We start from the raw sequence: 52,932 nt of genomic DNA on the forward strand, positions 1-52,932 counted from the left end.
GAGCTGTACATCGACGGCCAGTTCGTCTGCAGCCAGAAGGCCGACGGCCTGATCGTCGCCACGCCGACCGGCTCTACCGCCTACGCGTTGTCGGCCGGTGGCCCGATCATGCATCCCAAGCTGGATGCCATTGTGATCGTGCCGATGTACCCCCATATGTTGTCCAGCAGGCCGATTGTGGTCGATGGCAACAGTGAGCTGAAAATCGTGGTGTCCAAAGACATGCAGATCTACCCGCAAGTCTCCTGTGACGGGCAGAACCATTTTACCTGCGCCCCCGGTGACACCATCACCGTGAGCAAAAAGGCGCAGAAGCTGCGGTTGATCCACCCGCTGGACCACAATTACTACGAAGTGTGCCGGACCAAGTTGGGCTGGGGCAGCCGCTTGGGGGGTGGAGGCGACTGATGCTCGATCCCGCGCGTAGCTACGACCTGATTGGTGACGTGCACGGTTGCGCTCATACCCTTGAGCACTTGCTCGACCAATTGGGTTACCACAAGCAGGGCGGCACCTGGCGCCATCCGTCGCGAATGGCGGTGTTCCTCGGCGATATCATCGACCGTGGCCCACGCATTCGCGAGGCGCTGCATATCGTCCATGACATGGCCGAGGCCGGACAGGCGCTGTGCATCATGGGCAACCATGAGTTCAACGCACTGGGCTGGAGCACACCGGCGCCGCCGGGCAGTGGCAAGCAGTTCGTGCGTGAGCACAACCCGCGCCACGCCCGCTTGATCCACGAGACCCTGACCCAGTTCGAGCACCACCCGGCCGACTGGCATGACTTCCTCGGCTGGTTCTATGACATGCCGCTGTTTGTCGACGCCGGGCGTTTCCGTGTGGTGCATGCGTGCTGGGATGACGGCTTTATCCAGCCGCTGCGCGGTACCTTCCCGGATGGCTGCATCGACCAGCACTTCCTGCAGGCCGCTGCGGTGCCGGGCAGTTTTGCCTGCAATGCGTTCGACCGCCTGTTGCGCGGCACAGACATGCGCCTGCCGGATGGCCTGACGCTGACCGGTGGTGATGGCCTGACGCGTTCGTTCTTTCGCACCAAGTTCTGGGAAGACGACCCGAAAACCTACGGCGACATCGTGTTCCAACCCGATGCGCTGCCGGAGCCGGTGGCGCGTACGCCACTGTCGTCCTCGCAGAAAAATTCCCTGTTGCGCTACGGCGTCGACGAACCGTTGTTGTTCGTCGGTCACTACTGGCGCAGCGGCAAACCGGCGCCGATCCGCCCGAACCTAGCCTGCCTGGACTACAGCGCGGTGCTGTACGGCAAGTTGGTGGCCTATCGACTGGACCAGGAAACCCAACTGGATCCGCGTAAATTCGTATGGGTCGACGTTGAGCGGCCCGAGGTGATGTCATGAGTACCGTGGCTGTATTGCGCTTGCCACTGAGCGTCGACCTGGGCGGTTTCGTCAAACTGCTGCAACGTATGCAAGTGCCGCATCGCGTCAGCGAGGAAGCCGGGGAGCAGGTGTTGTGGGTGCCCGAGACCATCAGCGACGACGTGCGCGTGCTGTACCAGCGCTTTCCCGCCGGTGACCCGGACCAGCAACTGGATATTCCCGAGCAGGCACCCGTTGCGCGTCCAGGCTTCGTCCAGCAATTGCGCATGAGCCCGGTCACTGCGCTGGTGCTGCTGGCGAGCCTTATCGTCGGCGCGGTGACGCTGCTGGGCGAAAACCTGCAAGCCATGAGCTGGCTGACGTTCCTGCCGTTTCACGTGACGGGTGAGTACATCCAGTTCACGCCGTTTGCCGAAACCATGGCCTCGGGGCAGTGGTGGCGGCTGGTCACCCCGATGCTGATCCACTTCGGCATCCTGCACCTGGCGATGAATGGCATGTGGTACTGGGAACTGGGCCGCCGCATCGAAGTGCGCCAGGGCAGTATCAACCTGCTGGGCCTGACGTTGTTGTTCAGCCTGGTCTCCAACTACGCTCAATACGCCTATGGCGGCCCTGGCCTGTTTGGCGGCCTGTCCGGTGTGTTGTATGGCTTGCTCGGGCATTGCTGGATTTTTCAATTATTGTCGCCTAACCCGGCCTATCGCCTGCCCCGTGGGGTGCTGGTGATGATGTTGGTATGGCTGGTGCTGTGCCTGTCGGGGCTGGTCTCGATGATCGGTTTCGGCGAAATCGCCAACGCTGCCCACGTCGGCGGCCTGGTTATCGGTTGCCTGACAGGTTTGCTGGGCGGGCTTTACAGCCGCCGCAAATCTTCTATTTGATAAGGAAGAGCCTCATGTCCTCTTTTGCTGAAATGATCGAAAACATCACCCCGGATATCTACGAGAGCCTCAAGCTGGCCGTGGAAATCGGCAAATGGTCCGATGGCCGCAAGCTCACCGCCGAGCAACGCGAGCTGTCCCTGCAAGCGGTGATCGCCTGGGAAATCCAGAACCTGCCGGAAGAGCAGCGCACCGGCTACATGGGGCCGCAGGAATGCGCGTCCAAATCGGCGCCGGTGCCGAACATTCTGTTCAAGTCGGATGCGATCCATTGATTGAAATCGGTCGCGGTGCAGTCAGCAAAATGTCGGCGCAACTCGGTGAGCCGACCGTTCAATACGCGTTTCGTCTGGGCGACACCGAGGTGCCGGTCAACCCGTTGATCGGCACTCACGTGCGCCTGGAATACCTGGGTGCCATTCATTGCAGCCATTGCGGCCGCAAGACCAAAACCAGTTTCAGCCAGGGTTACTGCTACCCGTGCATGACCAAACTGGCCCAGTGTGACCTGTGCATCATGAGCCCCGAGCGTTGCCATTACGACGCCGGTACTTGCCGTGATCCCGGCTGGGGCGAAAAATTCTGCATGACCGACCATGTGGTGTACCTGGCCAATTCGTCGGGGATCAAGGTCGGCATCACCCGTGCCACCCAACTGCCGACGCGTTGGCTCGACCAGGGCGCCAGCCAGGCGCTGCCGATCATGCGCGTCGCGACCCGCCAGCAGTCCGGTTTTGTCGAAGACCTGTTCCGCAGCCAAGTGGCCGACAAGACCAACTGGCGCGCCTTGCTCAAGGGCGATGCGCTATCGGTGGACCTCAAGCAGGTGCGCGACCAGCTGTTTGCCTCCTGCGCTGAAGGCCTGCTGAGTTTGCAGGAACGCTTTGGCCTGCAGGCCATCCAACCGGTGACCGACATCGAACCCATCGAGATCCGTTACCCGGTCGAGCAATACCCGGCCAAGATTGTCAGCTTCAACCTGGACAAGAACCCGATTGCCGAAGGCACGCTGTTGGGGATCAAGGGCCAATACCTGATCTTCGATACCGGCGTTATCAACATTCGTAAGTACACGGCCTACCAGCTCGCCGTGCATCAGTAAAAGGATGCAACCCATGCGCACCGAACAACCGAAGATGATTTACCTGAAGGACTATCAGGCGCCGGACTACCTGATCGAAGAGACGCACCTGACCTTCGAGTTGTTCGAGGACCACAGCCTGGTCCACGCGCAGTTGGTGATGCGCCGCAACCCTGAACGCGGTGCCGGCCTGCCGCCGCTGGTGCTCGATGGCCAACAGCTGGAGCTGCTGACTGTCAACCTGGGCGATCAGGAACTGACCGAGGTTGACTACCAGCTGACCGACAGCCACCTGACCCTGCACCCGACCCGCGAAACCTTCACGGTCGACACAAGCGTGCGTATTCACCCGGAAACCAACACCGCCCTTGAAGGCCTGTACAAATCCGGCGGCATGTTCTGCACCCAGTGCGAGGCCGAGGGCTTTCGCAAGATTACCTATTACCTCGACCGCCCGGACGTGATGAGCACCTTCACCACCACGGTAATCGCCGAGCAACACCGCTACCCGGTACTGCTGTCCAACGGCAACCCGATTGCCAGCGGCCCGGGTGAAGACGGTCGTCACTGGGCGACCTGGGAAGACCCGTTCAAGAAGCCGGCATACCTGTTTGCGCTGGTGGCCGGTGACCTGTGGTGTGTTGAAGACACGTTCACCACCATGACCAGCCGTGAAGTGGCGCTGCGCATTTATGTCGAACCGGAAAATATCGACAAGTGCCAGCACGCCATGACCAGCCTGAAAAAATCCATGCGCTGGGACGAAGAAACCTACGGCCGCGAGTACGACCTCGATATCTTCATGATCGTGGCGGTCAACGACTTCAACATGGGCGCCATGGAGAACAAGGGCCTTAATATCTTCAACTCCAGCGCCGTGCTGGCCCGCGCCGAAACCGCCACCGATGCCGCGCACCAGCGGGTCGAGGCGATCGTCGCCCACGAATACTTCCACAACTGGTCGGGCAACCGCGTGACCTGCCGCGACTGGTTCCAGCTGTCGCTGAAAGAAGGCTTCACTGTTTTCCGTGATTCGGGCTTCTCCGCCGACATGAACTCGGCCACGGTCAAGCGCATCCAGGATGTGGCGTACCTGCGTACGCACCAGTTCGCCGAAGACGCCGGCCCCATGGCCCACGCCGTGCGCCCGGACAGTTTTATCGAAATCTCCAACTTCTACACCCTGACTGTGTACGAAAAGGGCTCGGAAGTGGTCGGCATGATCCACACCTTGCTCGGTGCAGAAGGCTTCCGTAAAGGCAGCGACCTGTACTTCGAACGCCACGACGGCCAGGCGGTGACCTGCGATGATTTCATCAAGGCCATGGAAGACGCGAACGGTGCTGACCTGACTCAGTTCAAGCGCTGGTACAGCCAGGCCGGTACGCCGCGTCTGGCGGTGAGCGAGTCTTACGACTCCGCCGCCAAAACCTACAGCCTGACCTTCCGCCAGAGCTGCCCGGAAACCCCGGACAAGGTGCAGAAACTGCCGTTCGTGATTCCGGTTGAGTTGGGCTTGCTGGATGCGAAGGGCGCCGGCATTGCCTTGCGCCTGGCCGGTGAAGCGGCTGCGGGCGGTACGTCCCGGGTCATTTCGGTGACCGAAGCCGAGCAGACCTTCACCTTCGTTGATATCGCCGAACAGCCGCTGCCCTCGCTGCTGCGTGGCTTCTCGGCGCCGGTGAAACTGAGCTTCCCATATAACCGCGATCAACTGATGTTCCTGATGCAGCACGACAGCGACGGCTTCAACCGCTGGGATGCCGGCCAGCAACTGTCGGTGCAGGTGCTGCAGGAACTGATCGCCCAGCATCAGGCGGGCCAGCCGCTGAAGCTGGATCAACGCCTGATCGACGCCTTGCGCACAGTGCTCAGCGATGAACGCCTGGACCAGGCGATGGTCGCCGAAATGCTGTCGTTGCCAAGCGAAGCCTACTTGACGGAAATCAGCGAAGTGGCAGATGTCGATGCCATCCACGCCGCCCGTGAGTTTGCCCGTAAGCAGTTGGCTGACAACCTGTTCGAAGGCCTGTGGCTGCGCTACCAGGCCAATCGCGAACTGTCCAAACAGACGCCTTATGTCGCGGCGGCCGAGCATTTTGCGCGTCGCGCGTTGCAGAATATTGCGCTGTCGTACCTGATGCTCAGCGGCAAGCCTGAAGTATTGGCCGCGACCCTGGAACAGTTCGACGCTTGCGACAACATGACCGAACGCCTGACCGCGCTGGCGGTGCTGGTGAACTCACCGTTCGAGGCAGAAAAAGCCCATGCCTTGTCGGTGTTTGCCGAGAACTTCAAAGACAACCCCTTGGTCATGGACCAATGGTTCAGCGTACAGGCCGGCAGCACCTTGCCGGGCGGGCTGGCTCGGGTCAACGCGCTGATGGAACATCCGGCGTTCAACATCAAGAACCCGAACAAGGTACGGGCGCTGGTCGGCGCGTTTGCCGGGCAGAACCTGATCAACTTCCACGCGGCAGATGGCTCGGGGTATCGGTTCCTGGCGGACCTGGTGATTCAATTGAACGCCTTTAACCCGCAGATCGCTTCGCGCCAATTGGCGCCGCTGACCCGCTGGCGTAAATACGACAGCGCGCGCCAGGCGTTGATGAGGGCGGAACTGGAGCGCATTCGTGCGTCCGGTGAGCTGTCGAGTGATGTGTTCGAGGTGGTCAGCAAGAGCCTTGCGTAAGTTCTGCAAATAAAAAACGGCCTGTTAGGCCGTTTTTTTTCGTCTCGAACAACCCGCGGCCGTCGTGGCGCTCACGCTATGTTGCCGCGCCGAACTGTATTTTCGCGGCCATTCATTTCGTACGCAGGGCGTTTTTGCTGCTGACACTTTCTGGCAGGGTGCTCTGCTAAGCTGCGGCACTTTTTCCTTTACGGCGGGATCGACGTGTCGCGTACCACTCGTTTACTGACCTTGTTGCAGGCCATGCGAGGCAAAAAACGCCCGGTGACCGCTGCTGTATTGGCCGCTCAGTTAGAGGTGTCCGAGCGCACGCTGTACCGCGATATAGCTGAATTGACTGCACTGGGGGCGCCGATTTTCGGCGAGGCGGGGGTTGGGTATGTGTTGCGCAGCGGTCTGTTTCTGCCGCCATTGATGCTCAACGCCGAGGAAACCGAAGCCATCGTGCTGGGTTTACGCTATGTGGACCAGCGTGGCGATGACGTGCTGAGCCGTGCGGCCGCCAATGCCTTGGCGAAGATTGCCGACGTGCTCGATCCCGCCGCGCAGGAAGCCCTGCGTAACCCGACGCTGCTGCCTGGGCCGCCCGGGTTTGGCTACCCGGAAAACCGCGTGCCGCTTAACGTGTTTCGCGAGGCGATTCGCAACCAAGCCACGCTGCACATTGATTATGCGGATGCCAGCCAGACCCAGAGCCATCGACTGATTTGGCCCCTAGCCCTGGGCTTTCTCAATGAGGTGCGGGTCATCGTAGCGTGGTGCGAGTTGCGTGGTGCTTATCGCACCTTTCGCACCGACCGGGTGGCCGCAGCTGAAGTCCAGGAGGCGCGTTATCCCGGGCGGCGCAGCGACCTTTTACGGGCGTGGCGCAAGTTGATGGAACAGAATGAGTCCGGTCCCTTTACTCCTGACAAAAACTGACACAGCTCTGGCTTAGCATGACGCCATAAATCGCTAAAAAAGGAGCTGTGCCATGTCCCTGCCTGAATTGGCCCCCGCCATCGTGGCCTATATCACTGCGGCCAATAGCCGTGATACTTCGGTGATTACCGAATGTTTTGCCGACGATGCCAACGTCTTCGATGAAGGCGAGCATCAAGTCGGTACGGCCGCCATCGCCCGTTGGATGGAAGACACCGGGCGTCGTTATCAGCCCAGGGTCGAAGTGATCAAGGTGCAGCATCGCACCGGTAAGGTGTTGGTCAGCAACGTGGTGTCCGGGAATTTTCCGGGGAGCCCGCTGGAGTTGCGCTACACCTTTCGCCTGAACGAGCAGGGCAAGATTTCACGGCTGGATATCTCTGTGTAAGTCATACTGGCACGCATGACTTTTGAATCGCCTCTTACGGCTTACCAACATGCCATCGCCCAGCAAGGTTTCGTGCCTGACGACGCCCAGCGCCGGGCGGTGCAAGCCTTGCAAATCTGCCACGAAGCCTTGCACGACGGGCGCTCGCCGATTCCCGGGGTTTACCTGTGGGGGCCGGTCGGTCGGGGCAAAACCTGGTTGATGGACCAGTTCTATCAAAGCCTGCGAGTGCCTGCGCGGCGCCAGCACTTTCACCACTTCATGGGGTGGGTGCATCAGCGCCTGTTCCAGCTCAGCGGCATCCACGATCCCTTGCAGGCCTTGGCGCGGGAGCTCAGCCGGGAAGTGCGCGTGCTGTGTTTTGACGAGTTGTTCGTCAATGACATCGGTGACGCGATCATTCTCGGCCGGCTGTTCCAGGTGATGTTCGAAGAAGGTGTGGTGATGGTCTGCACCTCGAATCAACCTCCCGATCAGCTGTACGCCGGCGGCTTCAATCGCGAGCGTTTCCTGCCGGGTATCGAGGCGATCAAGCAGCACATGCAGGTGGTAGCGGTAGACGGCGGTGAAGACCACCGATTGCATCCCGGTGTAGGGCTGCAGCGCTATTGGGTGGACCAGCCGCATGCGCTCGCCACGGTGTTCAAACAATTGACCGAAGGGCAGGCGCTGAGCAGTGGGCCGGTCAGTGTTGGTTTTCGCTCGATTGTGACGGTGCAGTACAGTGATACGGTGCTCTGGTGTCGCTATTTGGAGCTGTGCGAGCAGCCGCTGGCCGCGATGGATTTCATGTTGCTGTGCGATCGCTTCAAGGCGATCTTGCTGGGTGAAGTTCCCAACCTGAGCGCGCAAAAACGCCCGGGCCGGATTGCCCGTGGCACTGAAGATGCTGCGCAGCGCGTGGTGGCAGGTGATCGCGATTTGCCTGAACTGTCGGTGCACGATGACAGTGTGCGGCGCTTTATCGCACTGGTCGACGAATGCTACGACCGCAAGGTGCCGTTGTTCATCGAGGCCAGCGTCCCGCTGGAAAGTCTCTACACCGAAGGTTACCTGGAGTTTCCGTTCCGCCGCACCCTCAGCCGCTTGCAGGAGATGCAGCTGCAGCGCTTTGGTGTATAGGACAACGCCTTAAAAAACGGATAACAGCGTTTTATGTGCACAACCTGCGTACTTTCTGTCAGGCATTTGTAGTTAATCTCCTTCATCTGCGGCTGAGTCCATGCTTACAATCGTCGCCTCAAAGGGAACCGATTCCCTTGTTGTCGTTATTGAGGAAGGAAATGGACACCCCAGACATCCTGGTACTGCAAGCCAGCTACACCAACCCCGTGCACGCCGAGGCCATCGGCCTGGTGCTCAACCATTACGCTGAAGACCCTATGGGCGGCGGTCATACGTTGCCTGCTGATCTGTTGCTGCAATTGCCGGCCGAACTGGCCAAGCGCCCCCACGCGTTCAGCGTACTGGCGTTTGTCGGTGGTGAACCGGCGGGGCTGGTCAATTGTTTCGAAGGGTTCTCGACGTTCGCCTGCCGCCCATTGATCAACGTGCACGACGTGATGGTGATGAAGCAGTTTCGTGGCTTGGGGTTGAGCCAGAAGATGTTGAACAAAGTCGAGGAGATCGCGCGTCAGCGTGGTTGCTGCAAGATCACCCTGGAGGTGCTTGAAGGCAATGATGTAGCGCAATCGGCGTACCGCAAGTTCGGTTTTGATGATTCGATTTTTGATCCCGCTCATGGGCGCATGCTGTTCTGGAGCAAGCCGCTTTAATAAATAAGATGCAAAAAAAAGGCGCCATTAAATGGCGCCAAGTTAACCTTTGCCAAAGGAGCGGAATGGCACAGGGTAATGCGGATTAACTAACGATTAAATCAGCTGTTGGGATGTTGCTCTGCGCTGGTTTGATCGGCAGTGCCGGTCTTTACATTCTTGCCGTCGGCCAGCGCAGTTTGATCAGTGGTGCCGTGCGTCTTCTGCTGCATAAAGGTGAAGTTGTTGTAGAACTCCTTCGAGCGCTCTGCGCCGCCTTCTGCAAAGGCGGCTGCGGAGGTCAGGGTCATCAGGCTGGCAAGCATCAAGGTGGAGAGTTTCATGGCAGTATTCCCATTAAGAGTGAGAGGTGTCTGATCGCTCCGTGATCCGATTCGTGAAACGACTATGGCGCTATCTTATTAAGTGGGAATTAACGTGGCGCGGCCCGAAGTTAACGTTTTTGTTAACTTCGGGTTCGGGGTTTAAAGCCTCCAGTCCACAGCCAGCGTGAGAGAGCGCGGTTCTCCCCAATACACGCCGTTATAAAAGCCGACGCGTTCGTAATATTTTTTATCAAATAGATTATTGACGTTGATCGAGGCCGAAACATGTTCGTCGAACTGGTAGCGCGACATCAGGTTGACCACGGTGTAGGCCTGTTGCGTGATTTTGGTGCTTTCGGTAATCAGGTCACCCTTATCGCCTCGCGCACCTGTCGGGCGCTGGGCAAAGTCGTAGGCATCGCTTTGCCAGTTCACCGCGCCACCCACCGTCAACCCACGCCACTGTCCCGGCAGGCGATAGGCCGTCGAGACTTTCAACAGATTGAGTGGCTGGTTGCGGTTGGCGCGCTGCTTCTCGCCATTGCGCGAGTGGGTGTAGGTGTAGCCTGCGGTAAGGTTCCAGTCGGGCATGACCTCGCCCGATACCTCCACCTCAAAGCCTTGCACCTTATTGCCTTTACCGCCTGACTTGTAGAATTGCTCGCGCGTGATCGGGTCCGGCGGCGCACTGTTATCCAGCTCGGCGACGTTATCTTGGGTACTCCAGAAGTAAGCGCTGGCCAGGTTCAGGCGCTCGTTGAGCAGGCTGCCCTTGAGGCCGACCTCGTAGTTGCTGCCCACCACGGGTTCCAGGTACTTCTTGCTGGCATCGCGTTCGTCCTGCGGGTTGAAAATATCGGTGTAGCTGGCATACACGGTGTATTCGGGCGTTATGTCGTAGAGCAAACCGGCATACGGCGTCCACATGTCGTTGTGGGTCTGGCTGGTTTTGCTGGCGTTGATCAACTGATTATTGCTGTTGTAGTCGGGGGAGATCGTTTCGCTTTCCCAACTGCCGTAACGGCTTCCCAGCACAGCGTGCAGTCGGTCGGTGAGGCTCAGTCGCGTGGCCAGGTAACCCGCCGTCTGTTTTTTGCTGTCGTGTTGGCCCTTCAGGCCGGTGGTGCGGTCGGGAAATTTTACGATACCGCCCATGTGTTGCCACTGTTTGATGTGTTCGTAGCCCTCGGGCGTTGTGTAGCGCTGGAACGGCGAAGTGTCCCGCTGTTCGGACTCGCCATACCCCACCATCAGCTCATGCTCGCGCCCGAACAATGGGTAGGCGCCGGTTAGATTGAAATCCACCACGTCCATTTTCGACGTGCCGACCATCTGGTTGGTCCAGGCGTTCATGCCGCTGCCATCCGGATTGGGGAAGCCGGCGCCGCCGTAATACACCTTGCCATCAGTGTCGCTCTGTCGATGGGTGTACGCTGCTTTCAAGCGCCAGTCGGGGGACAGTTTGTGATCGATGGAGGCGAAGGTGGTCTTGTCTTTCAGCGGCCAGGAGCTCCAGTCGGCAGCCATGTTCGCCGAGCGCGACAGCCGGGCCTTGCTGCCGTCGCTGTTCCAATAGGGCAGGGTGCCCCAGGAGGTGCCTTGCACATGTTTGTTCTGATAGTCGAAGCCTACGGCGACCACCGTGTCGTCCGTCAGGTCGCCTTCGAGAATCCCGTAGCCCACTTCCCGTTGCAGCGCGTAGTTGTCGCGATAGGACTGGCTGTCACGGTAAGCCAGTACGGTACGCCCGCGCAGTCGTCCATCAAACGCCAGGGGGCCGCCCACATCGACGTAGCTGTAGTAATTGTCATGGCTGGCTGCGCTGACGCCGGTCCTGGCCTGCCAGTCTGCGGTAGGGCGCTTGCGGATCATGTTGACCGTGGCCGAAGGGTCGCCTGCGCCGGTGGTCAGGCCAGTGGCGCCGCGCACGACCTCGATGCGGTCGTAAATGATGGTGTCGGCATCCGACTTCATACGCCCGAAGGTGCTGAGCATCCCGTCAACCTGGAAGTTGTTGATCGAATAGCCGCGGGACGAGTAACCCGCCCGATCCGAGTCCAGGTGCTGCACGGTTACCCCTGTGGTCTGGCGCAGGGCATCGGTCAGCGTGTTGAGGTTGAAGTCATCCATCTGCTGGCGGGTGATCACCGAAATGGATTGCGGGGTTTCCTTGATGGACAGGTTCAGGCGCGTGGCGGTGCTCATCGAACCGGTGGTATAGGCCTGGCTGTGCTCGGTAGTGGCACCCAGGCCTTCGGCAGTGACGCGGGTGCTACCCAGCTCCAGCACGGTGTGCTCGGGGTCGGTTTCGGCTAGCAGCTCCGGGCTCAGTACGACGCTGAACAGGCCAACGGTGAAGGTCATGGAGCGGGTAAAAGGCACAAACATCGCGGCAGACTCCTTGTCTTTGTGGCCTTCTCAATAAGAAAAGGCCTTGGCTCAAAGACGAAAGGAGGCGTGGAACTTTAGGCTTAAACGAGAATGATTGTTATCTTTTGTTTGCAGAGCCAGTCATCACTTAACCACCACCTCGGCGGCATCAGCTTTTTTCGGCTTGAGCAGGCTGAAATCAATCAGGCCTTTTTTCTGGCCGATGTAGGGATCGCCAATCATCAGCGGACGCGCCTTGAAGCTGTCGCTGACCAGGCTTTTGCTGCGGTCCCACTCATCAAAACTCAACCCCGCCAAGTCAGCCCAGGTGTGAATCAGCTGTGAGCTGCTGGAGGCGCGCTGCAAGTCACCGGCGAAGCTCCAATCATGGGTTTCGCGCCATTTCGGTGAGGCGTAGGCCATGAACGGGATGGTGTACATCGGCGCAGTGGGTTTGCCCTCGTTACGGCCCAGGGTGCTATGGCCCGCCGAGTCGTAGACGTCTTCGCCATGGTCCGAGAAATAGAGCAGGAAGCCGTTGGGGTCGGTCTTGGCGTAATCCTTGATCAGGCTCGACACCACAAAGTCGTTGTACAGCACCGCGTTGTCGTAGCTGTTGTAGATCGGCAGTTGGGCGTCGCTGATGCCGGCCGGTACGCCCTGGCGATCGGTGAATTTTTCAAACGTCGGCGGGTAACGGTACTGATAGCTCATGTGAGTGCCCAGCAAATGCACCACGATGAATTTGCGCTCGGCGGGGTCGGCCATGGCCTTGGCGAACGGCGCCAGTACGTCGCCGTCGTACTGGCGGGCGTTCTGGTTGCGGTTGTTATTGAGGTACACCTGCTCGTCGGCCTGTTCGGAAAAGGTCGTGAGCATGGTGTTGCGCTTGGTCATGGTCTGCTGGTTGGTGATCCAGTAGGTCTTGTAGCCGGCCTGTTTCATCACGCTGACAATCGACGGCGTCTTGAGGTACAGGTCCGGGTTCTCTTCATCAGCGAACGTCAGCACTTGTTGAAGCGCTTCAATGGTGTAGGGGCGTGGGGTGATGACGTTGTTGAACACCGCCAGTTGGTCGCGCAGCTTGTCCAGTTCCGGTGTGGTGTTGCGCGGGTAGCCATAAAGGCTCATGCGCTGGCGGTTGGTGGATTCACCGATCACCAGCACCAGCGTTGACGGTTGGCCGGCCATGGTGTCCTTGAGGTTCTTCAAGGGGGGGATCTTGCTGGCGCTGGTCAGCATGCCTTGCATGCTATTGAGCTGTTCGGTGTAGCGGCGGTAGGCGACGATCATCTGCCATGGCACGGCGGGCTCGACACGGGATTCGAAGCCGTCGATGGCCAGTTCCATGGTCGGGTTGGTCGCAATCTGTTTCACCAATGGGTAACCGACAACCGCCAGCACAATGGCGGTCGCCGCCAGAATCGATTGGCCTCGCGGCAGGTAAACCGGGCGCAGGCGCGTCCACAGGAAAACAGCCATGGCGGTATGGGCGAGAAACGCCAGCACAATCCACCAGGCGAAGTATTGGGTCGCGTATTCACCCGCTTCAGAGATGTTCGACTCGAACATGATGAAGATGACGCTTTGGGAGAATTCCTGCTGGTAGATGAAGAAATAACCCAGGCTGGCCATGGAGCAGGCCCACAGCACGATGCCGATCAAGGCGGCAAGCAGGCGCGTACGGCGCGGGAACAGCAGCATTGGCGCGAGCCAGAACGCACTCAGGAAGAAGGCTTGACGAAAACCGCTGAAACCGGAGGTGCCGGTCAGCTGGATCAGGAGTTGGGTAATACCCGAGAAATACCAGAAAAACAGAAACAGCCAGCCGAGACCGGCCCAATCAAAGCCTTTCGCAGACGTGGTGCTGCGTTTGAACATCGCCATCCAGTAATCCAACCCGATAATTTTTGCAGTTGACGCGCAAGGACGCACGCAACAGAGGCCACCCATGCATGGGGTGGCCCTTCTCCGCGGGAGTATCGAGAGGGGTATGTGAAAACTTTGTGAGAATTTTGTGGGCGTTATCTTACATTCTGTTCAGCAGCGGTTCAGCAAAGGGCTGATCGTGCGGCTGAAGTCTGATCCAACTGGGCTTGAAGGTGTGAGCGCAGGCGCAGGACTTCCTGCTGCAGTTGATCGCGCTCTTCTTTCAATTGGCGCAATTCATCGCGACGGACGCTGACGTAAAGGGTCTGTGGCGGGCGGGTCATCTGTGCTGTGCTCATTGCTTACCTCGCAAATAGCCGGTAGATCGCGGTGCCGGAACGCATGAGTCGAGGTTCTCGGCAACAGTCGTAGCAATTCTGAATTCTTTTTTGAGCCAATGGAACTTTTTTATTTTTGGTGGTCGCTGTGACTTTTGGGGCGGTGATGCTGAAACGATGGCATTTTTTTGTCATGAAACTACACGGATCCGCTCTGGACTAACCCTCAATAGCCTCATTGCGCTATAAACTATGTCACACATTTATTTAGTAGTTAGGAGCATCAGCACATGCAACTGGGGATTATCGGACTAGGCCGCATGGGCGGTAACATTGCGCGGCGCCTGATGCTCAATGGGCATACCACCGTTGTATACGACCGTAACGAAGCATTCGTCAAAGGCTTGAGCGAGGAGGGCGCCACCGGCGTTGCCGACTTGAAGGCGTTGGTAGCCGGGCTGCAAAAGCCGCGCGCCGTGTGGGTGATGTTGCCGGCAGGCGCCCCCACCGAAGACACTATTAATCAATTGAGCGAGCTGCTTGAAGACGGTGATGTGATCATCGACGGCGGCAATACCATGTACAAAGACGACATCCGTCGCGCTAGAGCCTTGTCGGAAAAAGGTCTGCATTACGTCGACGTTGGCACCTCCGGTGGCGTCTGGGGGCTGGAGCGCGGCTATTGCATGATGATCGGTGGTGACGCCGAAACCGTGCAGCGCCTCGACCCGATCTTCGCCAGCCTGGCACCGGGCCTGGGCAACATTCCTCGCACCAAGGACCGTTCAGCCTCTGCCGACAGCCGCGCCGAGCATGGTTACATTCATGCCGGCCCAGCCGGTTCCGGGCACTTTGTGAAGATGATTCACAACGGCATTGAGTACGGGATGATGCAGGCTTTTGCCGAAGGTTTTGACATCCTCAAGACTAAAAACTCGGACAACCTGCCGGAGCACGAGCGCTTCGACCTCAACGTTGCCGACATCGCCGAAGTGTGGCGCCGTGGCAGCGTGGTGTCGTCCTGGCTGCTGGACCTGACCGCTGACGCGCTGGCCACCGACCCGAAACTCGACGGTTACTCCGGCTCCGTGGCCGACAGTGGCGAAGGCCGCTGGACCATCGAAGCGGCCATGGAGCAAGCGGTGCCGGTACCGGTGCTGTCTACCTCGCTGTTCGCACGCTTCCGTTCCCGCCAGCAGAGCACCTACGGTGACAAAATGCTGTCTGCCATGCGCTTCGGCTTTGGCGGCCATGTGGAGACTTCCAAAAAATGACGGCTAACGGCAAGAAACTCAAGGCCGAACCTGCACCCCCAACCACACTGTTCCTGTTTGGCGCCCATGGCGATCTGGTCAAGCGCCTGCTCATGCCGGCGCTGTACAACCTGAGTCGCGACGGGCTGCTCGGTGACGGCCTGCGCATTGTCGGGGTTGATCACAACGCGATCAGCGACGCCGACTTTGCCAAGAAGCTCGAGGATTTCATTCGCACCGAGGCCGCGAGCAAGGTCAAGGGCAAGGGTGAAAATGCCCTTGACCCCGAGCTGTGGGCCCAGTTGGCCAAAGGCATCAGCTACGTCGAGGGCGATTTCCTCGACGACAGCACCTATGCCGACATCGGCAAGAAGATCGCCGACAGCGGCACTGGCAACGCGGTGTTTTACCTGGCCACTGCACCGCGCTTCTTCAGTGAAGTGGTGCAGCGCCTGGGCAGCGCCGGTCTGCTCCAGGAAACCGATGACGCCTTCCGTCGCGTGGTGATCGAAAAGCCTTTCGGCTCCGACCTGGCGACCGCCGAAGCGCTGAACGCCAGCCTGCTCAAGGTGATGAGCGAGAAGCAGATCTATCGCATCGACCATTACCTGGGCAAGGAAACGGTACAGAACATTTTGATCAGCCGTTTCTCCAACGTGCTGTTCGAAGCGTTCTGGAACAACCATTACATCGACCACGTGCAAATCACTGCGGCGGAAACCGTCGGTGTGGAAACCCGGGGTAATTTCTTCGAAAAAACCGGCACCCTGCGCGACATGGTACCCAACCACCTGTTCCAGTTGCTGGCGATGGTGGCCATGGAGCCGCCGGCGGCGTTCGGCGCCGATGCAGTGCGTGGTGAAAAGGCCAAGGTCATCGGCGCCATTCGCCCCTGGTCCCTGGAAGATGCCCGAGCCAACTCGGTACGCGGCCAGTACACCGCCGGTGAAATGGCTGGCAAGCCGCTCCCCGGTTACCGCGAAGAGGCCAATGTCGCGCCCGACAGCAGTACCGAGACGTTCGTTGCGCTCAAAGTCATGATCGACAACTGGCGCTGGGTCGGCGTGCCGTTTTACCTGCGAACCGGCAAGCGCATGAGCATTCGCGACACGGAAATCGTGATCTGTTTCAAGCACGCACCGTATGCGCAGTTCCGCGATACCGAAGTGGATGAGCTCAAGCCCACCTACCTGAAAATCCAGATCCAGCCTAACGAAGGCATGTGGTTCGACCTGTTGGCGAAAAAGCCTGGGCCGACCCTGGAAATGGCTAATATCGAGTTGGGTTTCGACTACAAGGACTTCTTCGAAATGCAGCCGTCGACCGGGTATGAAACCCTCATCTATGACTGCATGACCGGTGACCAGACCTTGTTCCAGCGCGCCGATAACATCGAAAATGGCTGGCGTGCGGTGCAGCCGTTCCTGGATGCCTGGAAGGAAGACGGTGGTATCCAGACCTACAAGGCCGGTGAAGATGGCCCGGAGGCTGCCGATGCCTTACTGGCCCGCGATGGCCGCACCTGGCATAGCCTCGGATGAGTGATGCAACGATTCATCCCATCCGTTTTATCCTCAGTGATGTGGACGGCACGTTGCTGCATCCGGACCACAGCCTGAGCCAGCGCACGGCCGATGCGATTCGCGCCTTGCGCGACGCCGGGGTGTTTTTCAGCCTGGCCAGTGGGCGGCCGCCCAAGGCCATGCTGCACCTGATCGAGACCTTTGGCATTGATGTTCCGGTCGCTGGCTTTAATGGCGGTACGCTGATCAACCCGGATGGCAGCATCCTGGTTGCGCATCATTTGCCGACGGAAGCGGCGCTGGTGACCCTGGCGCTGTTTTCAGCGGAGCCGGACGTAGAGGTGTGGGTATTCGCCGACGGTGACTGGCTGCGCCGTGACCCTTCCGGGCCAATGGAGCAGCGTGAAGCCGATGGCCTGGGCTACGGGCCGGTGGTCGTGGATAGTTTTGAGCCGTACCTGGACCGCGTCGACAAGATTGTCGCCGCCAGCAACAACACACAGTTGCTGGTGACACTGGAAGCGCAGTTGCAGCCCAAGGTGCAAGGGCTGGCTCAGGTGTCACGCTCGCAGCCGGTGTACCTGGACGTAACGGCAATGCTCGCCAACAAGGGCGAAGCCTTGAAGACCCTGGCTGCGCACCTTGGCGTGCCCATGGAGCAGACGGCGGCCATCGGCGACGGCGGCAATGATCCGGCAATGTTTCAGGTTGCCGGCTTGTCGATTGCCATGGGGCAGGCGGAAGAGACCGTCAAGCGCCAGGCCAACGTGGTGACCGGCAGCAATGTAGACAATGGTGCTGCGGAAGCGATCGAACGGTTTATTCTCGCGGCACAGTAAACGTCCACTGCACTTCTACTGAACGTGCGCTCATTGTGTTGCAGTCATGCAATGAGCGCACGTTGCAGTATCGATTTACTTCGGCATTGCCCACGACTTTAACTGATGGCCGTTTTTGTCGAGTTCGGCTCGGGCCTGCAACAACAAATCTTCCAATTGCGCCGGGTCGCTATACGTGCTCGACGTCAGTTGTTTGCTGCCGATACGGGTATTGGTACGGTCGATGACGCTCAGGCTGAGAGCGCCATTGCCATCGTGCCAGGCCACGCACTGAAAGGGCTGGAAAGCACGGTCTGCGATCAAAAGAGCTTCGTTGATGCGGAGCGGGGCGTTCATGTGGGTCTTCTCTCTAAATGCCCAATCAAGTGAATGCCGTCGGTTGGGCGAGCCAGGCGGCGAGTTACTTGTACTGATGCACGATGGCGGGGTACGGGTCACATCTTAGAACAAGAAATTTCAACCTTTCGTGATTGACGTCATGTAAGCGACTGTTTTAACAGCCCAATGAACGTTTTCCAGCGCTGCAACTTTTTACCCGCAACAGCCGCGCAGTGGCTTTCTGCCAACACTTATAGCGAAACGGTACAAGAACAGCGTCAATACCTTGCTAGTGTTAGCGACAGGCCTCACAAACCTTTGTTTCTAAATAACTTTAACGATATTGGCGCCAAGGAATAGTCATGGTTGTTACACCTGTTCAGCGACGCCTGCTGGTGGTTGACCCCTGCGATGACTGTCACGGGCTATTGCCCGGCTTGCGCACTGCCGGGTGGGAGGTGGACAACTGTGCGTTGGGAGCCGTCGGCGATCGGTCGTGCGATGTGGGGCTGTTGCGATTACAGCCCTTTCACCTCGAGCGCCCCGAAGCGGTCAAGGAGCTGATCAGCCGCAGCGGCACCGAGTGGATTGCGGTACTCAGCCAGGATGTTTTGCGCCTGCAAAATGTCGGTGATTTCGTCTGTGAGTGGTTTTTCGACTTCCACACCTTGCCGTTTGATGTTGCACGCGTGCAGGTCACCCTCGGGCGTGCGTTCGGCATGGCGCGCCTGCGGGGCAAAGGCCACACGCTGATTGAGGCGCAGGAACACGAGTTGCTGGGTGACAGCCGACCCATCCGCGAGTTGCGCAAATTACTGGCCAAACTTGCGCCAACGGAGTCTCCCGTGTTGATTCGGGGGGACAGCGGCACCGGCAAAGAGTTGGTGGCCAAGACCCTGCATCGTCAATCCCAGCGCCATGCCAAGCCGTTTGTCGCAATCAACTGCGGCGCGATCCCCGAGCACCTCATCCAGTCCGAACTGTTCGGCCATGAAAAAGGTGCGTTCACCGGTGCTCACCAGCGTAAGGTCGGGCGCATTGAGGCGGCCCACGGCGGCACGCTGTTTCTCGATGAAATCGGTGATTTACCGATGGAGTTGCAAGCCAATCTGCTGCGCTTTCTCCAGGAGAAACAGATCGAGCGCGTTGGCGGCAGCCAGCCCATTGCGGTGGATGTGCGGGTGTTGGCAGCCACTCACGTTGATCTGGAAGCGGCGGTCGAGAAGGGCACGTTTCGAGAAGACTTGTATTACCGGCTCAATGTCCTGCAGGTGGTGACTGCGCCCCTGCGTGAGCGGCATGGCGACGTGGCCATGCTGGCCAATCACTTCTCGCGCTTCTACAGTCAGGAAACCGGGCGTCGAGCCCGCAGTTTCAGCGAGGAGGCCCTCGTCGCGATGGGGCAACACCCTTGGCCGGGCAATGTGCGCGAGCTGGCCAACCGTGTGCGCCGTGGCCTGGTGCTGGCCGAAGGGCGCCAGATCGAAGCCGTTGATCTGGGACTCCAGGACGAACAAGCAATCGTGCCGCCGATGGCTACACTGGAAGATTATAAACACCGCGCCGAACGTCAGGCGTTGTGTGATGTGCTCAACCGGCACAGCGACAACCTGAGCGTCGCGGCCCGCATGCTGGGCGTGTCCCGGCCGACGTTCTACCGGTTGCTGCACAAACACCAGATCCGCTAGGGCGGGTAAACCGAAAAGCCCCGCAACGACCCTTATCGTTGCGGGGCTTTTCCTTGCGTGCTTTAAAAGTAGTACGGGAATTTCAAGCTGAACGTGAAGTCCGGTGCATCATCCGTCATGCCGATTGACAGGTTCGGTACGATGGTGAGGTTTTCCGAAGCGGCAATGGTCATGCCCACGTTGAAATAACCAGCGTTGGCGTCGCTGGAAACCACCGATTGCCAGTCTTGACCGGTCTGCTTGATCTTGCTTTTGCGCTGCACCAGGTCCGACACGGAAAACGACATGCTCATTTTCTCGTTAAGCGCGAAGGCTACCCCTACGCCCAGTTGAAAGCTGTCGCCCAAGCTGATTTTACCGGGGACTTTCTGATTGACGTTGGGGCTGATATCGCCGAACGACTCCTCGAAGTTATGGGTATACGACAGCGAACCGAACAGCACCGCCGGATCGAAAGTTTTCACCAGGGAGATGCCTGGCGTCACCGACCACACACCGTTACCCGTCGGCAGGCTTTCCGGCACGGCAAGGTTATTGTTATTGGCTTGCTCGATCAGCTTGATGCCATAGGGCTCCTCGCCAGTGGGGGCCTTGACGCGCACCGATACCACGGCGTCCGGCAGGTTGGCACTCTCATCAAGGAATTTGTAGGCGACACCAAAGTTGACGTCACCGATGGTTGGGTTTCGAGTGACGGAGGCTTCCGACATTGCGTTGGCGTCGCCGTTGACACCTCCCGACTGATACGTCGATTCGCGGTAAACCACCGGCACGTTCAGGTCGAACTGCCAGCGGTTGTCCAGGTTGTAGCGCCCGGTCAGGTCCAGCGTCCAACTGTCGGATTTGATTCGGTCCAGGTTGATATTCCCGAGGAAGATCGAGTCCAGCGCCAAAAAGCCGTTGAGGGATAACTGCCGGGCGTCGTAGCGGGCATAGGTGACGCCGGTTTCAAAGCTGAATTTGCCGTTGCCGAAAAAGCCGCTGGCCTCGTTATAGAGGTTGCTGACACTTTGTGCCGGGGCCGAATCGTCCTTGAGGCTTTGCCCGTAGGAACTGCCGCCGCCCGCGCCACCCGAAGCCGCTGCGGCGCCCACTCCAGGCGTATGACCTGCCACGGTAGTGCCGCCTTTCTGAAAGTCGGCCGGGGATTTTGCCAAGCGTTTAGGGGCGGGCGTTGCAGGTTGGTCTTCTACTTGTCGTACACGTTGCTCCAGCACGGCCAGTGCTTTTTGCTGCACTTCATAGCGTTGCTTGAGCTCTAAAAGTTGCTGCTTCAAGGTTTCGATGTCGGCGTCCGGCGCGGCATACAGCATGGATGCCGGCAATAGCGTACTCAAACAAATCACGGTACGTAACGATATCGATCGATGCATGAAATAAGCCGTCCCTTTCTAATGCGTAAGTGCCGTGGCTCAGCGTAGTTCAATAACCGGAAGGGCGGAGGCCTTTGAGTTGATCGAGGTTAAGGTTCTGGTTGATGTTGTTTAAACCGTTGTTGCCCAGCACCACGTTGAGTTGGGTCATATTGTTTACAAAGTTGCTGTTGCCCTGAATAACCGTGCCTTGCAGGACGTTGCCACCGCCAATTTGCTGCACCACATTGCCCTGGTTGTTATTGGCCTGAAGTGCCATTTGCAGCCCGCCGTTATTCGCCGTTACCGTTACTTGCCCTGCAGCGGTGCCACCGCTGATGGGCTGGCCTGCCATCAGCGCTTGGCCTGACTGTACGTAGTTGGCGGGGGCCAAACCGTTTTGGGTGACGTTGATGTCCACGCCGTTGCTGGCGGTGTTGCCGTCGCCTGCTGCGCGTACGCTTTGCGTCACGCCCTGTCCCGTTCCGAGGCCGGAGCCTCCGATTACCGTGCCGGTGCCTTGAGGTTGCTTGACGATGCCGTTGCCATCATTGCCGGTGACTTGCACATAAAACTGAGGGGTGACGGTGGACGCGTTGACTTGCATATTGGCGCTGCCAGTAACGGTTGCACCGGCGGCGTTGGTCCAGGTGCTGCTCATGACGATACCAAAACTGATAATCCGTCCCGGCATCACATAGCGTCCGCGCAGCTCGGCCATTTCCGAGTCCTTGAGTTCGATCGGCTTGAACGCCGAGGAAGCATAAGCAGGTGCAGTGGCTGCCAGGCACATGACCGTCAGCCAACGGAGAGTGTTCATCGTTTGCTCCTGGAGCGTCCTGCTCCTTATTGCGCCTCTAAAAGAAGTCGCTCTGGATAAAACCGAAGTCCATCAGTTCACTGTCGCGTACCGGGCTGAACCCGTTCAGTTGGCTCCTGGCGGTCAGCGGGGTGGGCGGGGTCAGCAGGGCGTTGGTCTTGTCATAGCCCTCGCCGATGACGGCGAATACGATGCCATTCCAACCCTTGACGAAATCGTCCTTGGCGTAGCGCTTGTTGCCCAGCACGGGGTCGCCGATATAGGCCCAGTCTTTGTCGGCTCGCTGCAACACCACGAAGTGCTTGTAGCCGCGAATGTCCAACAACACCACGACCGGCACTTTTACGGTGATGAGTACCTCAGGTGTAATCCGGTAGCCCTTGGCGCGCATATGGATGCTTTCCAGGTAGCGCTTCATGTCGAGCATGGAGAAACCCTGGGTGCGCACCAGATTCTGGTCGGCGTTGACCAGCATGCCCTTGATGACGTGGTCTTCATCCACATCCATCCAATAGGCTTGGCGCAGGATGGTCGCCAGTGCGGCGGCGCCACAGCTGAAATCGGTTTTCTGTTCCACCAGGTTGGCGAACTTGCGTTCACGGATGCTCTCGACTTTCTTGTAGACCACCGCGCCATTGGGCATGACCACTGCCATTTGCGCTGCCCAGGTCGGGCCGGTGAGTGCTAGCAGCAGAAGGAGGGCTCCGAGGCGCATGATCGTATGACCTGTTGGACGCTGGAATAAAAAGGGCCCTGTTGCCAGGGCCCGATCTGGATCAGAAGCGAGTGACTGCTACGTTGTTCTGACCTTGGTTGCCGCTGCCCGACAGAACGTTGGAGTTCGATATCCCAGAACTGAAGTTCATCGAGTTGTTCACGCTGGCATTGTTGACCACGGGTTTGGTGCTCCAGCCGTGGCCGCTGCTCAGGTTGAGGGTCAGGTTGCCCGACACGTCCTGCACGCCGGTGACGGTTGCAGCGCCGCTGCTGCCATTGCCGGAGGCCAGTGCAACACTGCTGCTGCCTTGGTTGGAGGTGCCTGCTTCGGAGTTTAGTTGAATGATGCCCGAGGCATGGTTGCCGCTGTCGTTCAGAGAGGCATTGTTTTTAGTGGCGCTGTTGAGCACCTTGTTGCCGGTGTTCGACTGTGCGGCGCCGGCACTGGCGAACACGAAGTCTGCATCGCCGGAAACGATGGCCACATCGTTTTTGCCTTGGTTGTTGTCGCCGCTCAGCACGTTGCCGTTGGCCACGCCACTGATGTTGTTGTAGGAATCATTGGCTGACGCGTTGTTTTTGGTTTTTTCATTGGTGACCACGTTGCCGTGGTTGGTTTGACCATCCAGCGTGGTCGCGGAAGCGGTGGTAGGCGCTGGCTGTGGATGATGGTTGGGTTGACCCGCTTGAGCAGCAACAGCCATGAGCGCAGCGAGAGCGAAAGCCAGTGGTTTGAGAGCCATTGTAGTTTTCATGGTGTATCTCCTTGCTTCTAATTAGTTGGTTAAGTGTTGGTGCGGTCCAGCGATCGACTCAGCTCCATCAGTTGAGTCGTAAGTTCAGGGTGTTAGCCACTCGGTTCCCCACCCCGGCGCTCTGGTTGACCTGAACCACTCCACGGCTGCCGGTGAAGGCCTGGTCGCTGGTAACGACCTGGCGGCTGCCAGTGGTAGGGGTCAACCCTGAGTCGGTTGCAAGCGCAACGGTCTGTTGCGACATGACGCTGTCGTCGATGCTCTGCGGGCCAGCATTCACGCTGATGCGCACGGCATTGATCATCTGGTTCTGGGCCCCGGCGGACTGGTTGACACTCAGTGCACCGTTGCCATTGCTGAAAGAGTTGCCCTGGATCGCAGCGTTAGCGTTCAGGGAGCGGTCGGCCGCAGCGCCGCTGATTTTTTGTGTGACGGAAATGTTTGCCAGGGCGTTGTGGCCCACTGCAATGGCGAGGTTGTTACTCAACTGTTGCTGGTCGCCGGCTGCCTGGTTGGTCGAGACCACACCGTCGTATTGCTTGCCGGAGTTCGTGATGGTTGCGTTGTTGTTGCTGTCGGCCATCGCTGCTGTGCAACTGAGCGCCGCAAGGAGCATCCATAAGCCGTTCATTTCATTGCCCCCCCGACCATGCCACTGATGTTGTTCAAGGGGGCGAGACCGCTGGATATCGCACCATTGACCGTGCCGGAGATGCCGCCACCACTGGTGTGGCCGGCCGCGCTGCCGGCACCCAGGCCTGTACTGCTACCGAATGTGTTCAGGCCAGTAATGTCGCCATTGGGCATGATGCTGCGCGTCAGGCTTGAGCCAGTGCTGATACCCGCGATGTCGTTGTCGCTGAGTTCATTGCTGGCAGCGTGCAGGACTTGGGCTGATGGGTTGGCATTCACGGTGTTGGGGTAGGGGTCTTTACCGCGTGAGCGACCGATTGCATAAGGTTGGACCTGACGCTGGATCACAATCACACCGTCACCGTCCGCAAAAGCCGGAAGGCTTGCGCTGGCACTCAGTACACAGCTGATCAGCAGGAGGCTCAGTGAGCTCGGATTATGTGTGTCCACGGCAGTGTTCCTTATTCTTCGCGCTGACCCTAAACAGCGCTGTAAGGGAAAGAGCAGAACGCGTGCCGCTTTTTATTTGTTGTTGATATTCAGCGAGTTGTAATTAAACCGAGCCTCTGTGATGGCTGTGGTGTTTCACCGTTGAGACAGTGCCCGCGCGGCCGTCTATGCGCAGCCCCACGTCAAGGCTGTTTCAGCGGCGTAACAGTCGGCTTGACAAAACGATGAATCCGCTCGGGGCGGGCGATTCAGGGGAGGGAGGTGTTTCAAAAATGGACACTGTCGCGGCGAGCAGGCCCGCAGGTGCGTGCACAAGGCTTAGCCCTTGGGGGCTTTACGCGGGATGGCATTGAGTACGGGGTTGCCATCCTGGTTCTGCGTCAGATAAACCGGCAAAACCTTGGGCAGGGAAGGGACGAGGTTGTTGACTTCATTGATGTTGTAGATGCCGCCGATGCGAATGGCTCCGGTACTGGCGTCTGCCAGCATCACCGGTTTGTTCAGGTAGCGGTTGATCAGCGGCAACGCGTCGGTCAACGCCAGGTTGTCGAGCACCAGCTTGCCCTGGCGCCATGCCAGCCCTGCGTCATTGGGGTTGATGGCGGCGACCTGCGGGGCGGCGTCACCGTGGTGATAGCTGGCTTGCATGCCTGGGCTCAGTGCGACGCTGGCGTGGGCCTGGTCGCTGGAAATCTGCACCGAGCCTTCAAGCAACATCACCCGTACCTGGTCCTCATACTTCCAGACGTTGAATTGGGTGCCTGTGACCCGCACCTGTCCCTCGCCAGCCCGCACGATAAACGGGTGCTTGCTGTCATGGGCAACGTTGAAAAATGCTTCGCCCTTTTTCAAGGTGACCAGGCGTTGGTCCTTGTAGTTGCTGAACACCAGCTCGGTGCCCAGGTTCAACTCGACCTGGCTGCCATCGCCGAGCGTAACCTTGCGTTGGTCATTGGTGGCTTCGAAATGTTCATAGGCGCTGGGCAACCAACCCGCTTCCCAGCCGGTGAAGGCGGCAAGCGGCAAGGCGCCAAGGCAGACAGCGGCGGCCACCGCGTAAGTGCGCAAGCGGCGGCGTGGCGTGATCGGCAGCACAACAGGCGCCGGTTCGTGACGCGGCAGGTGATCGGCGACCTCCCAGATTTCCAGCATGGCCGCGTATTCGAAGGCGTGCAGTGGATGCGCATCGTGCCATTGCGCAAAAGCCTGACGCTCGCCCGCGGTGCAATCACTGGCATGCAGTCGCATGCACCAATGCGCGGCGGCGTCGGTGATGGCGTCATATTCGGCTTCTGAAAGGGGCTTGTCGCTCATGGGCTCATCCTGATTTCGCCCATTCTAACCTCTGGAGGCAGACGGCGAGAACCGCCGTCATGGCGATTGCATATCAATTGGAACTTATTCTCGTTTGTAAATATCAGAAAATACAGGACACGAGTCCGTCATCCCCCCAATGGAGATCGAAAATGCTCAAGAAAACCGTAGTCGCCCTGTGTGCAACCACCGCGCTGCTGAGTGCCGGCGCAGCCCTTGCCGATAAGCCAGGTGCCGGCTGGATTACCATCGAAAAAGCCATTGAGACCGCCAAGACCAAGGCCGCGTATGTCGAGGTCTATAGCGCTGAAGCCGATGACAAGGGCTACTGGGAAGTCAAAGGGCGCAAATCCGATGGCACCGTCTATGAAGCACGCATCGACGGCATGTCGGGCAACATTCTGCGTGACCAGAAAGACTGACGTGACCTGCGGGGGCTGCTCAGGCCCCCGGATCCAGAAGACGGCCCAGATGAGTCATCAGGTAGGTGACTGAGTCGGCGTTGGCCAGGATGGTGTCAATGCGTTTGTCGGGGTTACTCATGAACACCTGCCGAGCGTCGTCGAGGTTCTTCGCACCCGTGGCGTTAAGGACTATGCGTTTGACGTGACGGGTATCCGTTTCATACCCATAGTCTTCCCATGATGCCGTGACATCATCCCAGGTCTTGAACAGCATGGTTGCCGGCGTCAACGTGGACAGTGCAGTCCGACGTATATCCTCCAGGTCGGTCTTCAACTCTCGAGCACCGGGTCTGGCCGTATTCATCAGGTCAGGGAACGGTCGCATACTGTCAAGGTAGGCGATGTCGGCAGTCTTGGCCTTCAAGTGTGTCAACTCGTGTATCAGTACGCTGGCTCTGGCGTGGGCCGAGATATCGAAGGGTGAGTTCAGGCGATTCTGGTAAGCATCCAAATGCGGATCAAAGAACCGATCCAGCAGATACAGCTTACGGTCCTTGTCCCCGTCGAGCACAAAGGCGTAACTCACGGTCGGGTTCAAGCGGCTGGTCCCGCTGACAAAACGCTTGGAATCGGGGCCGGTCAAGCTCGGGTCGCTCAACTCCTCCAGCATCCCGTCGACTATCTTCTCGATCCTCTGCAACTGATCAGGGGTCAGGCTGATGACACCGAACATTTCACCCAAAAAGAGACCTACCCGGCTATTGGGGTCGAGCGATCTGGAAAACTGGGTGATGTTGCGCTTGCACGTGACGGCGTAGTAAGTCGCCACGTTCAACGCCTCATTGATGACTTGAGCTTTCCAGCTGGACAGCGCCGCAATGTCCCGGATGCCGGTCGCCTGGATATTGATGGCCTCCCGTTCGCCGCCGCGTGTTCTTATGCGCGACAGGACCTTGCCGAAGCGTGGGTTATGGCGGCTGAGGTCCAGCACCCATTGCCCCTTGGCATCACGGCCAACATAGGGGCCGCGCTGATCATTGGTTGCCAGGCGCCAGCGTTGGGCGGTTTTCTTGACTGAATACACCTTGCCGTCCAGCGGGACATAGTTTTTCAACGTCTTCTTGTCGCTATAAACATGGGTGACGCTGCTTTTTTCAAGGTCCTTCAAGGCGATATCGTGATCCTCGAAAGGCTGCAATCGAGTGCGTGAGGGGGCGGTGATGTCCAGCGTCGCCAGGCGGGTGGCGGTCGGCAGGGTTTCGTCTGTCAGGTCGGCCTCGGGCACCTCCTTTCCCGTGGGGGGCAGTTGTGCGGTGCCCTCAAGCTCACTGCGCAGAGAGGCCATTTGCGCCACGCCTCTGACAAAGTCCTTTAATGCGGCCCTCCATTGGTGCAATTGCAGGGCTTCGGCTGAACGCTTGAACAGCGTATAGCTGCGCCAAACCACCAGTGGGTACGCGAGTTTGCCCGCCATGAATTGCACTGCCGTGGGGATTTCTTTGCCCAACAGGCCGGTCACTCTGTCCCATAGCCCCTTGGCGCCTTTCTCGAACTGGCAGGCAAGCATCTTGAGCAGGATCTGCGTGTTGTCATCGAACAGGGAGTGAAGGGCGTTCGAGCTTATCGCGGTCGAGGCGAGGCGAAGGTCGGAGGGGCGATGATGGTTGTTTTGCAGCAAGTTGCGGTAAGTGGCCTGATGTGGGGGCGCCAGATGCATGATGACCCCGTCCTGAAGTGCTCCCGGCCTCTCCAGTTCATCCAGCAGCGCTCGCTCGTTCGCATATTCCTTGAATACATGGTTTTCGCTGTAGGGCGCATAAAGTACCAGGGGAGCCGCGCCTGCCGTTTCATCACCTATCAGGTACATGCCCAGTACCTTGACGGGGGTAGCGCCTTCGGTCGCCATCAACTCCAGCGGCCGAATCATGGCCGATGCACCTGGGAGCGACGCACGCGCCAGGGCGTCTGGCATGTCGAAAATTTGTTGAACGCTGCTCAGGGCTTGCGTGGAAAGTCGCTCTTGCAGCTTTTGCTCGTGGGCGTATTGCAACGATTGCCAAGGTAATTGCCGGCAAAACAAACGTCGGCGTTTGCGGCCTTCCTCGGTTTGACTGTTCAACCGGCTTTGCAGCAGCGTCTGGTAGGCGGTTTTCAGATCCAGCTGCCGGACCATCTGAATCACCGCAGTTGCGTCCAACGTGTCCGGCAAGGGGGCGGCGGTGCGTGAGCGTGGGCGAATGCTTTGGGCGTCCAGGTCAGGCCAGTGCTGCAGGGCAAAGTCGGTCAGGCTGTAGGTATGGATGTCGAGGGCCTGGTGAAGGGGGATCAGAATGTTGTCGGGGTTGAGGGGCTGGCCGGGAAAGCGTGCCGTGAGCAGCTTCTGCAGTTCTGTGAGGGCGTACGCACGCAAGGGCGTGATCCCGTGCAAGTAGTCTTCTTCTTCGGGGGCGCTGTTGTGGTACTGCTCAAGAAGCTCCGCCTGATGGATCTGGTCTTGTGTCGGCGCCATTCCCAGCCAGACCGGCAGGGCCTGCTGGTTGATCATACCGTCGGCCACCGCGATTGCCCGTGCAAGGTTGGTGGGCGGCGCCTCCTCCAGGACCCTATCCAGGCCGTCCTGGAACGCGCGGGCGGGCAATTTCAGGGTGAGCAGGTGGTCAACCCCGTCCATGACATAGTCGCTGTAGGTTTTGAGGCGATTATCCAGCACGTTATCGTCAACGCGTTGCAGGGGACCCAATCGATAAACCTGATGGGGCACTCGCTGGGAAATGGGCAGGTTTTCCAGCAGGCTCAAGCGTCTGATCGGGTGCTCAAGACGCGCTGTTGTCGCCTCGCGAAAGGCTTGAATCGAGGCAAAGGCCTCATGCCCGCGCCGTGGCGTCCAGAGCACGACCTGGCCGGAGAAATCCGGATCGATTCCGCCGCGTTCAGTCAGTAAAAACGTATTGGCAAGCGGCACGGATTTAACCGGCGAGCCGACATCCAGCGTCAAAGCGTAGGCATCCGGCAAAAAACCGTTGAGGCCATGTCGCGTCAAGCGCACAAGGCTGTCGGCCCTGAGTACGGTGTCGAGTATTTTCTGGCTGCGAGAGGGCAGGGTTTTACCCAATAGCCTCAGTTCGGCCTCGCTGCGTAACCCTAGCAGCAGCGAGTGGGCGTGTTTGTTGCTGAGGCTGCTGAGAAACAGGCGTGGGAGTTCGCGCATCTCGTGGCTGGCAAACACCTTCAAGCCTTCATCAATCACCTTGTTGAACGTGCTTACGGTGATGCTGGGCAACCGCAAGGCGACACGCGGGTCTAGCTTCTCGTAAAGACCGATCCCGGCGACGTTGGGAACGGGCCCGGTTTTAATGCTCAGACGCTCGATAAAGTGTTCAACCATGCTCAGGGAGGCGACTGGCGGGCGCACTTCACGTTCTTTGGCCTGCGTGTCGTAGGTGTTGATAAAGACTTCATCTGCCTTGAGATCCAGACGCTGTGATTGCAGTTGCGCGTCCAGGGCGTGGGCGACCATGCTGCGTAATGTCGGATGACTTTTGCGCTCGATGGTCAATGTCTTCTCGGCGGCCTTCAGGCGCTGAAGGTACAGCTTGGCGCGTTCTGCCTTTACCGTAGAGGGGCGGTCATTACCGCTGGTGGCGGGGTGGACGGTCCAGCGCCCACCGGTGTCCAGCGGCGCGAGGCGATCATCCAGCATGGTGCGTACATCCAGCGCGTAATCGAGCAGGGCGCTCAGGTTTACCTGGCCATCGCTGCGCCGGTAGAGTTCCAGTGCATGGTTCATATTGCTGATTTGCTTTCGCGCGATGTCTTCGATCATTCCAGAAAAAATGCCGCCCATCACCGGCTGGGTCGCGATGTTTATCTGGTCCAGACCGATAAACACGTTGCGCTCATCCAGTGACAGGAAATTGAGTAGCTCATCTTCGTGCCCCGCGGCCTTGAGCATGCTCAATAACGTCTCTTTCAGGTCATCCAGGTCTTTGACCACCTGTAATCCACGAGACTGCGTGTAAAGGTAAGCGTTGTTCTCGTGGATCATCAGGGTGCTCGCCAGCTCCACGTAGTGCTGGTAAGGCGCGTACACACGTACTTTTTCAACACTCAGGCGAGTGGCGTAGGTGCTGCGAGCGGCCTGGTCACTCAGGAACATTGCCTGGAGCATGTGACTTTCGTCGGCGCTGATGAGGTTGTTTTGGCGCTTGAGCAGGGTATCGACGCGAAACTTATCCGCCATGACCTGTGCGAAAAAATCCAGGCGTGAGGCGCCGTTGTCTGTGTCTTCGTTCCAGTAGGTCTGCAGCAGGCTGTCCAGCAGCTTCGACAGCATGCTGGAGGTCTGTTCGATTAAGCTCTCCCACTGTTGGCGATCTTGTTCCAACTGGCGCTGGTTGAAGGCGGTTGTGACATGTTTCGGGTTCAAGAACTCGCGGCTTTGCTCTTTTGGCCAGGCATGTCCTACATAAAACTGCAGGAGTACTTCGCTTAATGGCAGGGAATCCACCCAGCGTCGATTGGCGTCCCCGAGGTTTTGTATAAAACAGTTCACCCGCGTATCACGTTGATCCAGGCCCGGGAAATAAGACCGCGCCATGATGCCGAGCAGTGTGTCGAGCATGCTGGGCAACGTGGGAATGTTTTGCAGTTGCCCAAGCATGGCTTGCACGTTCGCCTGTTGGCAAACCTGCAGGGTTTGCTCCTGGTCTTCCATGACAGCGCCTTCGACGATCAGGGTGGTCAACGTGATGGGCGTGCCAACGGGCAATGCGTTGCGCTGGGCGATCGACAGGAACCTGATCAAGTCAACGCGCTGCTGCGCATCCGCCAACTGCGCGCTGACCGCGGCGAGTAGCGAGGCATGATCGTCTGAGACCTGAATGCCCGCATAAGGTGTGTAAAGCAGGGCCTTGCCACCGTCCGGGCTGGGGCTCATCACGAAAGCCCCAGCCATTGGAATCGCAGGCTGGCCGCTAACGTGGATCATCAGCTTTTCGACGCGCATGGGATGGTCGCGCAGTTGCGCATCCTGCCGGGCGGCATCGGTGGCGTAGTACAGCGTATGCAGCCAATCCAGGTCTTTGACTGTCAGCCCCAGCGCACGCTCGCGCTCGCTGGGTGTTTTTCTGCTGACGGGCAGCAGGAACTCGTCGAAAAAATACGCAGGGGTCGCGCGGATCATGGTCTGCCTCCAATGTGCATAGGAGTTGGCAGGGTAAATAGGCGCAGGCGGCGAGCAGGGGTAAATAATCAGCCCCGGTGCAAGTTGACAGCAGGCCGCGTGCGTGGTGTTTAATCAACGGCCTGAATGTTCATTCGTTGCCCCTTCCAATCATAAAAACGGAGCTTCAAATGTCTGCGCAGTCTCCGACAGTTGCCACGGCATCAACCTCAATCGGCTTCTCTGAGCTGGTGGCATTGCTACAACAGATTTTTATCAGGCATGGCACATCCCCGCAGGTGGCTGCCATCCTGGCGCACAACTGCGCCAGCGCCGAACGCGATGGTGCCCACAGTCATGGCATCTTCCGGGTTCCGGGATATCTCAGCACGCTGGCCAGCGGCTGGGTTGACGGCAAAGCCGTGCCGGTGGTCACGGACGTCGCGTCCGGTTGCGTGCGGGTAGACGCCTGCAACGGCTTCGCCCAACCGGCGTTGGCGGCGGCCCGTTCACAGCTGGTAGCCAAGGCCCGCAGCGCCGGCATTGCGTTGCTGGCTATTCACAACTCCCATCATTTCGCCGCGTTGTGGCCGGATGTCGAACCCTTCGCCGAAGAAGGGCTGGTGGCGCTGAGCGTGGTCAACAGCATGACCTGCGTAGTGCCGCATGGCGCCGATCGGCCCCTGTTCGGCACCAATCCCATTGCGTTTGCCGCACCCCGGGCAGACGGCGCGCCCATCGTGTTTGACCTGGCCACCAGCGCCATCGCCCACGGTGACGTGCAGATTGCCGCGCGCAAGGGCGAGCGCCTCGAGCCCGGTATGGGCGTCGACAGCCTGGGCCAGCCGACCCAGGACCCCAAGGCGATTCTTGAGGGCGGGGCGTTGTTGCCGTTTGGCGGCCACAAAGGCTCGGCGCTGTCGATGATGGTCGAGTTGTTGGCAGCGGCGCTCACCGGGGGCAACTTCTCATTTGAATTCAATTGGTCGGATCACCCGGGCGCGCGCACGCCGTGGACCGGACAGCTACTGATCCTGATCGACCCAAGCAAAACCGCCGGGCAACACTTTGCCGAGCGCAGCCAGGAGTTGGTGCGGCAGATGCATGCGGCGGGTTTGCGGCGGTTGCCGGGGGATCGGCGTCATCGCACACGGGCGAAGTCGCAGGAGACAGGTATTGTGATTGAGGCGAAGGACCTTCGGCAATTGCAGGAATTGGCCGAGGGTTAAAAGGGGCCGCTGCCTCAGGCAGCAGCCCCCGTTACTCAGTTGCGGCGACCGAGCAGCAGGCCGACCACCAGGCCAAAGCCTGCGGAAATCGCCACGGTCTGCCATGGATGACCACCGATGTAGGTTTCGGTGGCATCGACGACAGGCTTGCTGCGCTCGCGCACGTTGGACACCGAGTCCAGCGCTTGCTTGAGCTTGATGGCAACCTGCTCGCGCAAGGTTTCGCCTTCTTCGCCTATCAGGGACGCGCTGCTTTTGAGCAGTTTGTCCGATTCTTCGATCAGCGCCGTCAGTTCACTGAAAGCTTGATCCTTGATTTGGTCTTCGACAGCTTGGGCGGCAGTTTTGCGGGCCATTGTGTGACTCCTTGCAGGTAAATGTGACAGTGAACAATGGAGTATCGGGTTGCGGCAAAAGTTGCAGTTTTTTTGCCCGTAGCGTGTGCTCGAGCAAAATCCGAATCTGGAAGTTTCGACCTACAGTGTAAGATGTCACCTATTTGTGCAGCAGGTAATTCAACATGAGCTTCAATCTGGCCAACAGAACCCTCGCCGAACGCGCCGAGCTGGAAGATGAAAAGTCCCGCCTCTACGACCTGTGGCAAACCAACCTGGGCAAGGCCAAAGGTGAAGCGGCACGCTTGTTCGGCGAGCGCGCCAAGCGCAAGGGCAAGTGGGCTGAGTGGGTACGTGCGGAACTGGACGGCATGTCGCCACCGGAGTTTTCCAACATGGTACGTAGCGAAGTCAACAAGCTGATGGCTGCGGCTAAGTAAAGCACGCCACAATCGCCTCACGTACTTTAAGCAACACCGGATCAAGCTGGGCCTGGGTGCGCCAGCCCAGTTCCACCGGGTAGCGCGGTAACGCCAGCGGGCAGGGCAACACGCGCAAGCCGGTCATCTGCGCAATGGACTCGGCGGCATGCCCGGGAATCGTCGCCAGTGCCTGGCTACCCTTGAGCAAATACGGCAGCGCGGCAAAATGGCTGGTGGATGCGCACACCTGGCGGCTCAGCCCTTGCGCCGCCAAACCTTCGTCTGTAATCCCGATAAACCCTCCCGACGACACCAGCACATGCTCGCGCGTGACGAATTCTTCCAGGCTGATGCCGTGCTGGCCTGGCGTCAGGCTTTGCGGGTCTATCAGGCAGCGGTAATCACCGTCTCCCAGCACGTGCCGGCTCAGCCGGCGCTCGGCAAAGCCGCCGGCGGTAATCGCCAGGTCCAGGGTGCGGTCGAGCAGGGCGGCGGCGACGATTTGGCTATGGGTCTGGCGGAAAATCACCCGCAGTTTGGGCGCGCGTTGCGCTATTTCCTCCATTAGCCGGCGGCCGTGGGCGATTTCGAAGTCATCGGACAAACCCAGCACCACCGACCGTCCCTGGTAGTCGGGATGAGTCGGATGGGTCATCGCCAGGCTCTGCCGACAGCGGTCCAGTGCCTCGCTGATGACCGGCTTCAACTGATTGGCCCGCAGGGTCGGCGCCAAGCCACGGCCAGTGCGCACGAACAGCTGGTCGCCATATATTTCGCGTAAGCGCCGCAAACCGGCACTGATTGCCGACTGGGTGACGCCCAGGCGCAATGCCGCGCGGCTGGCGCTGGACTCGTCGTGCAGGGCTTCGAAGGTTTTCAGCAGGTTAAGGTCAACCTGCGCGATATTCATTTGGCTCATATCATTCAGCACTGAAGTGGGCTTTATTCATGATCCTGGCTGGCCGGAGAATGGGCAACCCCCCTTGTTCGGAGTGTTCGTCATGCCTATTTCTACCGTGGCCGCATTGCAAATCGGCGCCCTGCCGGGTGGCAAGGCGCAAACCCTGGCACAAATCCTGACCTATGAGGACGAAATACTGCGCAGTGGCGCGCAATTGGTGGTGATGCCGGAGGCCTTGCTCGGCGGCTATCCCAAGGGCGAAAGCTTTGGCACGCAGTTGGGTTATCGCCTGCCGGAAGGCCGCGAAGCCTTTGCGCGGTATTTTGCCAATGCCATCGACGTGCCGGGCATCGAGACCGAGGCCCTGGCCGGGTTGTCGGCACGTACCGGCGCGAGCCTGGTACTCGGTGTGATTGAGCGCAGTGGCAGTACGCTGTATTGCACCGTGCTGTATTTCGAGCCGTCGGGCGGCCTGGTCGCCAAGCACCGCAAGTTGATGCCCACCGGCACCGAACGGCTGATCTGGGGCAAGGGCGATGGCTCGACCTTGCCGGTGATCGACGCAGCGGTAGGCCGCATCGGCGGCGCAGTGTGCTGGGAAAACATGATGCCGTTACTGCGCACAGCGATGTACGCCAAGGGCGTGGAGGTGTGGTGCGCGCCGACCGTGGATGAGCGCGAGATGTGGCAGGTGAGCATGCGCCATATTGCCCATGAGGGTCGCTGCTTTGTGGTGAGTGCCTGTCAGGTGCAGGCTTCTCCCGAGGCGCTGGGGGTGAAGGTTGCCAACTGGCCATCAGACCGCGCATTGATCGCCGGCGGCAGTGTGATTGTCGGGCCGATGGGCGACATCCTGGCCGGGCCGCTGGTGGGAGAGACGGGGTTATTGATCGCGCAGATCAACACCGATGACCTGGTGCGGGCGCGGTATGACTATGACGTGGTGGGGCATTACGCGCGGCCGGATGTTTTTGAGCTGGTGGTGGATGAACGTGCCAAACCGGGCGTGCGCTACATCACTGACTAAAACCCGCTGGAACAATGTGGGCGCTGGCTTGCCTGCGATAGCGGTGTGTCAGTCAACACCTCTGCTGCTGACCCGGCACCATCGAAGGCAAGCCAGCCCCCACATTAAATTTCAGCGCTTGTGCAATTGTGATTCAAGCCATTCCTCGCGGGTCATCTCCCATAGCTCGCGCGGGAAAGTCCCTTCTACAAACTCCCCGTTATCCGTGCGGATCAACCGCATCCCCGTGCGCTCGGAAATCCGCCGTGACCCCAGGTTAGGCGCAGCCTTGGGCACGCGTAGCAGTGGGCGCTTGAGTGTGCCGAACCAGTATTCGGTCACCGCCGCACTGGCTTCGCTCATCAAGCCCTGGCCTTGCCATTGCGGGCCCAGCCAGAAGCCGCGGTTGTTGTCGTATTCGTCCATCAGGCTGATATTGCCGATCAGTTGCTCGGGCGCGCTGTTGAGGCGGATCGACCAGTGCCACTCCTCGCCACGGGCCATGGCGGGCAGGGCGTTCTGTTGCAGATAAGTGCGCGCGCCGTTGGCCGGGTAGGGCCAGGGCACCAGGGCATTGAGGTAGCGCACCACTTCCCAATGCGGGAATTGCTGCTGGATACCGTCCGCGTCGTCCAGGGTGAGCGGGCGCAGGATCAGTCGTTCAGTGAGCAATATCGGTTGCATGGCAGTTACCAGGTCGCCGTGTTCGGCAGGTCCAACGTACCGCGCTCCACGAAGCGCATGGTGCCGAATAGCCCACCGGCCAGTTTGCCACGCAGTACGTACGGCAAGTTGTTCAAGCTCTGGGTCTGGCTCAGCCCCAGCGTTTGACGCAACACCGAAAACGCCGAAACGCTGACCGGCACCATCAGCACGGTCTCGGAAAAGCGTGCAATGGTACCGGCTTGATCACTCACCCCCGACGCCAGCGGCCGACCATTCACGTCCAGGTCCAGGGCTACGCCGCTGTAGTCGATCGCCGTTTCATTGGGGTTTTGCACCCGCAGCTTAACGGCGAAGCGTACCTCCAGGTCCTGGCTTTGCAGCGGCTCGATGCCGACCACCGTAATGTTGACCGGGTCGCGGTTGGGGAACAGCGCGCAGGCGCTCAAGGTAAGCAGCAGCAGCGATAGAACCATGAGCTTGCGCATTAAAGATGCTCCTATTTCGTGACGTCCGGATCCTGCATGACCTTGAGGGTAGAGGACTCCGGATCAAATTCATCCTCTTCCAGCTCTAAGAACTCTTCCGGCAGGAAAATGTTCAGCACAATTGCACAGAACGCACCCACGGTGATGGGCGACTCGAAGATGTTGTGCAGCGCCTTGGGCAAGTCGCGCAAGACTTCCGGCACGGCCGCGACACCCAGGCCCATACCCAGGGAAATCGCCACGATCAGCACATTGCGCCGATGCAGCCCGGCTTCGGCAAGAATCTTGATCCCGGCCACGGCCACGGTGCCGAACATGATCAGGGTGGCGCCGCCGAGTACCGGTTTGGGCATCAGTTGCAGCACGGCACCGATCATTGGAAACAAACCCAGCAGCACCAGCAGGCCGGCGATAAAGTACGCCACGTAGCGACTGGCCACGCCGGTCAGCTGAATCACGCCATTGTTTTGGGCGAAGGTCACCATCGGCAGGCTGTTGAACGTCGCGGCCATCGCTGAATTGAGGCCGTCGGCCAGCAGGCCCGACTTGATACGCTTGATGTACAGTGGGCCTTTGACCGGTTGCTGGGAAATCATCGAGTTGGCCGTCAAGTCACCGGCGGCTTCCAATGGCGAAATCAGGAAGATCACCGCCACCGGTATAAACGCCACCCAGTCGAACGAGAACCCGTACTTGAACGGCACTGGCACGCTGATCAACGGCACCTGCGGCAGCGCCGCCATGTCGACGCGGCCCATCCACCAGGCCACCACGAAGCCCAGGGTCAGGCCGATTACGATCGAGCCCAGGCGCAGGAACGGATTACTGAAGCGGTTGAGCACTACAATGGTCAGCAGCACCAGCGCCGCCAGCCCCATGTTGCTCGCCGCGCCCAGATCACTGGAACCGAAGCCCCCCGCCATGTCGGTGACCGCCACCTTGATCAGTGACAAGCCCATCAAGGTGATAATGGTGCCTGTCACTACCGGGGTTATCAGCTTGCGCAGCTTGCCGATGAACTGGCTGAGCACCACTTCGATAAAGGCCGCGAAAAAGCAGATGCCGAAGATCGTCGAGAGGATCTCATCCGTGCCGCCGCCTCGGGCCTTGACCATGAACCCGGCACTTAAAATAACGCTGATAAACGAAAAACTGGTGCCCTGCAGGCACAGCAGGCCGGAACCGATCGGACCGAACGTGCGCGCTTGCACAAAGGTCCCGAGCCCGGACACGAACAGCGCCATGCTCACCAGGTACGGCACTTCGCTTTCCAGGCCAAGCACGCCGCCGACGATCAACGTGGGGGTGATGATGCCGACGAAACTCGCGAGCACATGTTGCAGTGCTGCAAAAATCGCTGCGGTGAAGTGCGGGCGGTCTTCCAGGCCGTAGATCAGGTCGGATTTATAGCGGGGGCGAGGGGTTTGAGCGTCAGACAAAATACAGGCCCGGTAGGGAAAGGGGCGCGCAGGATGCCAGAAAGTACGTGTTGTCAGAAGTGTGTAAAAAAATTTCGAAATATTCTGCATAAATTTCACACGTCTGCCGATAGCGTAGGTAAGCCCACCTATCCTAATTACAAGAGTGGTGCCCAAAGATCAGGTCGCCGCGTTGACGCTGACTGATCGTGTCGCGGCAGGGATGCTTGCAAACACTACTTCTCGAGAGCAGCCCTATGTCCCTTCGTAATCTGAATATTGCCCCTCGCGCTTTTCTCGGTTTTGCGTTCATTGCGTTGCTGGTAGTAATCCTTGGCGTGTTTGCCGTCAACCGCATGACGACGATCCGTCAAGCATCGCTGGATATGGGGACCAACCAATTACCCAGCGTGAAGTTTCTCGGCAACATGACCGAGAACGTGCTGCGCCTGCGAATTCTCTCGTTCCGCATATTGATCAATCGCGAGCCCGCCTCCCTGGAAGAAGCCAAAACTCGCGTGGCTTTTTTGGTCGACAAGGTCAAGCAGGCGCAGAGCGCTTATGCGGCGATGCCGGCGGGCGCTCAAGAGGCGGCGTTGTACAAGACTTTCGCCGTCACGCTCGACAGTTACTTCACCGCCCAGGCCGAGATGATGTCGCTGTCCCAGCAGAACAAAGTCGAGGAGATGCGCACCCTCATCAATACCCGTATCAAGGACGGCACTGACCTGATGGGCGAGCAGTTGAACAAACTGATTGCTATCAATAGTGCGGATGCCGAACAGGCCGGCCGTGATGCTGAAGGCAGCTATCAGCAAGCGGTTGCCGGCATTATCGGCGTGTCGGTGGTGGCGGCGTTGATGACGGTGTTGCTGGCCTGGCTGCTGACCCGCAGCATCGTTACGCCGCTGCGCAAAGCCGTGGAAGTGGCAGAGACCATTGCGGCCGGTAACCTCAGCAAAGCCATCGAAGACGACGGCAAGGACGAACCGGCACGTTTGCTCGGTGCCTTGGCCGCGATGCAAACCAACCTGCGCCAAACCATCCAGCACATTGCCGGTTCCGCCACCCAGCTTGCGTCAGCAGCGGAAGAACTGAGCGCGGTCACCGAGGAAGCCTCCAAAGGCCTGCAACAGCAGAACAACGAAATCGACCAGGCCGCCACCGCCGTCAACGAAATGACCGCTGCCGTGGAAGAGGTGGCGCGCAACGCGGTGTCCACCTCCGAAGCCTCCAGCCAATCCAACCAGGCGGCGCGTGAAGGGCGTGACCGTGTGGTGGAAACCGTCGGCGCGATTCAAACCATGACCCAGGATGTACAAAACACGTCGGTCATGATCGAAGGCCTGGCCACTCAGGGCCGCGACATTGGCAAGGTCCTCGACGTGATACGCGCAATTGCCGAACAGACCAACCTGCTCGCGCTCAACGCAGCGATTGAAGCGGCCCGCGCCGGTGAAGCCGGCCGTGGGTTCGCGGTGGTGGCCGATGAAGTCCGCGCCTTGGCTCATCGCACCGCGCAGTCGACCCAGGAAATCGAAAAAATGGTCGCCGGTATCCAGAGCGGCACCGGTGAAGCGGTGCAGTCGATGCAGCAGAGCAACCAGCGCACCCAGGCCACCCTGGAAATGGCCCGCGCCGCCGGTGTGGCCTTGGAGCAGATCACCCAATCCATCAGCCTGATCAATGAGCGCAACCTGGTGATCGCCAGCGCGTCGGAAGAGCAGGCGCAGGTGTCCCGTGAAGTGGACCGCAACCTGGTGAACATCCGCGACCTGGCGACTCAGTCGGCGGCGGGCGCCAACCAGACCAGCGCGGCCAGCCATGAGCTGTCGCGCCTGGCGGTGGATTTGAACGGGATGGTCGCGCGTTTCGTCATCTGATCCGAAAGCGTGGGGGAGCGCGCCGCTCCCCGCATTTACACCTCGTTCACGTTGACCCAACGCGCTTCCCGCGCGGCCAGGCGAATCGCCGTTGCCAGCCGCTCGACCTCCCACGCGTGGTCAAAGTCGGTGCCATCGACACCCTGGCCTGCCAGCGCCATGATCAATTCGTGTACTTCCAGCGTCTTCAACTCGTTGTAGCCCAACTGATGCCCGGCCGCCGGGCTGAACGCGGCATAGCCGGGCAGGGCAGGACCTGCCAGCAAACGCTGGAACCCGTCCTGGCCGACACGGCATACACGCAGCTCATTCAAGCGTTCCTGATCGAACGCAAGGGTGCCTTTCGTACCGCTGATTTCGAAGCTCAGGTGGTTCTTGTAGCCATGCTTGAGCCAACTGCTGCTCACGGTGCCACGGGCGCCGTTGGCAAAGCGCAGCAGCGCATGCACCTGGTCATCCACGGCAATCGCGCGGTGCGTCTGGCTACCGGCGGTGGCGGGGCGCTGGGCATGGACGGTTTGGGTATCGGCGCACACGCTGAGCACATCGCCCACCAGGTAGCGCGCCATCGACAGCAGATGGCTACCGAGGTCCGCCAGCGCACCACCGGCATGTTCCACTTCACAACGCCACGACCAGGGCGAAGCCGGGTCGGCCATGAAGTCTTCGCTGAACTCGCCCTGGAAGCTGATGATCTCGCCCAGCTCGCCATTGGCGATCATCTGCCGTGCCAGGCTGATCATCGGGTTGTGCTGATAGTTGTAGCCGACCCGCGTGACCACGCCGGCGGCACGCGCAGCGCGGCGCATGGCGTCGGCCTGTTCCAGGCTGACCGCCAGCGGCTTTTCGCAATACACCGCCTTGCCCGCCGCAATAGCGGCCATGGCCATGGGGTAGTGCAGATGATTGGGGGTGGTGATGGCCACCACCTCAACCGTGGGGTCGTCGATCAGCGCCTGCCAATCGCCGTGGGCCTGGGCAAACCCCCACGCCGTGCCGCAACGCCGAGCGCGCTCGGTGTCGGCATCGGCCAGGGCGGCCAGCTTGAGGCGTACCGGCAGTTCGAATACCGCCCGCGCATTGTTGAACGCTAACGCATGGGCGCGCCCCATGAAGCCCGTGCCGATCAGGCCGATTCCGAGTTCACGCATAGCCGTGGTCCTTTGAATTATTGTTTTCAAGAGCGCCATTAATGGAATAAAAATTCTCTAAATTCAATAGGTGGAATAAATATTCATTAATCAGCCTGGGGAATGCAGTCATATTCAGGCCGCGGCCAAACGCTGCCAGTTAACAAAAGATAACGTAGCGCCGATTGTCAGACGATTCGAAAGCCCGATAGGATGGCCCTGCTTCCTCCAGGCGCTCTAGAGTGCAGGTTTCAGAGCCCGGGAAGGCGAGACCACCTAACAATAATAAATGGGGAGAAAGGTCTATGAGTGAGCCTGTCATGGGTTGGGCTGTTTGCTGCCCGCGCGCCGCACGCAAGGTTGCGATGCTGGCCACAGCGCTCTCGCTGTTTGGGGTGTTATCGACACCCGTGTTCGCCGCCGGCGATACCAGTGCACAGCCGGTATTTGCGATTGAATCCCCCAAGGCCGCCAAAGGCCTGATGATCGATGTGGTCCACGCCGGCAAGCGTCTGGTGGCGGTCGGTGATCGCGGGCACATCCTCTATTCCGATGACCAGGGCAGCACCTGGACCCAAGCCAAAGTCCCTACCCGGCAACTGCTCACGGCGGTGTATTTCGTCGACGATAAACACGGTTGGGCGGTCGGCCATGATGCGCAGATTCTGGCAAGCGCCGACGGCGGCGCCACCTGGGCCCAGCAATACCAGGACCTCAAGCGCGAAGCCCCGTTGCTCGACGTGTGGTTCAAGGATGCCGAACACGGTATCGCCGTGGGCGCCTACGGTGCGTTGATTGAAACCACCGATGGTGGCAAACGCTGGGAAGACGTCAGCGATCGTCTCGACAACGAAGACCAGTTCCACCTCAACGCCATCGCCTACATCAAGGACGCCGGGCTGTTTATTGTCGGCGAGCAGGGCAGCATGTTCCGCTCCAGCGACGACGGCCAGACCTGGGAGAAGCTCGAAGGCCCCTACGCGGGGTCGCTGTTCGGTGTGATCAGCACCGCCCAACCGCAAACCCTGTTGGTCTATGGCCTGCGCGGCAACCTGTATCGCTCCACGGATTTCGGCACCACCTGGGAGCAGGTCCAATTGAATGCGGCGCGTGGCGCCCTGGAGTTCGGTTTGTCGGGGGCGAGTTTGCTCGATGACGGCTCGCTGGTCGTGGTCGGCAACGGCGGCAGTGTGGTGGTCAGTCACGACGACGGCCAGACCTTCAGCGTATTCAACCGCCCGGACCGCATTTCATTGTCGGCGGTCACTGCGGCAGGCAATGGCAACTTGATTCTGGTCGGGCAGGGCGGTGTACGCGTTGCTACGCCGGCCGGCGCTGAACTCGAAAAACAATAAGAAGGCGGGTAAAGAATGAGCAGTCATCACAACGATAAAGCGACCTTGCTTGAGCGCCTGATCTTCAACAATCGCCCGGCAGTCATCGTCATCTGCCTGCTGGTGAGTATTTTCCTGTTCTGGCAGGCGACGCTGATTCGCCCGTCCACCAGCTTCGAAAAGATGATCCCCCTCAAGCATCCCTTCATCGAAAAGATGATGGAACACCGCAATGACCTGGCCAACCTGGGCAACACCGTGCGCATCTCGGTGGAGGCCAAGGATGGCGACATTTTCACCAAGGAGTACATGGAGACCCTGCGCCAGATCAACGACGAGGTGTTCTACATCTCGGGCGTCGACCGCTCGGGCCTCAAGTCGCTGTGGAGCCCCAGCGTACGCTGGACCGAAGTCACCGAAGAAGGCTTTGCCGGCGGTGAAGTGATCCCGCAAAGCTACAACGGCTCGCCACAAAGCCTCGACCAGTTGCGCAATAACGTGCTCAAGTCCGGCCAGGTCGGGCGCCTGGTGGCCAACGACTTCAAGTCAAGCATCGTCGACATCCCGCTGCTGGAGTCCTACCCGGACCCGCAGGATCAGGGCAAATTGCTAGCCCTGGACTACCGCACGTTCTCCCATGAACTCGAAGACAAGATCCGCGACAAGTTTGAAGCGCAAAACCCCAACGTCAAAATCCACATCGTCGGCTTTGCCAAGAAGGTCGGCGACCTGATTGATGGCCTGGTCATGGTGGTGATGTTCTTTGGTATCGCGTTCGTCATCACCCTGATTCTGCTGCTGTGGTTCACCAACTGCCTGCGTAGCACCGTCGCGGTATTGAGCACGACATTGGTGGCGGTGGTCTGGCAACTCGGGCTGATGCACTTTTTCGGTTTCGGCCTCGATCCGTATTCGATGCTGGTGCCGTTCCTGATTTTCGCCATCGGTATTTCCCATGGCGTGCAGAAGATCAACGGTATTGCGCTGCAATCCAGTGAGGCGGACAACGCGCTGACCGCGGCGCGACGCACGTTCCGGCAACTGTTCCTGCCGGGGATGATCGCGATTCTCGCCGACGCCGTGGGCTTTATCACGCTGCTGATCATCGATATCGGCGTAATCCGCGAGCTGGCCATCGGCGCCTCCATCGGCGTGGCGGTGATCGTGTTCACCAACCTGATCCTGCTGCCGGTGGCGATCTCCTACGTCGGCATCAGCCAGCGCGCCATCGCCAAGAGCAAAAAGGACGCGCACCGCGAACACCCGTTCTGGCGCCTGCTGTCCAAATTCGCCAGCCCCAAGGTCGCGCCGGTGTCTGTTTTGCTCGCGCTGATCGCCTTCGGTGGCGGCCTCTGGTACAGCCAGAACCTCAAGATTGGCGATCTGGACCAGGGCGCACCGGAACTGCGCCCGGACTCGCGCTACAACAAGGACAACAATTTCATCATCAGCAACTACTCCACCAGCTCCGACGTGCTGGTGGTGATGGTCAAAACCCGTGCTGAAGGCTGTTCGCGCTATGAAGCCATGGCGCCCATCGACCAACTGATGTGGAAGATGCAGAACACCGAGGGCGTGCAGTCGGCGATCTCACTGGTGACCGTGTCCAAGCAAATGATCAAGGGGATGAACGAGGGCAACCTCAAATGGGAAACCTTGTCGCGCAACCCTGACGTACTGAACAACTCGATTGCCCGTGCCGATGGCCTGTACAACAACAATTGCTCGCTGGCGCCGGTGCTGGTGTTCCTCAACGACCACAAGGCCGAAACCCTCGACCGTGCGGTACATGCCGTGCAGGACTTCGCCAAGGAGAACAACAAGGACGGCCTGGAGTTTATCCTCGCCGCCGGTAACGCCGGGATCGAAGCCGCCACCAACGAGGTCATCAAGGAGTCGGAGCTGACCATTCTGATCCTGGTCTACCTGTGCGTGGCCACCATGTGCATGATCACCTTCCGCTCGTGGGCCGCCACCCTGTGCATCGTGTTGCCGCTGGTACTGACCTCGGTGCTGGGCAACGCGCTGATGGCGTTCATGGGCATCGGCGTCAAGGTCGCGACTTTACCGGTGGTGGCGCTGGGCGTGGGGATTGGCGTGGATTACGGCATCTACATCTACAGCCGTCTGGAAAGCTTCCTGCGTGCCGGCTTGCCTTTGCAAGAGGCTTACTACCAAACGCTCAAGTCCACCGGCAAAGCCGTGCTGTTCACCGGCCTGTGCCTGGCAATCGGCGTATGCACCTGGATCTTCTCGGCCATCAAGTTCCAGGCCGACATGGGCTTGATGCTTACCTTCATGCTGCTGTGGAACATGTTCGGCGCGCTGTGGCTGTTGCCGGCGCTCGCGCGGTTCCTGATCAAGCCCGAGAAACTGGCGGGGCAGAAGGGCAATTCGTTGTTTGCCCACTGATGGTTTAACGGCCTTGCTCGGTCAACCTGTGGGAGCGGGCTTGCTCGCGAATGCGGTGGTTCAGTCTATGCATTGGGTGACTGATACTCCGCATTCGCGAGCAAGTCGCACCGCCGCTGCCACTTTGGTTCTATGTCCAACCTATAGATTACAGCGTGGGCTATCATTGGCACTTTCCCGCAAAATGATTGACTGCCATGACTGCTGACAACCTGACTACCATCCTCGCCACCAGCGACATGCTGGAAATCGATGGCCTGCACGCCTTTGATTTCAGCCTGGACGACCAAAAATTGCTGATCATTTGCATGGACGGTCGTGCCGAGAAACGCTGGAGTTTCAGCCTGGAGCAAGTCAAGGCGGCGGTTTTTGATCAAACCCTGCAAAGCTGGACCCTTACCGGTGACTCGGGCGAGCATCGCCTGGTCTGCATGAGCGGCGTCACCGGCAACAATAACGACGAGGATGAAGCGGATGATGATGCGTAAATTCTGGCCCCTGCTGATGGCGGGCAGTGTGGGTGCGATGTCGGTGCAAGCCGCGCCGGTCGACACGTATGAATTGCTGGTGGGCAGCTACACGGCCGGCACCAGCGAAGGAATCTACCGCCTGCAGTTTGATAGCCGTACGGGGCAGTTCAGTGGCAAGCCGGTGCTGGCGGCCAAGGCGGCCAACCCCTCGTGGCTGACGGTTTCCAAAGACCAGAAGCACCTGTTTGTGGTCAATGAGAACGGCCCGGGCCAGAACGACCCGGTCGGGCGTGTCAGCAGCTACAGCATTGACCCGCAGAGCCATCAGCTCACCCTGATCAACCAGGTGCAGAGCCTGGGCAACGAGCCGACCCATTCCAGCCTGGCTGCTGACGGGCGCTACCTGTTCGTCGCCAACTATTCAGTGCTGGAAGACCCGGGCGGTAGCCTGGCGGTGCTGCCGGTCGATGCCAATGGCAAGCTGTCGGCGCCGGTGCAGTTGAGCGCGCACCCGGCGAGCCGCGTCAACCCTGAACGCCAGGCCTCCAACCACGTGCATTCGGTCGTGTCGTCGCCGGATGGCAAGTACGTGTATGTCCAGGACTTGGGGGCAGACAAGATTTTTGTTTACCACTATGACCCAAAGGCCAACCACGAACTGCCACTCACTGCGGCCAACCCGGCCTCCGTGCCACTGCCACCGGGCAGCGGCCCACGCCACTTGCTGTTCAGCGCCGATGGCAAGCATGCCTGGCTGACCACCGAGATGAGCGCTCAGGTGGCGGTGTTCGATTACAAGGACGGCACGCTCAGCCAAACCCAACTGGTGGATTTCGCTGCCGGGCAGCCGGTGTCCGACAAGGCGGGCGCAGCACTGCACGCCTCAAGTGACGGCAAATTCCTTTACGTCAGCAACCGCGGCACGGCCAACCAGATGCTGGTATTCAGCATCGACCCGGCTACCGCGCACCTCAAGGAACTGCAGCGCCGTTCCGTCGAAGGTGACCACCCACGCGAGTTCAGCCTGGACCCGAGCGGCAAGTTCCTGCTGATCGCCAACCAGAAAAGCAATGAAATCGTGGTGGTCGAACGTGACCCCAAGACCGGCCTGCTGGGTAAAACCGTGCAGAAATTGCCGATCGATGCACCCAGCGACCTCAAGTTCCTGGTGCGTCAATAAGCCACAGGCCCCGCAGTGCGGGGCCTGACTCTGTGTATTAATTCTATTAATAGCGGCTACTGTTTCAAAGCATTTCTAAGGTTTAGCCCTCGGGCGTAAGTTTGGTTCCAAGGCCTTCCCCGGCCACTCAATCAAACGAACACAAGGGTTACCGACATGAACTTCAATCTCTTCTCGATCATCGCCGCTTCCGCTGTTTCCGCCACCGTGGCATTGCCTGCCGCTGCCAGCGTGGAAGTTTCCGGCAAAAAATCCAGCACCAGCGCCTACACCCAGAAATACCTGCAACAGAGCGCCAACTTCTATGCCGCACTGGATCACAAGACCCAACACTGAGCTTGAGCTGAGCGACGGTCAAATGTGGGAGCTGGCTTGCCTGCGATGAAATCAACTCGGTGTATCAGTTGGACCGAGTTGTCGGCATCGCAGGCAAGCCAGCTCCCACATTTGATTGTGTTGGGCTCAGGGTTTTGCCATCACCGCAATAAACAGCGGCGATTCCAGAAAGCGTTGTAGCCAGGCTTGTAACTGGCGATACGGCGTCCCGGCAAACCACTCGCGATCCACATGGGCAAACTGGCGCACAAACGGCGCCAGTGCCACATCGGCCAGGCTTAAATGCTCGGCCAGCAAATAGTCATTTCCCGCCAACAAACCTTCCAGCGTCTGCAAAAACACCTCGCCCTCGGCCCGGTAATGTTCCATCGGCTGCTCCGGGTAGCGTTCGGCGTACTTGTATCGATTCAAGTGATGTTTGAAGACCTGATCGTTCTCGGTAATCAGGTCCAGCACCCTCGGGTCGCCTTTTAGCAACCAGTCATCCGGATCATGCTGCGCCAACGCCCATTGCATGATTTCCAGGCTTTCCTCGATCACCCGGCCACCCACGCTGAGCACCGGCACCGTGCCCTTGGGTGACAGCGCGAGCATCTCGGCCGGCTTGGCCTTGAGGCTTACCTCGATGATCTGCACAGGCACGCCCGAGTAGCGCAACGCGAGGCGCGCCCGCATCGCATACGGGCAGCGCCGAAACGAATACAGCAGCGCCTCGCTCACTTGACCTCCAGGGTGCTCAAGCCATTGCCCTGGCGCTTGACCTGGATCTGCACCGGGATGCGTTCGTGCATTTCCTGCACGTGAGAGATCACCGCCACCTTGCGGCCCTGTGCCTGCAGGCCGTCCAAGGCGTCCATGGCCAATTGCAGCGATTCCGGGTCGAGGCTGCCAAAGCCTTCGTCGATAAACAGCGACTCGATTTTCAACGTACTCGACGCCATCGACGCCAGGCCCAACGCCAGCGCCAGCGACACTAGGAATGTTTCGCCACCGGACAACGAGTGCACCGAGCGTAATTCATCGCCCATCTCCGTATCCATCACCAGCAAGCCGAGCATGCTGCCGCCACGCTTGAGGCGGTAGCGGCGCACCAGCTGGCGCAGTTGCACGTTGGCGTGGTGCACCAACAGGTCGAGGTTGTAGGCCTGGGCGATCTTGCGGAAGGTGTCGCCGGTGGCCGAGCCGATCAGCGCATTCAGGCGCGCCCAGCGCTGCCACTCGTCATACGCCTTGGCGATATGCTCGGCCAACACGTGGTTGGCGTCCTGGCGGCGCTGGTCTTCGGACTGGCGCGCACGCAGTTCCGCGCAGGCTTTTTCACCTTCGGCCAATTGCAGATTGAGCGCAGCCAGGGCGGCGTCCAGTTGTTCGGCTGCCAGGTTGCCGTTGTGCAACGCTTGGTGTTCAGCCAGGCGTTGTTCGCGTTCCTGCAGCAGCACCTTGGCTTGTTCGACGGCTTTTTCGCTGTGCTGCAACTGCTGGCGCAATGCGCTGACGTGGCTGTCATCAAAGGCCAGCAAGCGCGTGAGCCCGTCGTCATGCAGGTCGGGGTGCAAGGCACGCCATTCGCTCAGGCGTTCGCCCAGGGTGTGCTGCTCGGCGGCCAAGGCCTGTTGGCGATCCTGCTGCGCCTTGAGGTCGGCGGCCAATTGAATCAGCGCGTTGCGGATCTCTTGCAGCTGTTGGTTGGCATCGGTCTCGCTTTGGCGTGACTGGGCCACCGCCTGGTCCAGTTGCTGTTGCCACTGTTCGGCACTGCTGTGCTCGCCGAGCAGTGCGCTGAGTGTTGCCTGCGCGGCCTGTTGCCGTGCAGACAGCTCGGTGACCTGCTGGAGCAAGGCGTCCAGTTGCTGCTGGCGATGCTGCTGATGGGTGTGTTCTTTCTCGATGGCCTGCTGGCGCTCGTGCTGCTCGGCCAGTTCATCGCGCTGGTGGCCCAGTTGCTCAAGGCGTTGGCTGACGTGCTGGTCCAACTGCATAAACGTCGCCGCCGGTTCGCGGCGCAGACCTTCGAGGGTTTCGGCGGGCAACAGGCTGGCGAAGGCATGGAGTTCTTCGTCGAGGCGCTCGCGGTCGTTGGACAGTTCGCGCTGCTGGTCCACCAGCAACTGGCGGGCTTGCTGGCTTGCGTCCTGGGCGGCTTGCAGTTGTTGCTGCAAGCGCCCGGCATTTTGCTGAAGGTTGAGCAGGGCGCCCTGGCGTTGTTCGTCCTGGCTGATGCTTTGCGTCAGTTGCGCCAGTTGCTGGGCCAGCCAGGTGCTGCGTTTGGCGGCGTCCTGATTGAACAACGAGGCGGCCAATGGGTGCGCTTGCAGGCTGGGTGTCAGGCCTTGTTGCTGTGTCGCCAGTTGCTCCTGCTGCTGCAGGAACTCCTTTTGCTGGGCGATCAAACCGCCGACTTCGCCACGCAGCTCGGTGAGTTTTTCCTTGAGCGTGTCGACCGCTTTCTGCGCCGTCGCTTCTTCGTTTTCATCATGACGGCCAAGGCTTTGCAGCAACGCTTCGGGCTGGTGGTACGGATGCTCATGGCTGCCGCACACCGGGCACGGTTGGTCGTCCTGCAACTGCTCGCGCAATTCCTCGACGCTGGCACTGCGGGCCAGGCGCTGGCGTTCCAGCAGTTGCTTGGTCACCGTCAGGGTTTGTTCGGCCACCGTCAGTTCGGCTTTGGTCTGCAGGCCGGTCTGGTTCAGTTGTTCGCGTTGCTGCTGGGCGTCCGCGAGCTTTTGCGTCAATGCAGCAGCCTGTTGGTCCAGCTGTTGCTGGCTGTCCCACAGGCGCGTGAGGTCTTCGAACGCGCGCTGTTGCTTGCGGTTGTCTTGCAGCAGGCTGGCGAGTAATTGAATCTGCTCGGCGACCGCGTGCGGCTCGGCACCGGCTTCCTGATACAGCAGGTCCAGCGCGTCGCGTTGTTGGGCGAAATTGTCGGCTGCGGCGGTGGCGCGCTGTTCGAGTTGCGGCAGCTCGCTCTGGCCCTTGTTGAGGCGGTTGCCGATCAGCATCAGCTGTTGCAGACGGTCGCGGTAGGCGCTCCAGGCGTCGCTCAGCGGTGCCAGAGTGGCACTGCGTTCCAGCTCGGCCGCCAGGCGTTGCAGGCGTTCGGTGACTTGGGTTTGCTTCTCCAGCAACCCGGTGAGCAAGGCCTGGCCTTCGTGGCAGGCGCTTTCCTGTTGCTGTTTGTCGTCGCTGCGCTTGGCCAGGTCTTGGGTCAGGTGGGCGAGGGTGCTCTGTGCTTCGAACGCCTGACGCAACAAGGGCACGGCGTCGGCCTGCTGTTTCAGGGCGTCAGCCAAGGCTGCCTGGGCGGCAGACTGCTGCTGTTGCGCCTGCTCCTGACGCGCCTGCAGCGTGGTTTGCTGCGCGAGGTGCTGCTGAATCTGCGCGGCGAGCGGTGCAAGTAACGTAGCGAGTTCAGCCTGGCGCGCAAACTGATGGCGTTGCGGTGCCAATTGTTCCAGGCGGCTCAGGTCCTGGCGCTGCTGGCCCTGGCCTGCCCAATCCGCCTGCGCCCGTTGCAGTTGCTCTGTTGCATGTTGCTGACGCTCCTGCCACTCACGCAGCTCCTTGAGCCAGGTGTGCTGCAGCTCCAACTGCTTGAGCTGGGCCTGTTGGGTCTTGAGCTGTTGCTGAGCCTCGGTCAACTGTTGATCGAGTTCGGCGCGGGCCTCGGCGGGCAACGGCACCACGCCGGTGGCCTGGTCTTGCAGCTGTTTATGCGCGTCCTTGGCGTCCTTGGCCTTGTCGAAGGCGCGACGGCCCAACTGGGTGTAGAGCGCGGTGTCGGTGAGCTTTTCCAGCAGTTCGCTGCGCTCGTTATCGTTGGCCTTGAGGAACGCGCTGAATTCGCTTTGCGCCAGCAACACCGCGCGGGTGAACTGTTCGAAATTCAGGCCCAGGGCCAGTTCCAGCTGGGTTTTGTATTCAGTCTTCTGGCTGGCCAGCAGTTGGTCGCTGTCCAGGTCGACCAGGCTTTGTCGGCTGTTCTGCAACTTGCCGCTGGCCTTGTCACGGGCGCGGTTGGCTTCCCAGCGCGCGCGGTAGCGACGGCCGCTGACGCCGACAAAATCCACCTCGGCATAGCCACCGCCGGTGCCGCGACGCAGCAAGGTGCGCGGGTCGCCGATGGAAATGTCGCTGTCGGCATCCGGCATTTTCGCCTGGCCGGTATCGCCCAGGCGCGGCACCGCGCCAAACAGCGCCAGGCACAAGGCATCCAGCAAGGTACTTTTGCCCGCGCCGGTCGGCCCGGTGATGGCGAACAACCCGGCGCTGGCCAAGGGCTCGGCGGTAAAGTCGATTTCAAACGGGCCTGCCAGGGAGGCGAGGTTTTTCAGGCGGATGGCGAGGATCTTCATGGCTGTTCGCCCTCCTGTTGCACTTCCTGGAGCAGCACGGCGAAGTCCTTCAAGGTCTGTTCATCCACTTCACTGCCATAGCTGTCCTGCCACGCACGGCTGAACAGCTCTTGGGGCGTGAGCTGGTCGAGTTCGATCAGGCGCTCGTCGTCAGTCTCGTCACTGCCGCGTTTGCCGGCATATTCGGCGGCAATGCGTACCAGGCGCACGGCCTTGCCTTGCAGGGCGGTCTCGATTTGCTGGCGCAGGTCCGGTTGCGGCTCATCGAGGCGCACGCGCACTTCCAGCCATGGGTGGCGCTGGGTTTCGGCGAGCAGGTCGATGTCGGGCAAATCCGCCAACTGCTTGAGGATATCTGCCAGCGGCGCGGCTTCCAGGCGTTGCAGGTTGACCGAACGCGGAATCAGGCGCGGCTCGACACTCACCAGGCACTGGCCCTGAAAGGTCACATCGAGAATTTGGTGCTTGTAGCCGATTTCGGAAAACGACAAGGGGATCGGCGAGCCACTGTAGCGAATCCGCTCCTCGCCATTTACCCGCTGCGGCTTGTGCAAATGGCCGAGGGCCACATAACTCACGCTGGCATCGAACAGGCTGGCGGGCAGCGCCTCGGCATTGCCGATGATCAGGCTGCGCTCGGAGTCTTCCGACACCGAACCACCCGCCATGTGCGCGTGGCTGATGGCAATCAGCGCCTGGCCTTTTTTGCGTTTGGCATTGGCGGCGGCGATCAGCCATTCATGTACCTGGCCGATGCCGCGCAGGTAGTCGTCGCCCAAGTGCGCGCCGGTGACTTCCGCCGGGCGCAAAAATGGCAGCGCCAGGCACCAGGCGGCGATCTTGCCTTTGGCGTCAGGCAGCGGGATCAGCAACCGGTCGGCATCCAGTTGGCCATCATCCAGCCACAGCACCCGCCCCAGGGCATGGGTGCGCAAACGGCGCATCAACGGCGCCGGCAACTCGATACGCGAGCCGGAGTCGTGGTTGCCGGCGATCATCACAATCGTGAGTGTCGGGTTTTGTTCGTGGGCGCTGATGATGAAGTCATACAGACGCTCCTGGGCCTTGAGCGGCGGGTTGACCGTGTCGAAGATGTCCCCGGCGATCAGCAACACATCCGGCTGCTCGGCTTTTAATTGACCCAGCAGCCACTCGAGAAAACAGGCGTGTTCGAAGTCGCGTTCCTGGCCATGCAGGTTTTGGCCGAGGTGCCAGTCGGAGGTGTGGAACAGACGCAAGGCGAACTCCGTGGAGAAGATGAAAAGGAGGGGAGTTTACCTGTAAAAGCCCACACCGTGCCCGCGGCTGACCCAGATCAACTGTGGGAGCTGGCTTGCCTGCGATGGTATCACCTCGGTGTGACAGAAAGACCGAGGTGTCTGTATCGCAGGCAAGCCAGCTCCAACAGGGGTCATGCGGCGTGCAGGCAGTTCAGTGCGCGGTCGGCGAGGGCTCTGGCGCTGTCGATCAGGTGCTCGGTGGCACCGGCGATGTGGCGTTGATCGCCGCTCAACCCTTGGCTGGAAACGGCTGCGGTGGCGGCTGCACAGCGCAGCAAGTCGCAGATTTGGGCGAGGGCGTCTTCGAAGCTGAGGTCGTGGTGCGCGGTGAAGGACGGCGGTGAGTCGGGTTGTAGGTAGTGGCTCAGGGCGCGTTCGAAGATTTCGCGGTCGAGGGTGAAGCGGGGTGGGTCTGGGACGATTTTATGCATGAATGAACCTCCTGAAAGATCTGGAGCCATTCTCTTGCCGATCTCACTCGTCAAAAGGTGGCAGCTATGTGCAGGGTGAGATTGCCGGTCAGGAGCACCCGGTCAGACCGAAGTCTGCCCGCACACAGCCGCCATAGAGCATGTTGCTCGCGGTTGTGGCACTTGGCACCTAATCACATCACAGGATCTCACCCCTGATCGCTGATATGCAGCGACGGAGCGAAGGCTAGCCAGTGGAGTGAGCAGGCGCAAGGCCGAAGGATTGTCTAGGAAACTTCCCGCAAATTAAAGGGATATGGATTGCTGGCCTTTAACAATGCATGTCGATCAGGCGTTTAGGTAGATATGAGTACATATCCGTTGCTGCGGTAACGGCTGCTTAGGGTTCCGCCCTTACGGCGGGTCACTTTTTTACAAAGCGCCTAAAAAAGTAACCAAAAAACGCTTT

At 59.6% G+C, this 52,932-nt stretch carries 47 protein-coding genes (1 of these 47 running past the window's edge); 24 read left to right on the plus strand and 23 right to left on the minus strand.

Translation table 11 applies throughout. From position 1 onward, the window contains the following. The 10 genes from ACLBW8_RS16735 to ACLBW8_RS16780 form a co-directional block, all read left to right on the plus strand. Window positions 1–408 carry the final stretch of an NAD(+) kinase gene (locus ACLBW8_RS16735; RefSeq protein ID WP_010210870.1) on the plus strand. Its footprint begins 483 nt before the window's first position, so only the last 408 of its 891 coding nucleotides appear in the window; the start codon falls outside the window, past its left edge; it ends in the stop codon at window positions 406–408. Continuing rightward, complete coding sequence (locus ACLBW8_RS16740) at window positions 405–1,379, plus strand: metallophosphoesterase (RefSeq protein ID WP_167353733.1); 975 nt, start codon at window positions 405–407, stop codon at window positions 1,377–1,379. Before ACLBW8_RS16735 ends, ACLBW8_RS16740 begins: the two co-directional genes overlap by 4 nt. Beyond that, window positions 1,376–2,245 (plus strand): rhomboid family intramembrane serine protease, encoded by an 870-nt coding sequence (locus ACLBW8_RS16745; RefSeq protein WP_447805883.1) that lies wholly within the window; start codon window positions 1,376–1,378, stop codon window positions 2,243–2,245. The genes ACLBW8_RS16740 and ACLBW8_RS16745 overlap by 4 nt, the downstream gene beginning before the upstream one ends. A gap of 14 nt (window positions 2,246–2,259) precedes the next feature. Then, a complete protein-coding gene (locus tag ACLBW8_RS16750; RefSeq protein WP_017138108.1) occupies window positions 2,260–2,520 on the plus strand; it encodes a YeaC family protein in 261 nt (86 codons plus the stop codon). Further along, a complete protein-coding gene (locus tag ACLBW8_RS16755; RefSeq protein WP_447805884.1) occupies window positions 2,517–3,347 on the plus strand; it encodes a DUF2797 domain-containing protein in 831 nt (276 codons plus the stop codon). Before ACLBW8_RS16750 ends, ACLBW8_RS16755 begins: the two co-directional genes overlap by 4 nt. 13 nt (window positions 3,348–3,360) lie before the next feature. After that, window positions 3,361–6,018 carry an aminopeptidase N gene (gene pepN, locus ACLBW8_RS16760; RefSeq protein WP_447805885.1) on the plus strand — a complete coding sequence of 886 codons (2,658 nt, stop codon included), beginning with the start codon at window positions 3,361–3,363 and terminating at the stop codon, window positions 6,016–6,018. Window positions 6,019–6,222: 204 nt separating this feature from the next. Further along, complete coding sequence (locus ACLBW8_RS16765) at window positions 6,223–6,939, plus strand: helix-turn-helix transcriptional regulator (protein ID WP_447805886.1); 717 nt, start codon at window positions 6,223–6,225, stop codon at window positions 6,937–6,939. A gap of 52 nt (window positions 6,940–6,991) precedes the next feature. After that, entirely contained in the window at window positions 6,992–7,327 is a 336-nt protein-coding gene (locus ACLBW8_RS16770; RefSeq protein WP_221294959.1) for a nuclear transport factor 2 family protein, read from the plus strand. 15 nt (window positions 7,328–7,342) lie between these two features. After that, window positions 7,343–8,449: a cell division protein ZapE gene (gene zapE, locus ACLBW8_RS16775; RefSeq protein WP_447805887.1), complete on the plus strand. Its 1,107-nt coding sequence runs from the start codon at window positions 7,343–7,345 to the stop codon at window positions 8,447–8,449. 161 nt (window positions 8,450–8,610) lie between these two features. After that, window positions 8,611–9,102 (plus strand): GNAT family N-acetyltransferase, encoded by a 492-nt coding sequence (locus ACLBW8_RS16780; protein ID WP_407016766.1) that lies wholly within the window; start codon window positions 8,611–8,613, stop codon window positions 9,100–9,102. A gap of 101 nt (window positions 9,103–9,203) precedes the next feature. On the opposite strand, the gene ACLBW8_RS16785 is transcribed toward ACLBW8_RS16780, so the two are convergent. The 4 genes from ACLBW8_RS16785 to ACLBW8_RS16800 form a co-directional block, all read right to left on the minus strand. Next, a complete protein-coding gene (locus tag ACLBW8_RS16785; RefSeq protein WP_064452729.1) occupies window positions 9,204–9,425 on the minus strand; it encodes a hypothetical protein in 222 nt (73 codons plus the stop codon). A gap of 141 nt (window positions 9,426–9,566) precedes the next feature. Then, on the minus strand, window positions 9,567–11,795 hold the full coding sequence (locus ACLBW8_RS16790; protein WP_447805888.1) for a TonB-dependent siderophore receptor: 2,229 nt from the start codon (window positions 11,793–11,795) through the stop codon (window positions 9,567–9,569). A 126-nt stretch (window positions 11,796–11,921) separates the two neighbouring features. Continuing rightward, window positions 11,922–13,664, minus strand: a complete 1,743-nt coding sequence (locus ACLBW8_RS16795) for a phosphoethanolamine transferase CptA (RefSeq protein ID WP_447805889.1) — start codon at window positions 13,662–13,664, stop codon at window positions 11,922–11,924. Window positions 13,665–13,828: 164 nt separating this feature from the next. Next, complete coding sequence (locus tag ACLBW8_RS16800; protein ID WP_156526286.1) at window positions 13,829–14,005, minus strand: DUF6026 family protein; 177 nt, start codon at window positions 14,003–14,005, stop codon at window positions 13,829–13,831. Between the two features lie 269 nt (window positions 14,006–14,274). Between ACLBW8_RS16800 and gnd the strand changes: the two genes are divergently transcribed. Genes gnd through ACLBW8_RS16815 form a run of 3 tightly spaced genes read left to right on the plus strand, consistent with a single transcriptional unit; the run spans window position 14,275 to window position 17,599 of the window. Beyond that, on the plus strand, window positions 14,275–15,258 hold the full coding sequence (gnd, locus tag ACLBW8_RS16805; RefSeq protein WP_262664981.1) for a phosphogluconate dehydrogenase (NAD(+)-dependent, decarboxylating): 984 nt from the start codon (window positions 14,275–14,277) through the stop codon (window positions 15,256–15,258). Further along, on the plus strand, window positions 15,255–16,778 hold the full coding sequence (gene zwf, locus ACLBW8_RS16810; RefSeq protein ID WP_447805890.1) for a glucose-6-phosphate dehydrogenase: 1,524 nt from the start codon (window positions 15,255–15,257) through the stop codon (window positions 16,776–16,778). Before gnd ends, zwf begins: the two co-directional genes overlap by 4 nt. After that, on the plus strand, window positions 16,775–17,599 hold the full coding sequence (locus ACLBW8_RS16815; RefSeq protein ID WP_447805891.1) for an HAD family hydrolase: 825 nt from the start codon (window positions 16,775–16,777) through the stop codon (window positions 17,597–17,599). Before zwf ends, ACLBW8_RS16815 begins: the two co-directional genes overlap by 4 nt. A gap of 75 nt (window positions 17,600–17,674) precedes the next feature. Here the strand turns inward: ACLBW8_RS16815 and ACLBW8_RS16820 are convergent, their stop codons facing one another. Beyond that, window positions 17,675–17,935 (minus strand): hypothetical protein, encoded by a 261-nt coding sequence (locus ACLBW8_RS16820; protein WP_064452723.1) that lies wholly within the window; start codon window positions 17,933–17,935, stop codon window positions 17,675–17,677. A 344-nt stretch (window positions 17,936–18,279) separates the two neighbouring features. On the opposite strand from ACLBW8_RS16820, the gene ACLBW8_RS16825 reads away from it, so the two are divergent. Then, window positions 18,280–19,605 carry a sigma 54-interacting transcriptional regulator gene (locus ACLBW8_RS16825; RefSeq protein ID WP_447805892.1) on the plus strand — a complete coding sequence of 442 codons (1,326 nt, stop codon included), beginning with the start codon at window positions 18,280–18,282 and terminating at the stop codon, window positions 19,603–19,605. A gap of 62 nt (window positions 19,606–19,667) precedes the next feature. On the opposite strand, the gene ACLBW8_RS16830 is transcribed toward ACLBW8_RS16825, so the two are convergent. The 7 genes from ACLBW8_RS16830 to ACLBW8_RS16860 all read right to left on the minus strand — a co-directional run bounded on the left by ACLBW8_RS16830 (window position 19,668) and on the right by ACLBW8_RS16860 (window position 25,646). Beyond that, on the minus strand, window positions 19,668–20,978 hold the full coding sequence (locus ACLBW8_RS16830; RefSeq protein WP_447805893.1) for a hypothetical protein: 1,311 nt from the start codon (window positions 20,976–20,978) through the stop codon (window positions 19,668–19,670). Window positions 20,979–21,027: 49 nt separating this feature from the next. Next, entirely contained in the window at window positions 21,028–21,777 is a 750-nt protein-coding gene (locus tag ACLBW8_RS16835) for a hypothetical protein (protein ID WP_064452720.1), read from the minus strand. A 37-nt stretch (window positions 21,778–21,814) separates the two neighbouring features. Beyond that, window positions 21,815–22,492 carry a C39 family peptidase gene (locus ACLBW8_RS16840; protein WP_064452719.1) on the minus strand — a complete coding sequence of 226 codons (678 nt, stop codon included), beginning with the start codon at window positions 22,490–22,492 and terminating at the stop codon, window positions 21,815–21,817. 61 nt (window positions 22,493–22,553) lie between these two features. Beyond that, a complete protein-coding gene (locus ACLBW8_RS16845; protein ID WP_064452718.1) occupies window positions 22,554–23,249 on the minus strand; it encodes a hypothetical protein in 696 nt (231 codons plus the stop codon). 67 nt (window positions 23,250–23,316) lie between these two features. Further along, complete coding sequence (locus tag ACLBW8_RS16850; RefSeq protein WP_447805894.1) at window positions 23,317–23,880, minus strand: adhesin; 564 nt, start codon at window positions 23,878–23,880, stop codon at window positions 23,317–23,319. Continuing rightward, window positions 23,877–24,332 (minus strand): hypothetical protein, encoded by a 456-nt coding sequence (locus ACLBW8_RS16855; RefSeq protein WP_262664976.1) that lies wholly within the window; start codon window positions 24,330–24,332, stop codon window positions 23,877–23,879. Before ACLBW8_RS16855 ends, ACLBW8_RS16850 begins: the two co-directional genes overlap by 4 nt. Window positions 24,333–24,650: 318 nt before the next feature. Further along, window positions 24,651–25,646, minus strand: a complete 996-nt coding sequence (locus ACLBW8_RS16860; RefSeq protein ID WP_447805895.1) for a FecR family protein — start codon at window positions 25,644–25,646, stop codon at window positions 24,651–24,653. 152 nt (window positions 25,647–25,798) lie between these two features. On the opposite strand from ACLBW8_RS16860, the gene ACLBW8_RS16865 reads away from it, so the two are divergent. Beyond that, window positions 25,799–26,068, plus strand: coding sequence for a PepSY domain-containing protein (locus ACLBW8_RS16865; RefSeq protein WP_064452714.1), 270 nt, complete (start codon window positions 25,799–25,801; stop codon window positions 26,066–26,068). 19 nt (window positions 26,069–26,087) lie between these two features. Here the strand turns inward: ACLBW8_RS16865 and ACLBW8_RS16870 are convergent, their stop codons facing one another. Beyond that, window positions 26,088–31,232, minus strand: a complete 5,145-nt coding sequence (locus tag ACLBW8_RS16870; RefSeq protein WP_447805896.1) for a dermonecrotic toxin domain-containing protein — start codon at window positions 31,230–31,232, stop codon at window positions 26,088–26,090. Between the two features lie 170 nt (window positions 31,233–31,402). On the opposite strand from ACLBW8_RS16870, the gene ACLBW8_RS16875 reads away from it, so the two are divergent. Next, window positions 31,403–32,440, plus strand: a complete 1,038-nt coding sequence (locus ACLBW8_RS16875) for an Ldh family oxidoreductase (protein ID WP_447805897.1) — start codon at window positions 31,403–31,405, stop codon at window positions 32,438–32,440. Between the two features lie 35 nt (window positions 32,441–32,475). On the opposite strand, the gene ACLBW8_RS16880 is transcribed toward ACLBW8_RS16875, so the two are convergent. Next, on the minus strand, window positions 32,476–32,796 hold the full coding sequence (locus tag ACLBW8_RS16880; protein ID WP_064452711.1) for a DUF883 family protein: 321 nt from the start codon (window positions 32,794–32,796) through the stop codon (window positions 32,476–32,478). 164 nt (window positions 32,797–32,960) lie between these two features. Here ACLBW8_RS16880 and ACLBW8_RS16885 point away from each other — a divergent pair, with 164 nt between their 5' ends. Next, entirely contained in the window at window positions 32,961–33,215 is a 255-nt protein-coding gene (locus ACLBW8_RS16885) for a hypothetical protein (RefSeq protein ID WP_447805898.1), read from the plus strand. Here ACLBW8_RS16885 and ACLBW8_RS16890 read toward each other — a convergent pair. Then, window positions 33,208–34,107, minus strand: coding sequence for a LysR family transcriptional regulator (locus tag ACLBW8_RS16890; RefSeq protein ID WP_447805899.1), 900 nt, complete (start codon window positions 34,105–34,107; stop codon window positions 33,208–33,210). The two genes, ACLBW8_RS16885 and ACLBW8_RS16890, sit on opposite strands and share 8 nt — an antisense overlap. A 91-nt stretch (window positions 34,108–34,198) precedes the next feature. Between ACLBW8_RS16890 and ACLBW8_RS16895 the strand changes: the two genes are divergently transcribed. After that, window positions 34,199–35,125, plus strand: coding sequence for a carbon-nitrogen hydrolase family protein (locus ACLBW8_RS16895; protein WP_447805900.1), 927 nt, complete (start codon window positions 34,199–34,201; stop codon window positions 35,123–35,125). Window positions 35,126–35,236: 111 nt separating this feature from the next. Here ACLBW8_RS16895 and ACLBW8_RS16900 read toward each other — a convergent pair whose 3' ends face one another. From ACLBW8_RS16900 to ACLBW8_RS16910, 3 genes are read right to left on the minus strand one after another with little or no spacing between them, the layout of a single operon-like run. Beyond that, window positions 35,237–35,788, minus strand: a complete 552-nt coding sequence (locus ACLBW8_RS16900) for a GNAT family N-acetyltransferase (RefSeq protein ID WP_447805901.1) — start codon at window positions 35,786–35,788, stop codon at window positions 35,237–35,239. A 5-nt stretch (window positions 35,789–35,793) separates the two neighbouring features. Beyond that, on the minus strand, window positions 35,794–36,255 hold the full coding sequence (locus ACLBW8_RS16905; protein WP_064452707.1) for an LEA type 2 family protein: 462 nt from the start codon (window positions 36,253–36,255) through the stop codon (window positions 35,794–35,796). An 11-nt stretch (window positions 36,256–36,266) separates the two neighbouring features. Continuing rightward, on the minus strand, window positions 36,267–37,694 hold the full coding sequence (locus tag ACLBW8_RS16910) for a nucleobase:cation symporter-2 family protein (RefSeq protein WP_064452706.1): 1,428 nt from the start codon (window positions 37,692–37,694) through the stop codon (window positions 36,267–36,269). Window positions 37,695–37,930: 236 nt separating this feature from the next. Between ACLBW8_RS16910 and ACLBW8_RS16915 the strand changes: the two genes are divergently transcribed. Continuing rightward, window positions 37,931–39,556: a methyl-accepting chemotaxis protein gene (locus tag ACLBW8_RS16915; RefSeq protein ID WP_432750596.1), complete on the plus strand. Its 1,626-nt coding sequence runs from the start codon at window positions 37,931–37,933 to the stop codon at window positions 39,554–39,556. 35 nt (window positions 39,557–39,591) lie between these two features. Here ACLBW8_RS16915 and ACLBW8_RS16920 read toward each other — a convergent pair whose 3' ends face one another. After that, window positions 39,592–40,707 (minus strand): Gfo/Idh/MocA family protein, encoded by a 1,116-nt coding sequence (locus ACLBW8_RS16920; RefSeq protein WP_447805902.1) that lies wholly within the window; start codon window positions 40,705–40,707, stop codon window positions 39,592–39,594. A 299-nt stretch (window positions 40,708–41,006) separates the two neighbouring features. On the opposite strand from ACLBW8_RS16920, the gene ACLBW8_RS16925 reads away from it, so the two are divergent. From ACLBW8_RS16925 to ACLBW8_RS16945, 5 genes are all read left to right on the plus strand, one after another. After that, window positions 41,007–42,041 (plus strand): WD40/YVTN/BNR-like repeat-containing protein, encoded by a 1,035-nt coding sequence (locus ACLBW8_RS16925; RefSeq protein ID WP_432751522.1) that lies wholly within the window; start codon window positions 41,007–41,009, stop codon window positions 42,039–42,041. Window positions 42,042–42,056: 15 nt separating this feature from the next. Next, entirely contained in the window at window positions 42,057–44,432 is a 2,376-nt protein-coding gene (locus ACLBW8_RS16930) for an efflux RND transporter permease subunit (protein WP_221294947.1), read from the plus strand. A 197-nt stretch (window positions 44,433–44,629) separates the two neighbouring features. Then, complete coding sequence (locus tag ACLBW8_RS16935; RefSeq protein ID WP_432750595.1) at window positions 44,630–44,920, plus strand: DUF5629 family protein; 291 nt, start codon at window positions 44,630–44,632, stop codon at window positions 44,918–44,920. Continuing rightward, complete coding sequence (locus tag ACLBW8_RS16940) at window positions 44,907–46,082, plus strand: lactonase family protein (protein WP_447805903.1); 1,176 nt, start codon at window positions 44,907–44,909, stop codon at window positions 46,080–46,082. The genes ACLBW8_RS16935 and ACLBW8_RS16940 overlap by 14 nt, the downstream gene beginning before the upstream one ends. Window positions 46,083–46,238: 156 nt before the next feature. After that, the gene (locus tag ACLBW8_RS16945; RefSeq protein WP_073638665.1) at window positions 46,239–46,418 is read left to right on the plus strand and encodes a hypothetical protein; all 180 of its coding nucleotides are present in this window, start codon (window positions 46,239–46,241) and stop codon (window positions 46,416–46,418) included. Between the two features lie 126 nt (window positions 46,419–46,544). Here ACLBW8_RS16945 and ACLBW8_RS16950 read toward each other — a convergent pair whose 3' ends face one another. The 4 genes from ACLBW8_RS16950 to ACLBW8_RS16965 form a co-directional block, all read right to left on the minus strand. Beyond that, complete coding sequence (locus tag ACLBW8_RS16950) at window positions 46,545–47,138, minus strand: glutathione S-transferase (RefSeq protein ID WP_447805904.1); 594 nt, start codon at window positions 47,136–47,138, stop codon at window positions 46,545–46,547. Further along, complete coding sequence (locus ACLBW8_RS16955; protein ID WP_447805905.1) at window positions 47,135–50,773, minus strand: SbcC/MukB-like Walker B domain-containing protein; 3,639 nt, start codon at window positions 50,771–50,773, stop codon at window positions 47,135–47,137. Before ACLBW8_RS16955 ends, ACLBW8_RS16950 begins: the two co-directional genes overlap by 4 nt. Next, window positions 50,770–52,011, minus strand: coding sequence for an exonuclease SbcCD subunit D C-terminal domain-containing protein (locus ACLBW8_RS16960; RefSeq protein WP_262664957.1), 1,242 nt, complete (start codon window positions 52,009–52,011; stop codon window positions 50,770–50,772). Before ACLBW8_RS16960 ends, ACLBW8_RS16955 begins: the two co-directional genes overlap by 4 nt. 173 nt (window positions 52,012–52,184) lie before the next feature. Beyond that, window positions 52,185–52,484 (minus strand): DUF6124 family protein, encoded by a 300-nt coding sequence (locus ACLBW8_RS16965; RefSeq protein ID WP_447805906.1) that lies wholly within the window; start codon window positions 52,482–52,484, stop codon window positions 52,185–52,187. Window positions 52,485–52,932 lie beyond the last annotated feature (448 nt).

The organism is Pseudomonas sp. M5A4_2d, from assembly GCF_053345295.1.

Excerpts from the sequence above, each read along its gene's own strand:
- ACLBW8_RS16935 (WP_432750595.1), top strand. The coding sequence starts at position 44,630 with ATGACTGCTGACAACCTGACTACCATCCTCGCCACCAGCGACATGCTG.
- ACLBW8_RS16780 (WP_407016766.1), top strand. The coding sequence starts at position 8,611 with ATGGACACCCCAGACATCCTGGTACTGCAAGCCAGCTACACCAACCCC.
- ACLBW8_RS16895 (WP_447805900.1), top strand. The coding sequence starts at position 34,199 with ATGCCTATTTCTACCGTGGCCGCATTGCAAATCGGCGCCCTGCCGGGT.
- ACLBW8_RS16955 (WP_447805905.1), bottom strand. The coding sequence starts at position 50,773 with ATGAAGATCCTCGCCATCCGCCTGAAAAACCTCGCCTCCCTGGCAGGC.
- zwf (WP_447805890.1), top strand. The coding sequence starts at position 15,255 with ATGACGGCTAACGGCAAGAAACTCAAGGCCGAACCTGCACCCCCAACC.
- ACLBW8_RS16850 (WP_447805894.1), bottom strand. The coding sequence starts at position 23,880 with ATGAACGGCTTATGGATGCTCCTTGCGGCGCTCAGTTGCACAGCAGCG.
- ACLBW8_RS16900 (WP_447805901.1), bottom strand. The coding sequence starts at position 35,788 with ATGCAACCGATATTGCTCACTGAACGACTGATCCTGCGCCCGCTCACC.
- ACLBW8_RS16820 (WP_064452723.1), bottom strand. The coding sequence starts at position 17,935 with ATGAACGCCCCGCTCCGCATCAACGAAGCTCTTTTGATCGCAGACCGT.
- ACLBW8_RS16880 (WP_064452711.1), bottom strand. The coding sequence starts at position 32,796 with ATGGCCCGCAAAACTGCCGCCCAAGCTGTCGAAGACCAAATCAAGGAT.
- ACLBW8_RS16785 (WP_064452729.1), bottom strand. The coding sequence starts at position 9,425 with ATGAAACTCTCCACCTTGATGCTTGCCAGCCTGATGACCCTGACCTCC.
- ACLBW8_RS16925 (WP_432751522.1), top strand. The coding sequence starts at position 41,007 with ATGGGTTGGGCTGTTTGCTGCCCGCGCGCCGCACGCAAGGTTGCGATG.
- ACLBW8_RS16940 (WP_447805903.1), top strand. The coding sequence starts at position 44,907 with ATGATGATGCGTAAATTCTGGCCCCTGCTGATGGCGGGCAGTGTGGGT.
- ACLBW8_RS16790 (WP_447805888.1), bottom strand. The coding sequence starts at position 11,795 with ATGTTTGTGCCTTTTACCCGCTCCATGACCTTCACCGTTGGCCTGTTC.
- ACLBW8_RS16945 (WP_073638665.1), top strand. The coding sequence starts at position 46,239 with ATGAACTTCAATCTCTTCTCGATCATCGCCGCTTCCGCTGTTTCCGCC.
- ACLBW8_RS16890 (WP_447805899.1), bottom strand. The coding sequence starts at position 34,107 with ATGAATATCGCGCAGGTTGACCTTAACCTGCTGAAAACCTTCGAAGCC.
- ACLBW8_RS16835 (WP_064452720.1), bottom strand. The coding sequence starts at position 21,777 with ATGAACACTCTCCGTTGGCTGACGGTCATGTGCCTGGCAGCCACTGCA.
- gnd (WP_262664981.1), top strand. The coding sequence starts at position 14,275 with ATGCAACTGGGGATTATCGGACTAGGCCGCATGGGCGGTAACATTGCG.
- ACLBW8_RS16800 (WP_156526286.1), bottom strand. The coding sequence starts at position 14,005 with ATGAGCACAGCACAGATGACCCGCCCGCCACAGACCCTTTACGTCAGC.
- ACLBW8_RS16745 (WP_447805883.1), top strand. The coding sequence starts at position 1,376 with ATGAGTACCGTGGCTGTATTGCGCTTGCCACTGAGCGTCGACCTGGGC.
- ACLBW8_RS16815 (WP_447805891.1), top strand. The coding sequence starts at position 16,775 with ATGAGTGATGCAACGATTCATCCCATCCGTTTTATCCTCAGTGATGTG.
- ACLBW8_RS16885 (WP_447805898.1), top strand. The coding sequence starts at position 32,961 with ATGAGCTTCAATCTGGCCAACAGAACCCTCGCCGAACGCGCCGAGCTG.
- ACLBW8_RS16920 (WP_447805902.1), bottom strand. The coding sequence starts at position 40,707 with ATGCGTGAACTCGGAATCGGCCTGATCGGCACGGGCTTCATGGGGCGC.
- ACLBW8_RS16865 (WP_064452714.1), top strand. The coding sequence starts at position 25,799 with ATGCTCAAGAAAACCGTAGTCGCCCTGTGTGCAACCACCGCGCTGCTG.
- zapE (WP_447805887.1), top strand. The coding sequence starts at position 7,343 with ATGACTTTTGAATCGCCTCTTACGGCTTACCAACATGCCATCGCCCAG.
- ACLBW8_RS16965 (WP_447805906.1), bottom strand. The coding sequence starts at position 52,484 with ATGCATAAAATCGTCCCAGACCCACCCCGCTTCACCCTCGACCGCGAA.
- ACLBW8_RS16905 (WP_064452707.1), bottom strand. The coding sequence starts at position 36,255 with ATGCGCAAGCTCATGGTTCTATCGCTGCTGCTGCTTACCTTGAGCGCC.
- ACLBW8_RS16875 (WP_447805897.1), top strand. The coding sequence starts at position 31,403 with ATGTCTGCGCAGTCTCCGACAGTTGCCACGGCATCAACCTCAATCGGC.
- ACLBW8_RS16930 (WP_221294947.1), top strand. The coding sequence starts at position 42,057 with ATGAGCAGTCATCACAACGATAAAGCGACCTTGCTTGAGCGCCTGATC.
- pepN (WP_447805885.1), top strand. The coding sequence starts at position 3,361 with ATGCGCACCGAACAACCGAAGATGATTTACCTGAAGGACTATCAGGCG.
- ACLBW8_RS16860 (WP_447805895.1), bottom strand. The coding sequence starts at position 25,646 with ATGAGCGACAAGCCCCTTTCAGAAGCCGAATATGACGCCATCACCGAC.
- ACLBW8_RS16795 (WP_447805889.1), bottom strand. The coding sequence starts at position 13,664 with ATGGCGATGTTCAAACGCAGCACCACGTCTGCGAAAGGCTTTGATTGG.
- ACLBW8_RS16750 (WP_017138108.1), top strand. The coding sequence starts at position 2,260 with ATGTCCTCTTTTGCTGAAATGATCGAAAACATCACCCCGGATATCTAC.
- ACLBW8_RS16830 (WP_447805893.1), bottom strand. The coding sequence starts at position 20,978 with ATGCATCGATCGATATCGTTACGTACCGTGATTTGTTTGAGTACGCTA.
- ACLBW8_RS16845 (WP_064452718.1), bottom strand. The coding sequence starts at position 23,249 with ATGAAAACTACAATGGCTCTCAAACCACTGGCTTTCGCTCTCGCTGCG.
- ACLBW8_RS16770 (WP_221294959.1), top strand. The coding sequence starts at position 6,992 with ATGTCCCTGCCTGAATTGGCCCCCGCCATCGTGGCCTATATCACTGCG.
- ACLBW8_RS16840 (WP_064452719.1), bottom strand. The coding sequence starts at position 22,492 with ATGCGCCTCGGAGCCCTCCTTCTGCTGCTAGCACTCACCGGCCCGACC.
- ACLBW8_RS16825 (WP_447805892.1), top strand. The coding sequence starts at position 18,280 with ATGGTTGTTACACCTGTTCAGCGACGCCTGCTGGTGGTTGACCCCTGC.
- ACLBW8_RS16870 (WP_447805896.1), bottom strand. The coding sequence starts at position 31,232 with ATGATCCGCGCGACCCCTGCGTATTTTTTCGACGAGTTCCTGCTGCCC.
- ACLBW8_RS16915 (WP_432750596.1), top strand. The coding sequence starts at position 37,931 with ATGTCCCTTCGTAATCTGAATATTGCCCCTCGCGCTTTTCTCGGTTTT.